The sequence below is a fragment of the Pseudomonas sp. LB3P25 genome, assembly GCF_054897985.1.
Map to the genome: position 1 here is coordinate 749,114 of NZ_CM142711.1, position 57,671 is coordinate 806,784.

Consider the following 57,671-nt stretch of genomic DNA (forward strand, 5'->3'; position numbering starts at 1 on the left):
GGAACGAGGCTGCGATCTTTTGCTTTTAAGAGCTGACTTTCTTGCGCGGCACAATTTTCTTCAGCAGCAGCTTCGCCTTCCCACGCAGCCGCGCCAAACCGGAATCCTTCCCCGGCGGGCTCAAGCCCTGTTGCCGCACCCAATCCTTCCAGCGAATCCGCTCATCCCTAACCAGCCAGCCTTCCTGCTGGGCAAAACTCTCTGCCAGGTACAACCCGCGAGTACTCGCCGGGTACAGCTGATCCTTTTTCAAAGTATAGAGCTCGGCCATCGGCTGGCCGTCCTGCAGCGGCATCAAGTACAAATCGGGACGTTTTCGATCGAGGCGGGCCACCAGTTGATCGCCTTCCAGTCGTTCATCGACATGGAACAGGCTCAGGGATTTGGCCTCCTTGGGCACGTCCAGGCGCAAGTCATAGATCAATTGCAGCGAGGCCGTCGGCAAATGCACGTAAGCCCGCGGGCGTTCGATCAACTGCATCTTGGCGCAACGCACCGGCCGCGCCGAGCCGGACAGCGGCGTCAGGCGAAAGGGCAAAGCCTCGCGATAATGCAGCGCGGACGAGTAGGGTGCCGGCAGCCAAGTGTCGTTGAAGCGCCCGCCGAGCCAGCCTTCCGGGGTTTCCAGCAGGCACTCTTCGGCAATTTCCTGAATCGCGGTGTGCAGCGGCAGGTTCAGCTCATGGGCCGGCACGTAACCGGAGATCAGCTTGAGCACCACGTCGCCGCGGTCTTGCCGACGCTGACGCACCAACACCCAGTAATCGCGGTTCTGCCAATGCAGGGTCAGGCGCACCGAGACCCCGAGGTTGGCCAGCTCCAGCGAAAACCGCTGAGTGTCGGCGACCGTCACCGGGCGGCGACGTTGCAGGGTCTGTGAGAAATTGAGCGGCATCCCGACGCTTTGATAACTCAGGCCTTCGGGAGTCGCTTCGACGAATAATGGCAGGGTCTTGAAGTTGCTCGGGTTCTTTCTTATGAGCGTACGCGGCATGTCGGCTCCTGCTTAAGGCCGCGTGGGCGGCATCAGTTTCTACGTAGGACCTGGGCAACGGTCGCGACGTTGTGGGCGAGGTGCAGCGGATTAATGGTCCCGACAATAGCACTGGCAACACCCGGATGTTCAAACAACAACTCGAAGCTGGCGCGAACAGGGTCCACGCCCGGGCTCAGGCAAACATGACCGCTGGCGAGGGCTTTTTTGACCAGAATGGCTTTGCCGTGAGCAGCAGCATAGTCAATGACCGGCTTCTCGTTCTGCTCGTTCAGATTGTAGGTGACCATCGCGCAATCACCTTGTTCCAGAGCCTTCAAACCGCCTTCGACGGTTTTGCCGGAAAAACCGAAGCCGCGAATCTTGCCTTCGCTCTTCAACGCCGCGAGGGTCGCATAGACCTCGCTGTCATTGAGGATCGCCAGGTCGTTGCCGTCGGAGTGCACCAGCACCAGATCGATGAAGTCCGTTTCCAGCCGTTGCAGACTACGTTCCACCGACAGCCGGGTGTGGGCGGCGCTGAAATCGTGGCTCGACTGGCCGTCGGCAAACTCTTCGCCGACCTTACTGACGATCACCCAGTCCTGACGCTGACCCCGCAGCAGCGGACCGAGGCGCTCTTCGCTGCGGCCATAGGCCGGGGCAGTGTCGATCAGGTTGATGCCCAGGTCGCGCGCGAGTTTGAGCAGCATGCGCGCTTCGTCATCGTCCGGAATCTGAAAGCCGTTGGGGTACTTCACGCCTTGGTCGCGACCGAGTTTTACGGTGCCCAAACCCAGCGGCGAAACCATAAGGCCGGTGCTGCCCAGCGGGCGGTGCAGATTGTGCAAGGTCGGTTGGCTCATGGCAGCAGTTGCTCCCAGGCAGGGACGCAAATCGGTGGTTTTGGCAGTGGCGGCAACGCTGCCGCAGGGCCGGGTTGAATACCGTCGCGCGCAAGACTTGCGATAACCCGGTCGGCGAAGTCCGGCGCCAGCGCCAGTTTGGTTGGCCAGCCGACCAGCAGCCGGCCTTCTTCGGCAAGGAATGCATTGTCAGGACGGGTCAGTCCCGATTGCAGTGGCTCGACGCGATCCACTCGAAGGGTGGCCCATTGCGCGGTGCTCAGGTCGATCCATGGCAGCAACTGGCCGAGTTCTTTCTGCGCCGTGGCGATTTGCTCGGCGGGTTCCCGGGCGACACCTTCGGCTTCAGCGATATCACCGCCCAGATACCAGACCCATTGGCCATCGGCGGCCGGATGGGTAGTCACGGTAATGCGCGGCTTGGTGCCGCCGCCCAGGCAGTGGGCGTACAGCGGTTTGAGCCCCGGACCTTTGGCGATGATCATGTGCAGTGGCCGGCGTTGCATGGCGGGCTGACTCAGCCCCAGCGCTTCGAGCAGCGCTGCCGTACCGGCACCAGCGCTCAAGACAATGCGCTGGGCGCGAATCTCGCGCTCGTCAACCTTCAAGCCGACCAGTACTCCACCCTCCAGCAACGGTTCGATGTTCTGACCAGCGAGCAGGCCATCACCCGCCAGATCGGCCAGGCGCTGGATAAGGCTCGGCACGTCGATCACCAATTCTGCCAGGCGATAGACCTTGCCCTTGAAGCGCTTGTCTTGCAGGGCGGACGGCAGTTGCTCACCCTTGACCTGATCGACACGGCCGCGCACCGCTTTGCTGGCGAAGAAACTGGTGAGGTTGCCGGCGATCGTGCCGGGGGACCAGAGGTAATGGGCTTCGGACAGCAGGCGCACACCGGTCAGATCCAGTTCGCCGTCACCGGCCAAGGCCTCACGCCAGCGCCGAGGCATGTCGGCGATGGCTTCCGAGGCACCGGTCAGGGCGCCATGCAACGCGTACTTGGCGCCGCCATGGATGATGCCTTGGGATTTCACGCTTTGCCCGCCACCGAGGCTGGCGCTTTCCACCAGCACGGTCGAAAAACCTTGGCGGCGCAGGCGCGCATTCAGCCAGAGGCCGGCGACACCAGCGCCGACAATCAGAACGTCGGTGGAAATAACGGATGGCATGCAGCGACCTCAGTGTTCAAGACGAGGGCGCAGTATACAGACTCGAAGAAGAGGGGAATTGTTGGTGATCAACAGGGTGCATGCAAAACCTGTGGGAGCGAGCCTGCTCGCGAAAGCGGTGTGTCAGGCAACCTTTCAGTCGACTGGCACACCGCTTTCGCGAGCAGGCTCGCTCCCACAGGGGGTTGGGGTGTCAGTTAGTGCCCGGCGGTTTTGGAGAAGAGCTGGATCACTACGACGCCCAATACGATGAGCGCCATCCCCAGCATTGCCGGCACATCCAGTTTCTGCCCGTAGATAAACAGCGCCGCAACGCTGACCATCACGATCCCCATGCCAGCCCACACCGCGTAAGCCACGCCCACCGGAACGCTGCGCACCACGAGGGTCAGCATCCAGAAGGCAATGCCATAGCCGACAATCACCAAAATCAGCGGCAGTGGGGTACTGAAGCCTTTGACCGCTTTCATCGAAACGGTGGCGATCACTTCGGCGCAGATGGCAATGGCCAGGTAGTAGTAAGCGGTCATAGGTGCATCCTCGTGTGAAGTGTTGCTTTCTGAGGTCGGCATTTTAGAGATTCTCCAGATGCGGTAAAGTCATTACCTATCTGTTCTGAAGATGGGTTGAGCCATGAATACGCAATGGAATCTGGAGCAGCTGCGGTTGTTTGTCAGCGTAGCGGAGCAGCGTTCGTTTTCTGCGGTGGCGCGGGATCAGCGCAAGGCGCAGTCGGCGGTCAGCAGTTCGATTGCGCTGCTGGAAGAGGACCTGGGCGTCAGCCTGTTCGACCGCAGCAGCGGCCGCCAGCCGAAACTCACCGAGGCCGGTAACGCATTGCTGGACGAGGCGCGGGAAGTGCTGCGCCAATGCGAACGCCTTAACGGTCGGGCGCTGGCAATGATGCGCGGCCAGGAGGCGCGTTTGCGTGTGGCTCAGGATGAGGCGATGCCCTATCAGCCAATCATCGAAAGCTTCGAAGCCCTGGCTCAGCAATTTCCCAGCCTTGAAGTGCAGTTGACCAGCGCCGCCCAGGGCGATGTCGCGCGCAAACTGGTGGAGCGTCGGGCCGATCTGGGGTTGCTGTTTTATCACGACCAGATTCCCGAAGCGCTCGAGCGGCGGGTGTTGGGCAGTGTTGAAATGGTCACGGTGTGCGGCGTCGGCCACCCACTGGCGAAACAGGCCCGGGTCGATTGTCAGCAACTGGCGCAGCATCGTCAGTTGCTGATGTCCACACAGTCCAGCGTCTATCCCGGTAGCGAGCCCGCCAGTCCGCAAGTCTGGCGGGCCGACAGTTTTTACGTGATGGCTGAATGGCTGGTGCGCGGCCTCGGCTGGGCCTGGCTGCCGCGCCACGTGGTGCAGTATCCCGCGTATCAGGATCTGATGGTCGAACTGGTCAGTGAATGGACCCCGCCTGCGCTGGTGGTGGAGCTGGTTTGGCGCCGTGATGAGCCTCTGGGGCCGGCGGCCCGTTGGCTGGCAGAACGTTTTGCCGTGCACTTGCAGGCGATCGGCGAGAAAAGCCGATAAACTCCGCCGCCATGAATAGAACTCTCTACACCGCGCTGTTTTACCTGGGGCTGCCATTGGTAGCGATTCGGCTTTGGCTGCGGGCGCGCAAGGCGCCGGCGTACGCCAAACGCATTGGCGAACGATTCTCCCTTGGACTGCCGGTGATGAAGCCCGGCGGCATCTGGGTGCACGCGGTGTCAGTGGGCGAAAGCATTGCCGCGGCGCCGATGATTCGCGCCTTGCTGCAACGTTATCCACAGTTGCCCATTACCGTGACCTGCATGACCCCGACCGGGTCGGAGCGCATCCAGGCGCTGTTCGCCAATGAGCCGCGCATCCAGCACTGCTATTTGCCTTACGACTTGCCTTGCGCTGCGAAGCGATTCCTTGATCGGGTCCAGCCGAAACTGGCGGTGATCATGGAAACCGAGCTCTGGCCGAACCATATCCATCAGTGCGCCAGGCGCGGGATTCCCGTGGCCCTGGCCAATGCACGACTGTCCGAACGTTCGGCCAAGGGTTATGGTCGCTTCGGCAAACTGACCCAGCCGATGCTCGCCGAGATGAGCCTGTTCGCAGTGCAGACCGAGGCCGAGGCCCAGCGCTTCCGCGATTTGGGTGCGCGTTCGCAAACTGTGGAAGTGACCGGCTCTATCAAGTTTGATCTGACTATCGACCCGGCACTGCTTCAGCGTGCCGCCGAGTTGCGTGCGCAATGGCAGGCGCAGGAGCGTCCGGTGTGGATTGCTGCCAGTACACACGAAGGTGAAGACGAGGTAGTGCTGGCGGCTCATCGTCAGTTGCTGGCCAATCATCCCGATGCGTTGCTGATTTTGGTGCCGCGCCATCCAGAGCGTTTCAACCCGGTGTTCGAGTTGTGTCAGCAGCAGGGTTTCGCCACCGTGCGTCGGTCCACTGGCGACCCGGTCACCGCGCAAACTTCGGTGCTGGTGGGCGACACCATGGGTGAGTTGCTGTTTCTGTATGCCTTGGCCGACAGTGCTTTTGTCGGCGGCAGTCTGGTGCCGAACGGCGGGCACAACCTGCTGGAGCCGGCGGCTCTGGCCAAACCGGTGTTGAGCGGGCCGCACCTGTTTAATTTCCTCGAAATCGCCACGCAGTTGCGCAGTGCCGGAGCGTTGCAGGAAGTAGAGGATGCCGAAGGTCTGGCGCTGGCGGTGCAGCGGCTGTTCGAGTTGCCAAGGGATGCGCAGCGGATGGCGGAGGCGGGGTTGAAAGTCATGCGCACCAATCAGGGCGCGTTGCAGCGGTTACTGGATGGGTTGGGACGGTTGATCAAAAACTCCTGAATTTTCCGCAGATCAATTGTGGCGAGGGAGCTTGCTCCCGCTGGGCTGCGAAGCAGCCCTAAAACCAGCCACCGCCGTGTATCTGTGAGCCGGGTTACGACTGCTTCGCAGCCGAGCGGGAGCAAGCTCCCTCGCCACAGGGATAGGGTTTATCTTCAGGGACGGGCTTTGAGTTGCTCTGCCGCAGCCTTCGCCAGATCCGGCGGCAGGAAGTCCTTGTCGGGGTTGTAGTCAGCCTTGAGATATCGCGCCAAGTCCTGCAAATCCCCCGGGTTCAAGGTGCCGGCGGCCTGCTTCAAACGCAGGTTGTCGAGGATGTAGTCGTAGCGGGAGTTGTTGTAGTTGCGCACCGAGGTGTACAGCTGACGCTGCGCATCCAGCACGTCGACGATGTTTCGCGTACCCACCTGATAACCGATTTCGGTCGCTTCCACGGCGCTCTGGTTGGAGATGATCGACTGCTTGCGCGCTTGCACCTGCTCCACATCGGTGTTCACCGCGCGGTGCAGGTTGCGGGTGTTTTCTACCACTTGCCGACGCAGGGATTCGCGCTGTTGTTCGGTTTGATCCAGGCGCGAGTAAGACTCGCGAACCTGTGAAGTGGTCAGGCCGCCGCTATAGATCGGGATACTCAATTGCAGGGCCAGCGTGCGTTGCTCGACGTTACCGCCGTAAGGCGTACCGAAGGCGTTCGGGTTGCTGAAACCCAGGGCATCGTTGTCGCCCTTCTCGTATTTCGCCACGGCATCCAGGGTCGGTGCGTGACCCGCCTTGCGCTGCTTGAGGGTTTCTTCGGCGGCGCTGACGGCGTAGTTGCTGGCGAGCAAATTCAGGTTCTGTTTGGCGGCGGTGTCGACCCAGGCTTTGGCGTCGTTCGGTGCCGGCGGCAGAATCGGCAAGGTGTGGACGATGCCCTGGATCGAGTTGTACTGACGATTGGTCAGGGTGATCAACGCTTCAAACGCATCATCGACCTGACGCTGCGCGACGATCCGGTTGGCTCGCGCGGTGTCGTAACTGGCTTGCGATTGCAGCACGTCGGTCTTGTCCGAGAGGCCGACGTCGAAGCGCTCGTTGGACTGGTCGAGCTGACGCTTGAACGCTGCCTCTTCGGCCTTGGTCGAGGCCAGATTGTCCTGGCTGCGCAGCACGTTGAAATAGCTTTCGGACGTTTGCAGGATCAGGTTCTGCTCGGTCGCCGAGAGTTGCAGTGCAGCCTGTTCGTTGACGTCCTTGGCGGCCTGATACTGGAACCAGCGATCGGCACGGAAAAGTGGCTGGGCCAGGGTCGCCTGATAGGAATGGGCGCTGCGATTGGCAACGGTCGACGGTTGATCGAGGTCGGTGCGCACGTTGGCCACCTGGGCGCCGCCAGAGATGTTCGGTAACAGACCGGCGCGGGCCTGGGGCACGACTTCTTTCTGCGCGCCGTACTGAGCGCGGGCGGCAGCCAGGTCGGCGTTGTTGTCCACCGCTTCCTGGTAGACGCTGACCAGATCCGTCTTGGTCGATAAGGGCGCTTCTGCTGCCCAGGCCATTCCGTTGGACGCACAAGACACGGCAAGGGCCAGTGAGAGTTTGCGCAGCATGAGGCGATCCCTAAAAAATTACGCTGATAATTTGAGCGCCAAAGGTACGGCGCAGCCCGCACAGCGTCAAGGCTGGGTATGGGTTGCGAGTGTAGTTGGGCATCCGCATGGCAACAATCCTGTAATTACGCCATTCATCATGGTGTTTACCGCGGTGTTGGCGTTCTTTGCCCGTTGTGTCTAGACTGGCCGGGTTCTTGTCGGGGTGCCTTGCTATGAGGCTGAGATCGAATAATTTCGGATCCCGTTGAACCTGATCAGGTTAGCGCCTGCGTAGGGAACAAGATTTCTCGTCACCCGGCGAGTCCTCTTGTGCTTCGTCCGGGATGTTGTTCGACAATCGAACACCCCTCGAGCACTGAGCACAGCACAGCTGGTTTTCCCAGCGCCCGTGCGTCCATTCGATGACAGGTTCGCTCCGACAAAAAATCCACTGCCTGGATGTGTTCGGAGAGCCCGTGATGACTACAAAACCAAAAATCGCAACCAATCTGAGTGACTCGGCCAAGGTCGATCAGCAATCGGTTCAGCCTTTTACTCGCTCGCAAAAAATTTATGTTCAGGGCTCTCGCCCGGACATCCTCGTGCCGATGCGCGAAATCAGCCTTGATGTGACCCCGACCGACTTCGGCGGTGAGATCAACGCGCCTGTCGTTGTGTACGACACCTCGGGCCCGTACACCGACCCCAACGTCATCATCGACGTGCGCAAAGGCCTGGCCGATGTGCGTTCGCCCTGGATCGAATCCCGTGGCGACACCGAGCGTCTGCCGGGTCTGAGTTCCAACTTCGGCCAGGAACGCCTCGCCGATGCGGAACTGACCAAGCTGCGTTTCGCTCACGTGAACAACCCGCGCCGGGCCAAGGCCGGTGCCAACGTCAGTCAGATGCACTACGCCCGCAAAGGCATCATCACCGCCGAGATGGAATACGTTGCCATCCGTGAAAACATGAAGCTTGAAGTGGCGCGCGCCGCTGGCCTGCTGGACCAGCAACACGCCGGTTACAGCTTCGGTGCCAGCGTGCCGAAAATCATCACCCCCGAATTCGTCCGTGAAGAAATCGCCCGCGGTCGCGCGATCATTCCGGCCAACATCAACCACACCGAACTGGAACCGATGATCATCGGCCGTAACTTCCTGGTGAAGATCAACGGCAACATCGGCAACAGCGCTTTGGGTTCGTCCATCGAAGAAGAAGTGGCGAAACTGACCTGGGGCATTCGCTGGGGTTCGGACACGGTCATGGACCTGTCCACCGGCAAGCATATTCACGAAACCCGCGAGTGGATCATCCGCAACTCGCCGGTGCCGATCGGTACAGTGCCGATTTATCAGGCCCTGGAAAAAGTCGGCGGCGCTGCCGAAGACCTGACCTGGGAGCTGTTCCGCGACACGCTGATCGAACAAGCCGAGCAGGGCGTCGACTACTTCACCATTCACGCGGGCGTGTTGCTGCGCTACGTGCCGCTGACCGCCAAACGCGTCACCGGTATCGTTTCCCGTGGCGGTTCGATCATGGCCAAGTGGTGCCTGGCGCACCACAAAGAGAACTTCCTCTACACCCATTTCGAAGACATCTGCGAAATCATGAAGGCCTACGACGTCAGCTTCTCGCTGGGCGACGGCCTGCGTCCGGGCTCGATTGCCGATGCCAACGACGCCGCACAATTCGGTGAGCTGGAAACCCTCGGCGAGCTGACCAAAATCGCGTGGAAGCACGATGTGCAATGCATGATCGAAGGCCCGGGCCACGTGCCGATGCAGTTGATCAAAGAGAACATGGACAAGCAGCTGGAATGCTGCGACGAGGCGCCGTTCTACACCCTCGGCCCGCTGACCACTGACATCGCGCCAGGCTACGACCACATCACCTCGGGTATCGGTGCGGCGATGATCGGCTGGTTCGGTTGCGCCATGCTCTGCTACGTGACGCCGAAGGAGCACTTGGGCCTGCCGAACAAGGATGACGTGAAGACCGGGATCATCACCTACAAGATCGCCGCGCATGCCGCCGATCTGGCAAAAGGGCATCCGGGCGCACAGATCCGCGACAATGCGTTGAGCAAGGCGCGTTTCGAATTCCGTTGGGAAGACCAGTTCAACCTGGGCCTTGATCCGGACACTGCTCGTTCGTATCACGATGAGACCCTGCCGAAGGATTCGGCCAAGGTCGCGCACTTCTGCTCCATGTGCGGGCCGAAATTCTGTTCGATGAAGATCACCCAGGAAGTCCGCGAATACGCGGCCAACCAGCGCATCGAAACCGTCGACGCCGAAGTCGCCCAGGGATTGGCGGAACAGGCTGAGCGGTTCAAGCAGGAAGGCAGTCAGCTGTACAAGAAGGTTTGATCTGACCTGAAAGGGTGGGGCCTGCACAGGCCCCATCGCCAGCCTGCTGGCGATAGCGATCAACACAACAACAAATGTCCCTCTGAGATAACACCTTGAGCATTCAACCCAGCACGTATTCCCCTGATATCGCGGTGCCCAAAGACAAACGTGTCTTCGGCGGCCGCGATCTGTTTTCCCTGTGGTTTTCCCTCGGCATTGGCCTGATGGTCCTGCAGACTGGCGCTCTGCTCGCGCCAGGTCTGGGCCTGTCCGGCTCGCTACTGGCCATCTTCCTCGGCACCCTGGTCGGCGTTTTGCTGCTGGCCGCCGTCGGCGTGATTGGCAGCGACACGGGCCTGTCGTCGATGGCCGCGCTCAAACTCAGCCTCGGTGCAAAAGGCGCGAGCCTGCCGGCCGTGCTGAACCTGCTGCAACTGATCGGTTGGGGCTCGTTCGAAATCATCGTCATGCGCGATGCCGCCAGCCTGTTGGGCGCGCGGGCGTTCAGTGAAGGCAGTCTGCTGTCCAATCCATTGCTCTGGACCGTGTTCTTTGGTGGTTTGGCGACCTTGCTGGCCGTTAGCGGTCCGCTGACATTCGTGCGGCAGATCCTGCGTAAGTGGGGCATCTGGTTGCTGCTGGCCGCGTGCATCTGGCTGACCTGGAACCTGTTCGCCAAAGCCGATCTGGCGGCGTTGTGGGCGCAGGCCGGTGATGGTTCGATGCCGTTCGCCGTGGGCTTTGACATTGCCATCGCCATGCCGCTGTCCTGGCTGCCACTGATTGCCGACTATTCGCGTTTCGGCAAGCGTGCGAAAAACGTGTTCGGCGGCACGGCAGTGGGTTTCTTTATCGGTAACTTCTGGCTGATGAGTCTGGGCGTGGCCTACACCCTGGCGTTTGCGCCGAGCGGTGAAGTGAATGCCTTGCTGTTGGCATTGGCGGGTGCCGGTTTGGGGATTCCGCTGCTGCTGATCCTGCTGGATGAGTCCGAAAAAGCTTTCGCTGACATTCACTCGGCGGCCGTTTCCAGCGGGATTCTGTTGCGTTTGAAAGTCGAGCATCTGGCGCTGGCCATCGGTGTGATCTGCATCCTGATCGCCTGTCTGGCACCATTGGTCCAGTATCAGAACTTCCTGCTGTTGATCGGTTCGGTGTTTGCACCGCTGTTCGGCGTGGTGCTGGTGGATCACTTCATCCTGCGCAAACGCGGTGCTCGCATGGCGTCAGCCGCATTGCGCTGGCCGGCGTTGCTCGCCTGGTTGGGCGGGGTGAGCACCTATCATTTGCTGGCTAATCTGTATCCGGACATCGGCGCAACCCTGCCGTCACTGATTCTGGCAGGGCTGCTGCAGCTCGTGCTGGGTCGGGCCTTCAGTTACGGCCAGGGAACAGCTCGGGCTTGATAATGCCGTTCAGGCGAGGGTAAGGGATCTTCAGTTCGACGTGACCCAGCGCGTAAGGCGCGATGGTGCTCACTTCGTACTTGAGGATCACCCCGCCGTACGTCAGCGCCACGTTCTGGGTCTTCACGAAGGGCCAGCTCTTCACAAACTCCGGCTCCTGATCGAGCTTGGTGCTGATCAGCCAACTGTTGTGCGCCACCTGCGCGGCTTTCCAGAACGCCTCTTCCTGCCCCGGCACCAACATGTCCGACAGCGTCAGCACTTTGTGTTGCTGGCGTGAATAGTTGATGAAGCTGCGGCCCGGCGTGCCATGGGCGCCGCCGGTGTCCAGGTAGCTGGAGAATTCAACGATCACCAAGCCGTCATGCTGCTCACGTACCTTGGCTTGCAGGTAACTGCTGTAGCGCGGGGCGGCACTGCTCAAAAATTGCTCGCGATACGCTGCCAGCGTCGGCGCTACCGGGGCATCGGGCGAGGTGCGGGTCATTTGCAGCAGGCGTTTTTCGACGATGCCGTCCAACTGCGGTTCGTCCGGGAAGCGCAGCGTATCGATGTTCACCAGCGGGCAGTCAGGGGTTGTGCAACCCGGTTTCAGCTGTTCGGAAGCGTCGCGGGTAGTTTCCAGCGGCGCCCGGTAGTTGGGTTGGAACAAACTCTGGCAGGCGCCCAGGGTCAGGGCGATTGCAGCCACGGAGGCGATTTTAAAAAGCGACATGGGCGTCCTTCATAAAACGGGGAAAGGCAAAAAGTTATCCGCTTCGACTATCAACGAAGCAGTCAGTTCGCCACTAAGCTAATTAGAGTTGGTTTCGCCCTCACCGTCTATCCCGCTGACTGGAAAGGGGCTGCATCAAAGGTCGCGGGCGCGTTAGGATGGCGCGAAGTCGAGGTTGCAAGTAACAAAAAGGAGCCTCGTAACGGATTTGCAGTAAAGAGGATTGTCATGACTGATTTTGCCAACGCCATTCCGACCGCCGTTGAGATTGTTCGGCGCGAAAAGTGCTACGAGGGCTTTTACAAACTCGATCGCGTGCACTTGCGCCACGAATTGTTCGCCGGTGGCATGAGTCGCGAGATCAATCGTGAAGTGTTCGTTCGCCACGATGCAGTGTGCGTGCTGCCCTACGATCCGCAGCGTGACGAAGTGGTGTTGATCGAGCAGTTTCGCGTCGGCGCCATGGGCAAGACTGACAATCCATGGCTGATCGAACTGGTCGCCGGTCTGATCGACAAGGAAGAAGTGCCGGAAGAAGTTGCTCACCGTGAAGCGCAGGAGGAAGCTGGGCTTGTGTTCGGGGCGCTCTGGCCGATGACCAAATATTTTCCATCGCCGGGCGGCAGCAATGAGTTCGTGCACCTGTTCCTGGGGCGTTGCAATTCTACCGGGGTTGGCGGCCTGCATGGGCTGGAGGAAGAAGCAGAAGATATCCGCGTCACGGTCTGGGCGTTCGAAGATGCCCTGCAGGCCGTACGCGACGGACGAATTGCCAACGCGGCCAGCATCATTGCCTTGCAATGGCTAGCTTTGAACCGCGCTGAAGTGAGGGGGTTATGGTCGTAAACAAACTGCGCGATCGCTATAGGGTCGACCTCGTGGGGCTGCAAGCCTCCTGCGAGGCCAACTACGCGCGCCTGATGCGACTGCTGCCGGACATGCGCAACGAGCCTGAGGCTCGGCGCATTGCCGTGACACACGGCGACCAGATGCTCGGCGTGCTGGCCCTTGAAGTGCTGCAGGTCTGCCCGTATACCACGACCCTGCAAGTGCGCCAGGAACATAGCCTGCCGTGGCTGCCGGTGCCGCAACTGGAAGTTCAGGTTTATCACGACGCGTGCATGGCCGAAGTCGTCAGCGCCGAACATGCGCGGCGCTTTCGCGGCATCTATCCTTACCCTAACGCCTCAATGCATCAGCCGGACGAAAAGGCCCAGCTGAATATGTTTCTGGGCGAATGGCTGAGCCATTGTCTGGCTTGTGGGCATGAGTACGCGGTTGTGCGGTAGCGGTAGATGTGAACTGCGTCAGGTTCACAGGTTTCCCCTTTTGATCATCCCCCAGCATAATTGCGGCACTCATCCAATCCCGCGATTCAGCCCTGGGAGAACGCCTTGCCGAGCGTATCCACTTTAACCACCGCCGATCCGGCGTTGCTGGTGCAACTCTCCGACAGTCATCTGTTTGCCGAAGCGGACGGGGCCTTGTTGGGCATGAATACCCGGGACAGCCTGCAAAAAGTCATCGAACTGGTGCAGCTTCAACAGCCGCACATCGACCTGATCATTGCCAGTGGCGATCTTTCTCAGGACGGAACGCTGGAGTCCTATCAACTGTTTCGCGACCTGACGCGGCAGCTCGATGCGCCGGCGCGCTGGATTCCCGGTAATCATGATGAGCCGCGGATCATGGCTGAGGCTGCCGTGCAGAGCGCGTTGCTGGAGCCGGTGGTGGATGTCGGTAACTGGCGCGTCACGTTGCTCGATTCGGCCGTGCCGGGTTCGGTGCCGGGGTATTTGCAGGATGAGCAGTTACAGTTGCTGGCCCGTTCGTTGAGTGAGGCGCCGGAGCGGCATCATTTGGTGTGCTTCCATCATCATCCGGTGTCGATTGGTTGTGCGTGGATGGAGCCGATCGGGTTGCGTAATCCTGAGGCGTTGTTCGCGGTGCTGGATCGGTTTCCGCAGGTTCGCGCTGTTTTGTGGGGGCATGTGCATCAGGAGATTGATCAGGTTCGCAATGGTGTGCGTTTGATTGCTTCGCCTTCGACGTGTATTCAGTTCGAACCGGGCAGTGATGATTTCAAGGTCAGTGACCAGGCTCCAGGGTACCGCTGGTTGCGGCTGTTGCCGGATGGGCGGCTGGAAACCGGGGTGGAACGCGTTACCGGTTTCGACTTTACGGTCGACTACGGCTCCAACGGCTATTGATCACCCCGTCCCCCTGTAGGAGCTGTCGAGTGCAACGAGGCTGCGATCTTTTGATCTTGACCTTGGCGGCCAAATAGCTGACCAAGCTCCTGCTGACCCAGTACATATCCATTCCTGCGGTAACGGCGGCTGGCGGTTTCGCCCTTACGGCGAGGCACTTTTTTCAAACGCCAAAAAAGTACCCAAAAAGGCTCGCCCCGAGCGTCCGGCCCCTCGCTTAGGCTCGGCGTTCCTTCGTTCCGGCATTCATCTGGGGGCATCGCCTCCGGTCGGCTTCGCTTCGACCTCCTCTCGATGTGTTCGACTGCGTCGAACGGCGCTGCGCGCCTGCCCCCCAGATGAACGCCTCCACTCAGCCTCCCGAAGGGGCGGGCAGATCAAGATCAAAAGCTGCAGGCGAGCTAACGCTCGGCCTGATGAGTGGTGAGAAGCAAAGCATGTACACCAACCCCCTGTGGGAGCTGGCTTGCCTGCGATGGCGGCCTGACAGCCGACCAGCATCTTGCTGATGTACCCAATTCAACTGTGGGAGCGAGCCTGCTCGCGAAGGCGGCCTCACCGACGACACTGTTTAATGGTCAGCAAAAATTTCAGAACCTTCCCACGAAGTTTTCAGGTTGCCCGTCAGACGTGGCATCTCTAGCCTTTTGTCTGTCGCTGACACATTCAGCGATCGGGCTTCGCGGCCCTATGAACTGAGGCATAATCGCCGCGCTTTACAGCAGCACTTTCGGGTGTCTGTCGTTTTGTGTCATGGCGGCTGTGCGTGGGATACCTTCGGGTATGCCGATTCTCAGTTCTCGGTCCGCGAACCCGCGTACAGCTGCCACCCTTACATTGCATCGCGGCAATTGGGGGTGGCTCCATATCAATGAACTGAGGTGTGACCATGTTCAAACCAACCCCCAATCCCCCCGCCCGCAAACCCAGCACGATGTACATGATCGTCCCCGAAATGGACACGGAAAGCCTTTTGGCCCATTCCTGTGAGTCCCTGGCGTCGGCGAGTGTCATGGCCAGTGATTTTGCCGCGCGCCTGCATGGGCCGGACCGGCATGCGGTGATGGCGATTCAGCAGTTGGTCATGTTGGCCGAACTGGCGGTGAATCGGGCGCTGGATAACGTCGATCCGACATAGCTGTTGGACCGAGTCATCGTTCTTCGCGAGCAGGCTCGCTCCCACAGGGGATTTGTGAGCGACGCAGATCTAATGTGGGAGCGGGCTTGCTCGCGAAGGCGTCCGCCCAGACACCCATGTCCCCGATGCATATCCCGATCCCCCCGACTCCCTGTAAACTGCGCCTCTTTACCTGACGCACAGGGAGCTCAAATGTCTGGTTCGATCCTTTATATCCACGGTTTCAACAGCGCGCCGGCGTCTAAAAAGGCCACGCAGTTGGTGCAGGTGATGGAGCGGCTGGGCTTGAGCGATCAGTTGCGCGTCCCGGCCTTGCATCACCATCCGCGTGAGGCCATCGGTCAGCTAAACAAGGCGATTGAGGAGCTTGGGCGGCCACTGCTGGTCGGCAGCTCACTCGGCGGCTACTATGCGACTCACTTGGCCGAACGCCATGGCCTCAAGGCCCTGTTGATCAACCCTGCCGTCAGTCCGCACCGGATGTTCGACGGGTATCTGGGGACGCAGAAAAACCTGTATACCGATGAGGCCTGGGAGTTGACCCACGACCACGTGACGGCCCTGGCCGGGCTGGAAGTGCCGGCGCCCCAGGACCCGCAGCGGTATCAGGTGTGGTTGCAGACCGGCGACGAAACGCTGGACTATCGCCTCGCCCAGCAGTACTACCGGGCCTGTGCCTTGCGCATCCAGGCCGGCGGCGACCATAGTTTCCAGGGTTTTGCCACGCAACTTCCGGCAATGCTGAGTTTTGCCGGTATTGGCGCAGATTTGTATCAGGCGATTGATTTCACTGCACTGTGAGTCCTCGCCCCTATTTTCAATGAATACTCTTTTTACAGGCGGACGACGAGACCCCATGGCCACTCCCAGCGCTAGCTCTTATAACGCAGACGCCATCGAAGTCCTCTCGGGCCTCGACCCGGTGCGCAAACGCCCCGGCATGTACACCGACACCAGTCGGCCGAACCACCTCGCCCAGGAAGTCATCGACAACAGCGTCGATGAAGCCTTGGCCGGGCATGCGACCACGGTGCAGGTCATCCTGCACGCCGATCACTCGCTTGAAGTCAGCGATGACGGCCGTGGCATGCCGGTGGATATTCACCCGGAAGAGGGTGTGTCGGGCGTCGAGCTGATCCTCACCAAGCTCCATGCGGGCGGCAAGTTTTCCAACAAGAACTACCAGTTCTCCGGCGGTCTGCACGGGGTGGGTATTTCCGTGGTCAACGCCTTGTCGAACGAAGTCCGGGTGCGCGTCAAGCGTGACGGCAACGAATACCAGATGACCTTTGCCGACGGTTACAAGAAAACCGAGCTGGAAGTCATTGGTACCGTTGGCAAGCGCAACACCGGCACCAGCGTGTTCTTCGCGCCGGACCCGAAGTACTTCGATTCGCCGAAATTCTCCATCAGCCGCCTCAAGCACGTGCTCAAGGCCAAGGCCGTTCTGTGCCCGGGGCTGCTGGTCAGTTTTGAAGACAAGGCCACCGGCGAGAAAGTCGAGTGGCATTACGAAGACGGCCTGCGCTCCTACCTGGTCGACGCGGTCAGCGAATTCGAACGCCTGCCGGACGAACCGTTCTGCGGCAGCCTGGCCGGTAACAAAGAAGCGGTCGATTGGGCGCTGCTGTGGTTGCCGGAAGGCGGCGACAGCGTTCAGGAAAGCTACGTCAACCTGATCCCGACGGCGCAGGGCGGTACCCACGTCAACGGTTTGCGTCAGGGCTTGCTCGATGCGATGCGCGAGTTCTGTGAATTCCGCAGCCTGCTGCCACGCGGCGTGAAGCTGGCGCCGGAAGACGTCTGGGAACGCATCGCTTTCGTTCTGTCGATGAAGATGCAAGAGCCGCAATTCTCCGGCCAGACCAAAGAGCGCCTGTCGTCCCGTGAAGCGGCTGCATTCGTTTCCGGTGTGGTCAAGGATGCGTTCAGCCTGTGGCTCAACGCGCACCCTGAAATGGGCATGCAGCTGGCGGAACTGGCGATCAACAACGCCGGCCGTCGTCTGAAGGCCAGTAAAAAGGTCGAGCGCAAACGCATCACTGCGGGGCCGGCACTGCCGGGCAAACTCGCCGACTGCGCCGGGCAGGACCCGATGCGTTCCGAGCTGTTTCTGGTGGAAGGTGATTCCGCCGGCGGTTCGGCCAAGCAGGCGCGGGATAAAGAATTTCAAGCGATCCTGCCGTTGCGCGGCAAGATTCTGAACACCTGGGAAGTCGATGGCAGCGAAGTGCTGGCCAGCCAGGAAGTGCATAACATCGCCGTGGCCATCGGTGTCGATCCAGGCTCGGCGGACATCGCTCAGCTGCGTTACGGCAAGATCTGCATCCTCGCCGACGCCGACTCTGACGGTCTGCACATCGCCACCTTGCTGTGCGCGTTGTTCGTCCAGCATTTCCGCCCGTTGGTGGATGCCGGTCACGTCTACGTCGCGATGCCGCCGCTGTACCGTATCGACCTGGGCAAAGAGATTTACTACGCCCTGGACGAAGCCGAACGCGATGGCATCCTCGATCGTCTGGTGGCCGAGAAGAAACGCGGCAAGCCGCAGGTCACACGATTCAAAGGTCTGGGTGAAATGAACCCGCCGCAGCTGCGCGAAACCACCATGGACCCGAACACTCGGCGTCTGGTGCAGCTGACGCTGGACGATTTCGAAGCGACCTCGGAAATGATGGACATGCTGCTGGCGAAGAAACGCGCCGGTGACCGCAAATCCTGGCTGGAATCCAAAGGCAACCTGGCCGAGGTTCTTGGCTGATGCGGGTTGGCTTTGCCCTGGCGTGTGCGTTACTTCTGACCTCGGTTTCGGTGTTTGCCGAGCCGGTGCCGGAACTGCGCCTGTTGTCCGAGCATCCCGTTGACGGTATGCGCGGGGGCAACCTGTCCGGGCTGGCCCAGTGTGGCAAGGATATGTGGACGGTGTCGGATCGCGACGACGATCAGATTTACCGGCTCGATACCCGCGACAAGGTATGGCACGCCGAAACCGTGGGCATCGGCGTACCACCGGTGCCAGACAGCGGTTTGCCCTGGGGCTTGCGTTCGCGGACCTGGGTGGCGTCGTTTGTCCGTGGCGGGGATCTGGATTTTGAAGGCATCACCTGCGACAGCGCCGGTAATCGCTACATCGTCAGCGAATCCCATGCAGCGATTCTGAAAGTTCCGCCAGTCGGGCCGACGTCCTGGCTGAAGATCTCGCCGATGCTGGTTCGTGAAGCGCGGGCCAGCGGCATGCTGCTGCACTTCAATGCGTTGTTCGAAGGCCTGGCGATCAATCCTGCGGGCGACCAGTTATGGTTGGCCGCCGAGCGTGAAAGCCGTGGCTTGCTGCTGATCAAGCGCAAACAGACGGTGTGGGATTGCGACGGTGGCTGCGTGTTGCTGAGTGAGGCGGGGAAAGAAATGCAACCGGCGCAGTTTCCAGGAGCCAAAGCCGTGTCCCGGGACTTTGCCGATCTGGCGCTGTTCAATGGCAAGCTGTTTACCCTTGAGCGCAACGCTTACCAGATTTGCCGCCGGGACCCGGTGACAGCGAAGGTCGAGCGCTGCTGGTCGTTTGCCGATGAAGCCTTGCAGAAGCACCGCCGTTATTCAAATCATTATGGTCTGACCGAAGCGTTGGTCGTCGACGCCGAGGGTGCCTGGATCGGCACCGACAACAACAACGATGCCCGCGCCGATGGCGAGGTCCGCCCGATCATCTGGCGGTTTGCCGCACCTGAAGGCGGCTGGAGCGCCAAGTCGTGAGCCAGCAACCGCCGGGAAAACGCGCCGGTCGGGTATTTATGGTGTTGGCCTGGTGCGCAGCGCTGTTTCTGGCCACGCGGTTTTTCGGCCAGTGGGAAGCGCGTCAGCACAATCCCAACGTCGTGGTCAGCTCGGAGCAGGGTGAAGGTTTTATCGAAGTGAAACTGGCGAGTAACAATCAGGGGCACTTCGTCGCCAGCGGCCAGATCAACGGCCAGCCGGTGGATTTCATGCTCGATACCGGGGCGACCGACGTGTCGATCCCGGCGGAAATGGCCGAACGGCTGAAGCTGGAAAAAGGCTTTGGGGTGACCCTGAGCACGGCCAACGGTCGCACCCAGGGTTACCGAACCCGAATCGACCGGCTGCAACTGGGCGACATTGTGCTGCGTGATGTGCGCGCCCTCGTCGTGCCAGGCCTGGATGGCAAGCAAGTGCTGCTCGGTATGAGCGCACTGAACAAACTTGAATTTACCCAGCGCGGTGGCACCATGCTGCTGCGCCAGACAACGAACCGATGAGGCCCGCATGAGCGACTCCCTTGATCTCAGCCTGGACGGTGTAGAACGCCGGTCACTGGCTGACTTCACCGAAAATGCCTACCTCAACTACTCCATGTACGTGATCATGGACCGTGCCTTGCCGCATATCGGCGACGGCCTGAAACCGGTACAGCGGCGCATCATCTACGCGATGAGCGAGTTGGGGCTGGACGCCGATTCCAAGCACAAGAAGTCGGCGCGTACCGTCGGTGACGTGCTCGGCAAGTTCCACCCGCACGGCGACTCGGCCTGCTACGAAGCCATGGTCCTGATGGCTCAGCCGTTCAGTTACCGCTACACTCTGGTGGACGGCCAGGGCAACTGGGGTGCGCCGGATGATCCCAAGTCCTTCGCCGCCATGCGTTATACCGAAGCGCGGCTGTCGCGTTATTCCGAAGTGCTGCTCAGCGAGTTGGGCCAGGGCACCGCGGACTGGGGCCCGAACTTCGACGGCACCCTCGACGAGCCGCTGGTGTTGCCGGCACGTTTGCCGAACATCCTGCTCAACGGCACCACCGGCATCGCCGTGGGCATGGCCACCGACGTACCGCCGCACAACCTGCGCGAAGTCGCCACGGCTTGCGTACGTTTGCTGGATGAACCGAAAGCCACGGTCGAACAGCTCTGTGAGCACATCCAGGGCCCGGATTACCCGACCGAAGCGGAAATCATCACGCCGCGTGCCGACCTGCTGAAAATCTACGAAACCGGCAAGGGATCGGTGCGCATGCGCGCCGTGTACCACATCGAAGACGGCGACATCATCGTCACCGCGCTGCCGCATCAGGTCTCGGGCGCCAAGGTGCTGGAACAGATCGCGGCCATGATGCAGGCCAAGCCGTCCAAGGCCCCGCAGATCGCTGACCTGCGAGACGAATCCGACCACGAAAACCCGTGCCGGATCGTGATAATTCCGGGCGCGCGCAAGAACTTTGACCACGACGCGCTGATGCAACACCTGTTCGCCAGCACCGAGCTGGAGTCGAGCTACCGGGTCAACATCAACATCATCGGTCTGGACGGCAAGCCGCAGTTGAAAAACCTGCGGGCCTTGCTGGTCGAGTGGCTCGAGTTCCGCGTCAACACCGTGCGTCGTCGTCTGCAATTCCGCCTGGACAAGGTCGAGCGTCGTCTGCACCTGTTGGACGGTTTGTTGATCGCCTACCTCAACCTGGATGAAGTGATTCACATCATCCGTACCGAGGAGCACCCGAAAGCTGCGCTGATCGAGCGTTTCGCCCTGAGCGAAATCCAGGCCGATTACATTCTCGACACCCGTTTGCGTCAGTTGGCGCGACTGGAAGAAATGAAGCTGCGTGCCGAGCAGGATGAACTGCTCAAGGAACAAGCCAAGCTGCAAGCCCTGCTGGGCAGCGAAGCCAAGCTGAAAAAGCTGGTACGCACCGAGCTGATCAAAGACGCCGAAACTTACGGCGACGACCGTCGTTCGCCTATCGTCGAGCGCACAGAAGCCAAGGCCTTGACCGAGCACGATCTGCTGCCGAACGAGAAAGTGACCGTCGTCCTGTCGGAAAAAGGCTGGGTTCGTTCCGCCAAGGGTCACGAAATCGACGCCACCGGGCTTTCCTACAAGGCCGGGGATGGTTTCAAGGCCTTGGCGTCCGGTCGCTCCAACCAGTTTGCAGTGTTTATCGACTCCACCGGTCGCAGCTATTCGGTGGCCACGCACACGCTGCCATCGGCCCGTGGCCAGGGCGAACCGCTGACCGGTCGTCTGACGCCGCCACCAGGTGCGACGTTTGAATGCGTGCTGATGCCGGAAGACGATTCGCTGTACGTGATCGCCTCTGACGCCGGTTACGGTTTTGTGGTCAAGGGAGAAGACCTGCAAGCCAAGAACAAGGCGGGCAAGGCGCTGTTGAGCCTGCCGAACAACGCCAAGGTGATTCTGCCGCGTCCGGTGGCTGATCGTGAGCAAAACTGGCTGGCCTCGGTGACCACCGAAGGTCGCCTGCTGATCTTCAAAATCAGCGATCTGCCACAATTAGGTAAAGGCAAAGGCAACAAGATCATCGGGATCTCCGGTGAGCGTGTGGCCAGTCGCGAAGAATATGTTACGGACATCGCCGTATTGCCGGATGGCGCCACGTTGGTGCTGCAGGCCGGAAAACGTACCTTGTCACTGAAAGCAGACGACCTCGAACACTACAAAGGTGAGCGTGGACGTCGTGGTAACAAACTGCCACGTGGCTTTCAGAGGGTAGATGCGCTGCTCGTCGAAAACCTCAATTAAGCGTCCTAGAGCGCTCGATCTACGATTTAACGCGTAGATCGACGCTTTGGCGCTGGAGTCGGAACGCATATTCACGGATGATATGGCCTTTCAAGCGCCGGCGTGGCCGAGCGTTCTTCATATTTATTGAGTATTTTCACTGTGGTGAGCCTTGTGGCAACCACCTGGATGGGACGATGACTGCTCTGCGCCTTCCTTTTATTTTGATGCTCGCTGGCGTTCTTGGCCTGGCGGGTTGCAGCGTTCACCAACCGGTGTCGCTGTATCAACTGGACAGTGGAAGTCCGGCTCAGCCTGCGCAAAGCGCGGGTATGGCTGTACTGCTGGGTCCGGTAACTGTAGCTGATTACCTGCAGCGCGAAACGTTGTTGCAGCGACAGCCGGATGGCAGCCTGGTGGCTTCGGCTGATGGTCGTTGGGCGGGTAGCCTGTCGTCCGATATCGATCAGCTGTTGCTGCGTCAGGTAGCGGGTCATCTGGACAGTCAGCGCGTGGTGCTGGCGCCAGCGACAGTGGGCTTCACGCCGGATGTTCAGGTTCTTCTGACAATTACTCGCCTGGACTCGGGTGAGGCGCAACCGGCGATCCTTGATGCGCAATGGCGTCTGATCGATCGTCGTGGCCAGGTTCGTGATAACCGCATCATTCACCTGCAGGAACAACATGCAGGCGGCACGGCGGCTCAGGTTCAGGCTCAGGGTGTGTTGCTGCAGCGTCTGGCCGAGCAACTGTCGACGGCGCTCAAGCCGTTGGCTAACCAGCCACCGATCGCCGAAGCCCCAAAAAAGCCGGCTGCCAAGCCTGTGGCGCCGGCAGCCGAGCAAGAGAAACAGCCGAAGATCCCGATGGCTTCGCCGATTCGTACGGATATGGAAGTGTTCAGGTTCTAAGCCTGGATTGATCCAAAGCAAAGCCCGCAGTGATGCGGGCTTTGTTGTTTCTGCAGGTTGGAGATCTCTGTTGTCTGTCCTGGCCTCTTCGCGAGCAGGCTCGCTCCCACATGGGGGTTGTGGGTAGCGGAGATCTCCTGTGGGAGCGAGCCTGCTCGCGAAGGCGTCGGGACAGGCAACAAAAAGCCCGCAGACGAGTGATCATCTGCGGGCTGCGTTATTGCGGGACTAGCGTTTAGGCCCGGCGCTCATGCATCCGCGCCAGTTGCCGCTCGAGCATCGACGGATAGGGCTCCATCAGTCGCTCTACGCAACAAGCGCCTTCCGGGCTTGCGATCGGTCGGATCCGTGCGCGCTGGCGGATCAGCGCGTCGTCACCGATCTTGCGCTCCACCAGCAGCAGGTTGCGGCTGTGTTGCGACAGGGCCAGTGCATCTTGAGCCGTTTCGGTCAGTAGCAGATCAATCTGGCTCAGGCCGAACAGCTCGTCACCCAGTGTCAGGCCCAACTGCAATTGCAGGGTGATGCCGCTGTCAGCGACTTCGATCTGTAACTGATGGCCCAAGGCTCGCAACAATTCACCGCAGCAGATGGCGTTGGTCAGGTAGTCGTCGCCGCTGTCTTCAGTGTGGAACAGCATCAGCGTGCTGCCATCGTTCAGGGTGTGCAGTTCGCTCTGGTAGAGCGAGGCGGCCTGATCGAGGCAGTCGCGATAGCGTTTGAGCAATTCTTCCAGGCGTGTGCGGGGCAGACGACGCAGCTGATCCTGAGCGCCCAGTTGCACGGCCAGCACCGCGCTGTGCTGCGGCACGTTCGATACTTGCGGTTTTGCTACAGGTTTCGGCGCGGTCGACGCTGATTCATCGCGCAGGTCGGCAAACGGATCTTCATCGTCGTCATCGTCTTCAACGGTGCTGACAATGTGCCGCGGTGCAGGTTTGAGGCCGGCCACAGGCTTGGTTTCATCGAAACTCGGGTCACGCAAATTGCGCACTTCGAAGGTTGGCTCGTTATCGTCCGCGTCTTCGTAGTCGCTTTCGTCGTACTCAGGCTCGGGAGCAGGTTCCGGCTCGGCGGGCTCTGGCGCGAAGTTGGCGTGCAGCTGGCGAGCCAGGTCACCGATCTCATCCTGACGCTCGGTGGCCGGGGTGTATTCGTCGATATGGCGCAGCCATACCCGCAATTGCAGCAACGGCGTGGAGATGTGCCGACCCAGGCGCAGGCTCAAGGCCAGGGACAGCGCCAGCAGAATCGCACTCAAAATGCCCATGCTTTGCAGGCTGATGGTCATCGGCTGCTGGAACTGATCCATGTCCAGGCTGATGCGCAGTTGCCCGGCGGTCACGTCCTGGAAAGTGATTTTGCTCTGGTACATGCCCTCGGCTTCGCCCAGCAGGCTGTGCTTGGGGCGCTGACCGGCTTCGGCGAGGATGCGGTTATCCACGCTGTAGATGGCAGCATGAGCCACCAGCTTGTTTTTGGTCAGGTTGTTGAGCAGCACGTTGAGGCTGAGGATGTCGTTGGACACCAACAGCTCCGTGGCGGACGTGGCAGTCTGGGTGGTCAGGCTTTCGCCCAGGGCATCCGCCTGCTCGTGCATGGCCTGCTTGAACTGCAAACCCATCACGCAGGCATAGATCACCAGGGCCAGAGCGACCAGGATCACGTTATGGCTGGCGATGCGCAATGCAATCGGTACACGGCGGTGGCGCAGTGCACGGAAGATCAGCAGAAAGAAGTTATCGGTTTTTACTGGCGTGGGCCGGTTCACTTGAGCTCGGCTCTTTTGTCCGTGAAGTTGACGCGCAGTATAGCGACAGGCCCTAGACCGTCAAAGCGCTCACGGTGCCCGATGGTCACTGAAAGTGGGTAGAATGCGGTTTTTTTCCACCTGCGGGGGTGCGCCTTGCGCGAAATCGTCCTGATAAACATCACGGGAGTCGACCGTCCGGGTCTGACTGCGGCCATTACCGGCGTTCTGGCCCAGGGTGGTGTGAACATTCTCGACATTGGTCAGGCGGTGATCCACGACACCTTGTCGTTCGGCATCCTGGTTGAAATTCCTGACACCGAGCAAGGCAAGTCGGTGCTCAAGGACATCCTGTTCACGGCGTACAAGCTCGACCAGCAGGTGCGTTTCACGCCGGTGTCCGAAGAGGATTACCAACAGTGGGTTGGTAATCAGGGCAAGAAACGCCACATCGTGACCCTGCTGACCCGCAAAGTGACCGCCGGGCAATTGCAGGCCGTGAGTTCGATCACCGCCAAATATGGCCTGAACATCGACCATATCGATCGTCTGTCCGGGCGCATGCCGCTGGACACCCCAGCCGATCAGGGCAAGGGCTGCATCGAGTTTTCCGTTCGTGGTGAAGCGGCTGATCCGCAAGCGCTGCGGGCCGAATTCCTCAGCGTCGCGCAAGAGCTGAACGTCGACATCGCCTTCCAGGAAGATTCGCTGTTCCGTCGTAACCGTCGCCTGGCGGTGTTCGACATGGACTCGACGCTGATCGAAGCCGAAGTCATCGACGAACTGGCCAAGGCTGCCGGCGTGGGCGATCAGGTGTCTGCGATTACCGAGCGGGCGATGGCCGGCGAGTTGGACTTCCGCGCCAGCTTCAAGGAGCGCCTGGCCTTGTTGAAAGGGTTGGATGTCAGCGTGCTGGATTCCATCGGCGCCTCCCTGCGTCTGACCGAAGGTGCCGAAACCCTGTTCGCCGAACTCAAGCGTCTGGGCTACAAAACCGCCATCCTGTCGGGCGGCTTTACCTACTTCGCCAAGCAATTGCAGGCCAAGTTGGGCATCGACTACGTGTTCGCCAACGAACTGGAAGTAGTAGACGGCAAAGTGACTGGCGTGGCGGTCGAGCCGATTGTCGATGCGCAGCGCAAGGCGGATCTGCTGAAGGAACTGGCGCACAAGGAAGGTTTGCGTCTGGAGCAGACTATTGCGGTTGGCGACGGTGCCAACGATTTGCCGATGCTGGCGATTGCCGGGTTGGGCGTGGCGTTCCGCGCCAAGCCGCTGGTGAAACAGTCGGCGAAGCAGGCGATTTCTACCTTGGGGCTGGATGGCGTGCTGTATCTGCTGGGCTTCCGGGATCGCGACGGGCAACTCTGAATCTTGTATTGAGTGACAGGGCCCCTTCGCGAGCAGGCTCGCTCCCACATTTGATCTGTGTCTGTAACACGATCAATGTGGGAGCGAGCCTGCTCGCGAAGGGCTATGCCGCGGTCTTACAGATTCACCCTCAAAGCGACTTCCACAACGAATCAAAATCTTCCTCAGCGCCGCCCACCGCGGCGTTGTCGTTTTTGGTTACCTCCAGTGGACGGTAGGCGAACTGATTGAAACTGTTGGTACTCGCCACCCGCCGCTCCAGCCCGACCGGGCGTTCCTCTCCGTGGGAATTGATCATGACCTTGTTGCCCTCCTGAAAGGGCAGGCGCGGCGCGAGCAAAGTGGCCGGCTGGTCGATGGCACTGATTTGCGGCAGCAACAGACCGCGCAGGTATTGGCTGTGGTCATCACGGGTGCGCACCAGTTGCAGGCCGCAAGGCTCGGCGAAGGGTGCAACCTGCTCGATGCCCATCTGCGTGCCACCGCCGCGCACCTGGCGGATCCAGCGCACCACCGCGATGCTCCAACCCTGACCGGCAGCGTCCTCGATGCCAACCATCTCTCCTGCCTGTAATTCGGCAGGCACTGCGCCGGGCCAGGCCAGGCAGTAACCGCCGGGGCTGTGATTGATCACTGACAGGACATGGGTCGGGAAATGTTGATTGCGGTCGGATGCTTCGTGGCTGTCGTCATTCTGAAGCTGCGGATATTCGATCTCTTCGTAGGGCAGCAGAGTATCCGCATTGCCATAGGGGGCGGCATCGAGGGCCTGGTGCCATTGGTCCTTCTCCCGGCCGGTCACAGGCGTTACCGAAAACTGTGCAGGCCGGGCGCCGTGGGTTTTCAGGATGTCGCTAAATGAGCGTTGCCCACCCAGATAAAAATGCAGTGCGCTCATGCCCACGCACAGGGTCAACGTGCCTTGGCCAACGGTGCGCTGGAAGCTGCGCTCGGCAGTCTGGCCCCAGGCGGCATGAAGATGTTGCAACGTGTCCAGGCTTAACCCTGCCGGCACGGGCAGTGGCGATGAGCTGTCGGTTTTTTGCAAATACCCTTCGATGGCCGCAACCAGAAGCTGCGGATCGATCCCCAGCAAACTCTCCTGCTGCTCGACCCGGAACTTGGTGCGGTAACGCGGCCCGGTGTCGAGGTCTTGCGCGACAGCAAACAGCCCGGTGGCCAGTTTGCCGGGTTGCAGCTTGATCCATTGGCTCCAGGGCTCCAGCACCTCGGCCACCCGGGCAATCTGGTGCTGGCGCAGTTGGTTGCAGCGTGAGGCGCCTAGCAGCAAGGCGACCACGTACGTCTGTTCGATGCTCAGGGTTTGCGTCTGGCTGGCCAGCTCATCGCGCAGGCTCAATTGCTGGAGTCGGTGCGCACAGGCGATCCGGTAGAGCTGATGCAGCTCCAGCCACAGGCCTTCCGGCACCGGGCAATAGAGTTTGGTCGAGCGAATCAGCGGCCCGTTCAGGCAATGGATCGCCCGTTGCAGCGCCTGGGTCAGCAGCGGCGCACGGTCCTTACTGAACGTTGGTGTGATGCGCACGACGATCTGTTTATAACCAATGGCCAAGTGACTTTGCAGCGCCTGACAGAGGTTGGCGATCTTGCGCGAGCGCTCGTCGAGGGCAATCGACTGATGCAGGAAATGCTGCTCAAGGTGTTTGCAGACGTAATACACCTCGGGCCGCAGCAGTTCGAGCAATTGCAGGCGATTGTCGCTGGGCGTGAGCAGCTGGTTGAGTTCGCTCAGGCCTTGATACAGCTGGCGAGCGGTTTCGCCAATATTGGCTTTGGGCAGGTTGGCGATCCAGCGCTTGAGATCACGCGGGGTGGCTTCACAAAACGACAGGTGCAACTGCGTCGGGATCGGGGCGCGTAGCAACAGGTGGAGACTGGTCTCATCCATGCCGTGGAAAAACTCCAACCGGTAAATGGGCAGTGAATAACCTGACTGTAGCAGCTATGGATTTTTACCGTTTGTCTGTCTGTCGAGTGCCATCCGGGCGTACTACTAATCTGACACTCGTGCGACTGGATACGCACAGTCGTACGGCCTGCTGCCTACGCAGGGCAGGTCTCTTTGTAACTTCAAGGAGATGAAGTTTATGTCTAGATACGTAGTAGCAAATCAATGGGGCGGTAGTTCGGCACCCTGGCATCCGGGCGGAGACTGGACGTTAGGCGCGCGGGACAACCAGAACGTTGTCGCGATCGAGATCAAATCGGGCGATGGCGGGAAGAGTTTCACCGGCACGATGACTTATGCGGGTGAAGGTCCCATTGGCTTCAAGGCTCAGCGCACGGGCCAGAACCAGTACAACGTTGAAAATCAGTGGGGCGGCAATGATGCCCCGTGGCATCCGGGTGGCAAATGGGTCATCGGAGGCCGGGACAATCAGAACGTTGTGGCGTTGAGCGTGACCTCCAGTGACGGAGGGAAAAACCTCAGTGGCACCAATACCTACGCCAACGAAGGGCCTATCGGCTTCCGTGGACAGATAGAGTAACGGCACCACCGAAATGTCCGACCCCGCGAAGACGTTCGCGGGGTTCGGATCAGGGATCAGGCTTTTGGCAGGCCCATGCCCTGGCCCATCTGCACCGGCGAACCGGCCGCCAGCTCTTCAGCCCACTTCACTTGATCAGGCCCGAACAGCACGACAGCGGTCGAACCCAGTTTGAACCGACCTAGTTCTGCACCTTTCTCCAAATGGATCGGCGCACGGGCAGCTTCGTCGTAGCGGAAGGTTTTCAGCTCGCGTTTTGGCGGCGTGACCAACCCGGCCCAAACGGTTTCGATCGACGCAACGATCATCGCGCCCACCAACACCACGGCCATCGGCCCGCGCTCGGTGTCGAAAATGCACGCCACACGTTCGTTGCGGGCGAACAGTTCCGGAACGTTTTCGGCGGTGGTCTGGTTGACCGAGAAGATCCGGCCCGGGATGTAGACCATCTCGCGCAGGGTGCCGGCCAGCGGCATGTGCACGCGGTGGTAGTCCTTCGGCGACAGATAAATAGTCGCGAAATCACCGCCCATGAACGGCGCTGCGTTGGCCGCATCGCCGCCCAGCAATTCCAGCACGCTGAAGCTGTGGCCCTTGGCCTGGAACACACGACCGTGTTCGATCGGGCCGAGTTGGCTGACCGCACCGTCGGCCGGGCTGAGGATCGCGCCTGGCATCTCGTCCAGCGGGCGAGCGCCGTCCTTCAAGACGCGAGTGAAGAACGCATTGAAGTGCTCGTAGGCCGTCAGGTCTTCGACCAGCGCCTGCGACATGTCCACCTGATAACGCTTGGCGAACCAGGCGGTGAGGGCATTTTTGAACCAGCGCACGCGGCATTCGGCAATGCAGCCGGCCAGTCGCGACAGCAGGTGATGAGGCAGCAAGTATTGGCTGAGGATAAACAAACGCTTATTCATTAACTGTCCTTAAAAACCTTAAATCTCTACGGGCGTATCGGGATGGTTACCCCATTCGCCCCAGGAACCGGCGTAGCCTTTGACCCGCGGATAACCGAGGGATTTAGCCACCAGATAGGTGAAACCAGAACGGTGGTGAGTCTGGCAGTGGGTAATCACTTCTTTGTCTTTGCTGATCCCGAGTTTTTCCAGGATCTGCGGCATGTCGGTGCGGATACGCAGGTTGCGCGCCTGATCCATGCCCGCGGTCCATTCGAAATTGACCGCGCCGGGAATGTGCCCGGCCTTGGCCGCCAGGACTTTCTCGCCGGAATACTCCAGCGGCCCGCGCGCGTCCCAGATCGCCAGGTCGGCGGCACCGAGTCGGCTTTGCAGGTACTCGCGGGTGGCGGTGGGTTCGTCGTGCAGGGTCAGGGCGACCGGGCCGCCGACCGCTGCCGGGATCTGGATCGACATGGGCAAGCCTTCTGCCAGCCAGGCCTTCAGGCCGCCGTCGACATAGTGGTAGTTGCTGTGGCCGATGACATCCAGAAGCCAGATAAAGCGCCCGGCCCAACCGCCGCCTTCGTCGTCATAGACCACGTAGACCGCGTCCTTGTTATGACCCAGTTCGCCGAACAACGCTTCGAGTGCCGCTTGCGGCGGCATCAGTCCCGGCGCAGGAGCGTGACCGAGTTGCGTGCGTTTCGGATCGACAAAACGCGCACCGGGGAGATGCCCTTCGGCATAACGGGCGCTGCTGGTCAGGTCCACCAGAATCAGTTCGCGGGCGTCGAGACGCGGGAGCAAGTCGCTCGGCTCGATGACCAGCGGCAAGCCAGAGAAGTCAGACATGTGAGGTCTCCAGAGCACAAAGGGGGAGGATTGTAGCGCAGCGTCATGAGGGCCTGTTATCAGTTATTTCGGCACGGGAAATAACGGATGACGGGCCCTGGCGGTTAATGCCGGGCCGTAGCAGCTGTCGAGCTTGCGAGGCTGCGTTCGGTTCGGGCCGCGTTCGGACGCAGCAGTCGTAAAACCATAACTTGCGGTACGTCAGGCAAACCGCATCAGCCGGATTCACGACTGCTGCGTCCGAACGCGGCCCGAACCGAACGCAGCCTCGCAGGCTCGACAGCTGCTACACCGGCATCAGGTCCTAGCGGTGGCTAAAGCTGTGCAGCGCTTTCTCGATGCACTGCGCGGTTTTGCCAAAGGCTTGCACGGTGATTTCCGAGAACGGTCCGCCGCCCTGATCCGCCACCACAATCATGATCACCCGACCATTATTGACCAGTGAACGCAGCAGCAAGTGTTCGCCGCCGAACTGTGAGCGCAGGCTGGCCGGCAACAGGGCCGAGAATTGCGCAGTGTTGTCTGGTGTCAGTCGCACCTGGGCCTGCTGCGAGAGCAGGCGTTGCAGCACGGTGCTCTGGCTGACGGCGAAGTTCAGGCCGGCCACTTCTTTTGGCAATCCGGCCGTCTGGTGCACCCGCAGATTGTCGTGAGTGCGGTCGGCCATCAGGATCATCACCCGACGCATGCCGCACGCGACCAACGCGTCCCGGGCAGAGGTGGTCAAGTGCATGGCATTGGTGAAGCGACTGGGCTCGACCAGCAACTCGGCACACTGCCTGCGCCACTTCGCCAGGTCTTCGGCAGTCGGTGCCGGGGCTGGCAGCAAACCGGCATGGACACGGTTCATGCCCCACGGCCAGATCAGCGACACGGCCGGGTGCCAAAGGTCCGGCATGGCGTGATGGCGGGCGCTGTTGGCGGCCTGTTGGTGCAACTGCTGCTGCACTTCGTCCATCGGCATTTGCAGGTAAAGACTGGTCAGGTACTGCCAGCGTTCACTGTGCGGACTGTCCCAGGCCTGTTGTGCCGACAGCGCCAGACCATTGGCCAGCAGCACCGTATTGGCCGGTTGATTGAGCCAGCGGCGCAGGGTCGGATCGTCATCGAGGCGGTTCTGCTGGCGTAATGGATGATCGCTGTCGCGGGCAATGCGCAGCACTTTCACCAGCTCACGCTGCTCGTTGAGCAGCAGCCGATAACCCTGCTGCACCCAGATCGGCAGGCGCCAGATGTCCACGAGCGCCAGGCAGATATCCAGCAGGCGTGCGCCGAACAATTGCTTTTCAACTTTGTGCGCCGACTCGCCTTTGTGGATGACCCGCAGCTCCCACTCTTCGAGCAACTGCGGATGGGTCAACGCCATGGGCCAGAGCGGCGAGAGAAACAGCAGGCTGCCCCAGTGGATGTCTTGCCACAGCCGGGCCAGGCGACTGGCGAAAAAACCGTTGGCCTGTTGGGTCGCGTGCTGGCTGATCAGTTGCAGCTGACGCAGGGCAACCGGGATGTCGGACTGAGGTTCGGCGGGCAGGCGGGCGAGCAGTTCTTCGGTGCGCTTCAAACCGAGGCGATTGATCGCTACCTCAAGGTTTTCCGCAGGCTCGGTCATGCTGCCATGGGTGTGGCGATTGGCTTCGCGAATCACGCTCAAGGCCAACGCGGGGCTGTCCTGTATCAGTTCGGCGATATCGCGCAGGGAGCTGCGGCTGTTGGCGATGGCTTTGCATACACGGTCATGACTGGCTTGCGGAACCGGCAGGCGCACGCCATCGAGAAGCTTGACCCAGCCTTCGAGAGTGGTTGGTTTTGGAGTTGGAACGTTCGTTTCGTTAGCCATGGTTGGACGCGATCATCGTCTGCATTACCTATGCCCGGAGCGGGCCAAATTGGCTTTTCGCCTGAACTGGCTATAGTCTGGCGCAGTTTTGCCGATAAGTAGAAGAAGAGATTTTTTAACTTCCGAATATGACCTTGAACCCGACTCAGTAAGTGCTCTCCTACCTATGGCTAAATTAATCGGCATCATCGTCGTATTCGCGAGCGTGCTCGGCGGATACGTGCTCTCCCACGGCAAAATTGCCGCCCTGATTCAGCCCTTCGAGGTGATGATTATTGGTGGTGCGGCCCTTGGTGCATTCCTGCAGGCCAACCCTGGTCACATGACCATGCACGTGCTCAAGAAGTCCTTGGGCATGTTCAGTTCGCGTTTCAACCACACGTTCTATCTGGAAGTGCTGGGCCTGATCTACGAGATCCTCAACAAGAGCCGCCGCGAAGGCATGATGGCCATCGAAGGTGACATCGAAGACGCCGCTGCGAGCCCGATCTTCGCCAAGTACCCGGCCGTGCTCAAAGACGAACGCATGACCGCGTTCATTTGTGATTACCTGCGCATCATGTCCTCCGGCAACATGGCTCCCCATGAACTTGAAGGCCTGTTCGACATGGAGCTTTACAGCCTCAAGGAAGACCTCGAGCATCCATCCCACGCGGTGAACGGTATTGCCGACGCCATGCCTGGTTTCGGTATCGTCGCGGCGGTACTCGGTATCGTGGTAACCATGGCTTCCTTGGGTGAAGGCGATCAGAAATCCATCGGCCTGCACGTGGGTGCGGCCCTCGTCGGTACCTTCTTCGGTATTCTCGCCGCGTACGGTTTCTTCGGTCCGCTGGCCCATTCCCTGGCCCACGATGCCAAGGAAGAACTCAACGTCTACGAAGCCATCAAGGCCTCGCTGGTCGCTTCCGCTTCCGGCATGCCGCCATCGCTGGCGGTAGAGTTCGGTCGCAAGGTTCTGTATCCGGCGCACCGTCCTAGCTTTGCTGAGCTGGAACAAGCGGTTCGCGGTCGTTAAGCATGGAAAATAACCAGCCGATAATCATCAAGCGCGTCAAGCGCATCGCCGGCGGGCATCACGGGGGCGCCTGGAAAATCGCCTTCGCGGACTTCGCGACGGCGATGATGGCGTTCTTCCTGGTGCTGTGGCTGCTGTCCACCGCAACACCTGAACAGAAGATCGCCATCGCCGGTTACTTCAAAGACCCGGTCGGCTTTTCCGAAAGCGGCACGCCATACATCATCGACCTGGGCGGCTCACCGACCCTGGCGCCGGAGAACACCCTCAACCCCGAGGTGAAATCCCAGCCGCAGCCCGACAAGGTGACCGTCGACGCCGAGCAGGTTGAAGGCATGGCCGAGCAGGTCGAGAAGGAACGTCTCGAGCTGTTGCTGCAAGAACTGCAGAACAAGGTCGAAGAGAACCCGCAACTCAAGAAATTCAAAGACCAGATCCTGTTCGAGATCACGCCGGACGGTTTGCGCATCCAGATCGTGGACGCCGAAAACCGGCCGATGTTCGACTCCGGCAGTGCCCGTCTGAAGCCGTACTTCGAAGACATCCTGCTGGCCATGGCCGACACCATCAAAGCGGTGCCGAACAAGATCAGCATCAGCGGCCACACCGATGCCAAGCCGTATTCGGGCACGGGTGATTTCGGCAACTGGGAACTCTCGGCCAACCGTGCCAACGCGGCACGTCGTGCGCTGGTCGCCGGCAGCTATCCGGATACGCAGGTGGCGCGGGTCGTCGGTTATGCCTCGTCGGCGTTGTTCGATCGCGAGAAGCCGTTCAATCCGGTCAACCGTCGAATCGACATCGTGGTGCTGACCAAGAAAGCCCAGCGTGCCATCGAAGGTTCGCAAGGTGCGGAGCCGGCTCCAGAGCCAGCGCAAGGGCAGGGCGGCCCGGGCGAAGTGCCTGCCACGCCAGCGGACCCCAACGCGTTGCCGGCGGATAAAGAACCGTTGCCGGCGCATGAGCTTCGGGAACGCTTGAACCTGTTCGATAACCCGGCACCGAAACCGGGTGAGCCACCAAAGCAGTGACCCACAAAAAAGCCGCGATCATCGCGGCTTTTTTGCGCCTGTCAGAAACCGCGTCGGATGCGGTTCTTGAGCTGGTCGTGGAACAGCTCGGCATTGCGTCTGTAGGTGCCGTAAAGGGATTCGTTGATTGAATCCAGCGTCATTGAACGCTTGGTCGCCACTTCTTCACGATAGGCATCAATGAAAAACTCCAGATCCTTGTCGGTGCTGAGCTTTGGCCATTTATCGAGGTAGAGCGGCAGTTCCACCGGTTCTGTCTTGAATGAGCATATCCGTCGGTTACTGATGGTCGCTTCACCGATTTCGAACGGCACCCACCACGATAGCGCGGTCTTGTCCGAGACCACCGCTATCAGATGCGTGCTCGCGGTGATGTTGCGGGTGATGACCCCGGTGATGTCGTCAGTGGTCTGTGATTCCGGATCCAGCACGTCGAAGTAGGTCTTGATGTTGGCCTGAATCAGACGGGTGCTGATGGCGATGGCGTGGGGCCGATCGCTATGGCGGTAGCTGATGAATACGGGCATCAGAAATGTCCTTTGAGGGCGAGTTCGCGGTAATAGGCGCCGAGCGCTGTGAGGCGGCAACCGGTGGAGTTGATGGCGGCGTAGTACATGTGTTCGGCGTCCACCGGTTCGATCAGGCTGTGGCGGTTGCACTTTTGCAGTTGGGAGAAGACTTCGCCGTGCTCTGGGTCGAACGTGGCTTCGGTAGGTTCGTAGCTGGGGTCGAGCGCGAACATTGATTCGGCTTCGGCGAACCAATCGGGCAGTTTGCGCAGAATCTCTTTGGGGATCAGCGGCGAGACTTCTCGCAAAGAAATGAACTGCGACACATTGGTCTTGAACACCGGGCGCTGTTCCCACGCGTCGAGAGCGTTGTCGACAAATGAATAGAGGCTGCCGGGGGTAATCTTTCCCAATATGTTCGCGGCGCCGCCGTGCAATGCTTGCAGCAACAGCCCAGTGAAGACGCCGTGGTTGGCGCCTTCCATCGCCGGCTCTTCCTTTTTGCACGCGGTGAGGATGGTCATGCCCTCGCACACCATGCTGCTTTCGCTGCGTAGCGCCCGCACTTCGCCCGCCGAGCCCGCCTGGCAGCAGTCGAGAATAATCACTTTATTTTTGATTTTTACGGCTTTGGTCGCCCAATTCAGGATGTCGCTGATGCGAATTCCATCCTTGGCGGATTTGTAGTCCTGAGGGATCAGCATGCCTTCGTCCGTATCGACGTCGAAGTTGCCGTGACCAGCGAAGTACAGCAGAGCAACGCTGCAATCGCCTGAAAACAAATCCTGGATATGCCCTTCGAGCTTTTCACGGCTCAGATAATCTTCGGCGGAGGTCAGGACCAGGTTCTTGAAATTCGGATCGCCATTGGCGTCGGTTTTCAGCACCGAAGCCATGGCCATCGCGTCGTTGTTACAACCACTCAATTGCGAAACATGGCTGTAGTTATTAATGCCGATGAACAGTCCCTTGCGCATGGTTCAACCCGCCGCGTGAGTGCGAATGGCACTGATGATGCTGTTGGTGTTCCACGCACACTCCGCGTGCGCCGCCCGGCGTACCACCGTGGAAATCCGCTCCGCACCAAACGGCTTGACCGCAATAATCACCTTGTTCATGCGCTTGGCGATCTCGATTTCCTTGTTGATCCACTTGCTGTAGGTCGAATACATCCCCGCCATGATCAGCACTGCCGAGCAGAGCCGAATCTTGTTTTCGATGGCTTCTTCAAGTTGTTTGTCCGTTTTCGCGCCGATGATCGGGTTGTCCGGTGGCACCGAAAAATTCTTGAACGTGAAGTCGGGCTTCGCGTTGAGCAGGCGGACCAGATTGTCGTGGGCGTCTGAGTAGTTCCACGAGTGGCTGATGAACAAATGATAGGTTTGCATGAGTGTCCCTCGGTATCGCCAATGTGCGGAGAGGGCTTGAATGTATGCAGTTGAAGGGCTGAAACAAGGGCTTCACGGTTAAAGAGAAATGCCCTTCAAACAGGCGTGCGGGTGCCTTACAGAAATGTCTGACGTTTAAATTGGTGGGTTGTTTTGTAGGTTGTTACAAGCGGCCAGCCGTCCCATCAATGTCGGGGCGGCTGGCACGTCTGTTTAGTAGCTGGTTTCCGGCAAACTGGCGATGATCGAGCGGTAGCTGTTCATCCGTTGTTGCTGCACGCGACCCTCTTCCAGGGCCTTGAGCAGGGCGCAACCCGGCTCGCGGTCGTGCTTGCAGTCGCGGAAGCGGCAAGTGCCGATCAAGTCGTTGAACTCGATGAAGCCGGCTTCGACGTCGGCGCGGCTGACGTGGCCCAGGCCGAATTCGCGGATACCCGGGGAGTCGATCAACTCACCGCCACCGGGGAAGTGGAACAACCGCGCGGTGGTGGTGGTGTGAGTGCCCTGGCCGGACAACTCGGACAGCGGGCCGACACGGGCTTCGACTTCAGGCAGCAGGCTGTTGACCAGCGAAGATTTGCCGACACCGGACTGGCCGACGAACACACTGATGCGTCCGTCCAGCTGTTCCTGCAGTTGCTCCATGCCGTTGCCGTGGTGCGCCGAAACTTCCAGCACCGGGTAACCCAGCGTGCGGTAAACCGCCAGCAAGGCATTCAACGCCGGGGCGTTCTGCTCGTCGATCAGGTCGAATTTGTTGAGCAACAGCAGCGGCCGGATGCCGGCGTGCTCTGCAGCAACCAGATAACGGTCGATCAGGTTGGCATGGGGCTCGGGCAGTGGCGCGAAGACAATCACGATCATGTCGACGTTGGCCGCCACAGGCTTGAGCTGGCCACGGCTGTCCGGGCGGCAGAGTTCGGTTTTACGCGGCAGTTGCGCCACGATCACGCCGATGCCCTGGTTGCCGGCACGCCAGACGACCTGATCACCGGTCACCAGCGCAGGCAGGTTGGCGCGCAAGTGGCAGCGGAACACCTGGCCGGCCAATTCGCCATCGAGGGCTTCGACTTCGACCTGCACACCGAAGTGCGCGATCACCAGGCCCGTCTGTTCCGGACCCAGATCGCCACCCTCAAGTGCCTCGACAGCCGAGGACTCGCGTTTGGCGGCGCGGGCAGCGCGTTCGCCCTGAATCTTTTCGATGCGCCAGTTTTGACGACGATTGAGTTGGCGTTTGGCCATGGGTGTTCCGTATCAAGAATGCAGCGATTAGGTAAAACGGCCGCGAGTTTAGCACGCCCGGCCACCGCCCTAGGCTAAACTGCGCAGCATTGCCTAGGAGCTGACACATGCAAAACCCGCAGAATCTGATCTGGATCGACCTGGAAATGACCGGTCTGAACCCTGATACCGACGTCATCATCGAGATGGCCACCATTGTCACCGACAGTGACCTGAACACCTTGGCCGAAGGTCCGGTGATCGCTATCCACCACAGCGACGAAATCCTCGCCGGCATGGACGAGTGGAACACCCGTCAACACGGCGGCTCGGGCCTGACGCAACGGGTGCGCGACAGCCGTATCAGCATGGCTGAAGCCGAAGCCGAAACCATCGCCTTCCTGGAAAAATGGGTGCCGAAGGGCAAGTCGCCGATCTGTGGCAACAGCATCTGCCAGGACCGTCGCTTCCTTTATACCCACATGAAGTCCCTGGAAAGCTTCTTCCACTACCGCAACCTCGACGTCTCGACGCTGAAAGAATTGGCCGCACGCTGGGCGCCGGACGTGCGCGACAGCTTCAAAAAGGGCAGCACCCACCTGGCGCTGGACGACATCCGCGAATCGATCGCCGAGCTGCAGCACTACCGCAAGCATTTCATCAAGTTCTGATCTTGCCGGGCCTTTGTGGCGAGGGCTTTTGTGGTGAGGGGATTTATCCCCGTTGGATCGCGTAGCGGTCCCAAAACCGGCAGCCGCTGTTTATCAGACATACCGCAGGCAATGGTTTTACGACTGCTTCGCAGCCGAACGGGGATAAATCCCCTCGCCACAGGTCAGCACTCATGCCATGAACGGCATGGCACTCTTTTGGGGCTTCGATGAAGTGAGTAGACTGCGCGCCTTCCTGCAAGGACCGCCCCCATGTTGCTGATGCTTTACCTGATCGCCATTACCGCCGAAGCCATGACCGGTGCCCTGTCTGCCGGCCGTCGCGGGATGGACTGGTTCGGCGTGGTGCTGATTGCATGCGTCACGGCTTTGGGTGGGGGCTCGGTGCGTGACGTGCTGCTCGGTCACTACCCGCTGACGTGGGTCAAACACCCGGAGTACCTGGTGCTGACCTCGGTGGCGGCGATGTTCACGGTGTTCGCTGCGCGCTGGATGCGGCATCTGCGCTCGCTGTTTCTGGTGCTCGACGCCGTGGGCCTGGTGGCGTTCACCCTCATCGGCTGCATGACCGCGCTAGAAATGGGCCACGGCATGCTCGTGGCTTCGGTCAGCGGCGTAATCACCGGGGTGTTCGGCGGCATCCTGAGGGACATCTTCTGCAACGACATCCCGCTGATCTTCCGCCGCGAACTCTACGCCAGCGTCTCATTCGCTGCGGCGTGGTGTTACATGCTCTGCATCTACCTGCAATTACCCAGTGAGCAGGCGATTTTGATCACCCTGTTTGGCGGCTTCCTGTTGCGTTTGCTGGCGATCCGCTTTCACTGGGAAATGCCGAAGTTCGTTTATAACGACGAAGCCTGACTTCTACACCGTCCTGTAGCAGCTGCCGAAGGCTGCGTCCGGCTGCGGAGCAGTCGTCATCCTGCAAAGCGAGTCCTGCAGCCTCGAACGCAGCCTTCGGCAGCTGCTACAGGAGCCCGTGTTGTTTCAGGGCCCACTCGACATGCTCACGCACCAGCTCTGACGGATGCTCGCGCCGCGCCTTCAACGCTTCCAGCACCGGAATGCTCGACGGCGCATTACCCAGGCCAACCGCCAGGTTTCGCAGCCAGCGCTCGTAACCCGCTCGGCGTAACGGCGAACCTTCGGTACTGCTCAGGAACTTGTCCTCGTCCCACATGAACAGCTCGGCCAACTCTGCGTTGTCCAGATTGTGCCGTGGCTTGAAGTCGCTTTCCCCGGACGGACGGGCAAAGCGGTTCCACGGGCAGACGATCTGGCAATCATCGCAACCGAACACCCGATTACCGATCAATGGCCGCAAATCTTCGGGGATCGCGCTTTTCAGTTCGATGGTCAGGTAGGAAATGCAGCGTCGGGCATCCAGCACATACGGGCCGACAAACGCGTTGGTTGGGCAAATGTCCAAACAAGCCGTGCAGCGGCCGCAATGTTCGCTGGCGTGAGGCGGATCGACGGGCAGCGGCAGGTCGACGAACAGTTCGCTGAGGAAGAAGTAACTGCCGGCCTTGCGATTCAGGACCAGGGTATTTTTGCCGATCCAGCCCAGGCCGGCCTTTTCAGCGATAGCCTTTTCCAGCACCGGAGCGCTGTCGACGAACGCGCGATAGCCGAACGGGCCGATGACCGCCTGAATTTTTTCCGCCAGTTGTTGCACGCGTTTGCGGATCAATTTGTGGTAATCGCGGCCCAAGGCATAGCGCGAGACGTAGGCTTTTTCCGGTTGTGCCAGTCGTTTGGCCATTTCGGTGTCGCCCGGCAGGTAGTCCATGCGTAGGGAAACTACCCGCAGCGTGCCGGGCACCAGCTCTTCCGGGTGTGAGCGTTTGCTGCCGTGGGCGCCCATGTAGTCCATTTCGCCGTGGTAACCGGCCGCGAGCCAGCGTTCCAGGTGCTGCTCATGCTCGGCCAGGTCGAGGCCGCTGATGCCGACTTGCTGAAAGCCCAGCTCGCGGCCCCACTCCTTGATGGATTGGGCGAGGGCGGGCAGGTCTGTAGTAATAGCGGGCATGAGGCGAGAGAAACCGGAGCTGAGGTGCGTATAATTCTGCCAGACATCGGAGCCCGAAGACGCATGCCGCAGACTAAAGATGATTTACCCGACGTGCTGTACAGCGCCGCGCAAGTCCGAGCCCTCGATGCAAGCCTGATCGCGGCCGGCACACCGGGCTTCGAATTGATGCAGCGTGCGGCGCGGGCGACCTGGCGTGCGCTGGTCCGTCATTGGCCATCGGCGAATGAATTGAGTGTCGTGGCCGGTCATGGCAATAACGCCGGCGACGGTTATCTGGTGGCCGTGCTGGCCCGACGTGCGGGCTGGCATGTGCGGGTTTTGGCGGCCGGTGATCCCCAGCGTTTGCAAGGTGACGCGGCATTGGCCCATGCCGAGGCCGTGTCCGAAGGTGTCGCGGTTCAAGCCTGGAGCGCACAGTCCGAGTTGCGCGGTATCGTGCTGGATGCCTTGCTCGGCACTGGTCTGACGGGCGAGGTGCGAGAGCCCTACGCGGGCGTCATCGCGGCAATCAATGCCAGTGGGCTGCCGGTTGCGGCGGTGGATATCCCTTCGGGGTTGTGCGCTGATACCGGCCGAATACTCGGCGCTGCGGTGCGGGCTGACCTGACGGTAACTTTCATCGGATTGAAGCTGGGTCTGTTTACTGGCGACGCAGCAGATTGCGTCGGCGAGTGGGTCTTCAATGATCTGCAAACCTCTCCCGAGTCGTATAACGGGGTGGCCATCAGTGCGCGTCGCCTGACGGCTGGCAACTTGCCGAGTCTGGCGGGGCGCGCTCCAACCTCCCATAAAGGCAAATTCGGCCACGTCCTGCTGATCGGCGGTGATCGTGGTTTTGGTGGCGCCATCCTGCTGAGCGCGCAAAGTGCGCTGCGTAGCGGTGCGGGCATGGTGTCCGTGGCCACGCGCAGTGAGCATGTTCCGGCGGCGCTGGCGAGAATCCCCGAAGCCATGGTGTTGGGCACTTCGTCGGCCAATCAATTGATGGGACTGCTTCAAAAGGTTTCCGTGCTGGTGGTCGGCCCAGGCTTAGGTCAGGCTTCCTGGGGGCGCAGCCTTTTGTCGGCGGCCGCCAACGCGCCGCTGCCGCAAGTCTGGGACGCCGATGCATTGAATCTGCTGGCCACAGAGCACGTGAGTTTGCCCAAGGATTGTGTGATCACTCCACATCCGGGCGAAGCGGCGCGCTTGTTGGGGATAAGCACTGCCGAAGTGCAGGCTGACCGCCCCGCTGCTGCTCACGCATTGAGCAAAAAATACACAGCTGTAGTCATTTTGAAAGGCGCCGGCAGCCTGATCGCCAGCCCCGATGGGCGCCTGGCGTTGTGTCATCAGGGCCATCCGGCCATGGCCACCGCCGGTTTGGGTGATGTGCTGGCCGGTCTGGTCGGCGCGTTGCTGGCGCAAGGCATGGAGGCGTTTGACGCCGCCTGCCTGGCCGTCTGGCTGCATGCCAATGCTGGCGCGCAAGAAGGTAAATCGGGCCGTGGGCTGGCGGCCAGTGATCTGATTCCAGCCATTCGTCAGTTGTTGGAGGAGCAAGCACCGTGTCTGAAGTAACCCTGTACCTGGCTGATGAAGAGGCGATGACTGCATTTGGCGCACGCATCGCACAAACCACCGAAGGGCACGGTCTGATTTTTCTCGAGGGGGATCTGGGCGCCGGGAAAACCACGTTGTCCAGGGGCATCATCCGTGGCTTGGGGCATGTGGGAGCGGTAAAAAGTCCGACCTTCACCTTGGTCGAACCCTATGAGATTGGTGACGTCCGGGCCTTCCATTTCGACCTCTATCGCTTGGTCGACCCTGAAGAGCTGGAGTACCTCGGCATCCGCGACTACTTCGAAGACGACGCGTTGTGCCTGATCGAGTGGCCCAAAAAGGGTGCAGGCTTTTTGCCAAAGCCCGACCTGACCATTACCATTAGCCCGCAAGACAGCGGGCGTTCGCTGAAAATTTTGCCCCAAGGCTCGCGTGGCGAGTTGTGGTGTGCCGCTTTGGCATTGGAAACCAATTAAATGATGGGGTTAGGTATGCGCTTTCGCGCGATGGTAGCTGCCGTAGGATTGTTGTTTTTGGCGGTGACCGTCGATGCTGTGGCCGAGACAAAGGTCAACAGCGTTCGCCTGTGGCGGGCTCCGGACAACACACGACTGGTGTTCGACCTGAGCGGTCCTGTCCAGCACAGTGTCTTTACCCTGACCGCCCCGGATCGGCTGGTCATCGACATCAATGGCGCGTCTCTGGGGGCGCCGCTGAACGTCAACACCTCGAACACTCCAATCACCGCCATGCGCTCGGCTCAACGTACGCCGACCGACCTGCGGGTGGTCATCGACCTGAAAAAAGCCGTGACGCCGAAAAGTTTTACCCTGGCGCCAAACGCCCAGTACGGCAATCGCCTGGTGGTCGACTTGTTCGATAACGCTGCCGACGCCGCGCCAATTCCAGCACCGACCAACGTCGCGACGGTGGCCCCAGTGCCGGTCACGCCGGTGGAACCCGCGGTGAAGCTGCCGCCAGCCCCGGCCGGCAAGCGCGACATCGTTGTGGTCATCGATGCCGGCCACGGCGGCGAAGACCCGGGTGCCTCCGGTTCTCGCGGTCAGCGTGAAAAAGACGTGGTACTGGCCATCGCCCGCGAACTGCAGCGTCAGGTCAGCGGCATGAAAGGCTTCCGCGCCGAACTGACCCGCACCGGCGACTACTTCATCCCATTGCGTGGCCGTACCGAAATCGCCCGCAAGAAGGGCGCCGACCTGTTCGTCTCGATCCATGCCGACGCCGCGCCGTCTGCGGCAGCCTTCGGTGCGTCGGTGTTCGCTTTGTCCGATCGCGGCGCCACCTCGGAAACCGCCCGTTGGCTGGCCGACAGCGAAAACCGCTCCGACTTGATCGGTGGTGCTGGCAGCGTCAGCCTCGACGACAAGGACCGCATGCTGGCCGGTGTACTGCTCGACCTGTCGATGACCGCTTCCCTGACTTCGAGCCTGGACGTTGGCCAAAAGGTCTTGAGCAACATCAGCCGGGTCACGCCGTTGCACAAACAACGGGTGGAGCAGGCCGGGTTCATGGTGCTGAAATCGCCGGACATTCCGTCGATCCTGGTGGAAACCGGCTTCATCTCCAACTCCAACGAAGCCTCGAAACTGTCGGCGGCGAGCCACCAGCAGGCGCTGGCACGCTCGATCAGCGCCGGTGTTCGCCAGTTCTTCCAGCAGAATCCGCCACCGGGCACCTACATCGCCTGGCTACGTGATTCCGGCAAAATCGCTCAAGGTCCACGTGACCATCGAGTGAGCCCGGGCGAGACGCTGGCGATGATCGCTGTGCGTTATCAGGTGTCCCCGGCCACCCTGCGCAGCGCCAACAACCTGCAGAGTGACGAGCTGAAAATCGGTCAGACCCTGACCATTCCCGGCACTGAACTGGCGGCCAAAGAATGAACCAGGTGCTGACCAACACGGCTCGCATCGAGCTGCTCAGCCCGCGACTGGCGAACCAGATTGCCGCCGGTGAGGTGGTTGAGCGCCCGGCCTCGGTGATCAAGGAGTTGCTGGAGAACAGCCTCGACTCCGGCGCCAAGCGTATCGATGTCGATGTGGAGCAGGGCGGCGTCAAGCTGCTGCGGGTGCGCGACGATGGCAGCGGCATTTCTGCCGATGACTTGCCGCTGGCTTTGGCGCGTCACGCCACCAGCAAGATCCGCAATCTGGAAGACCTCGAGCAGGTCATGAGCCTCGGGTTTCGGGGTGAAGCACTTGCCTCGATCAGCTCCGTGGCGCGTCTGACCCTCACCTCTCGCACTAAAGAGGCCGATCAAGCCTGGCAGGTCGAAACCGAAGGCCGGGACATGGCGCCTCGCGTGCAACCAGCGGCCCATCCGGTGGGCACGTCGGTGGAAGTGCGTGACCTGTTCTTCAACACCCCGGCGCGGCGCAAGTTTCTCAAAACCGAAAAAACCGAATTCGATCACCTGCAAGAAGTGATCAAGCGTCTGGCGTTGGCGCGCTTCGACGTGGCGTTCCATTTGCGCCACAACGGCAAGACCATCCTCAGCCTGCATGAAGCCCATGACGACGCGGCCCGTGCCCGGCGTGTGGCGGCGATTTGCGGTTCGGGTTTCCTCGAGCAGGCGCTGCCGATCGAGATCGAGCGCAATGGCCTGCATTTGTGGGGTTGGGTCGGCTTGCCGACGTTCAATCGCAGCCAGGCAGACTTGCAGTATTTCTTTGTGAACGGCCGTGCGGTACGCGACAAACTGGTGGCCCACGCGGTGCGCCAGGCTTATCGGGATGTGCTGTTCAACGGTCGACATCCGACGTTCGTGCTGTTTTTCGAAGTCGATCCGGCAGGCGTTGACGTCAACGTGCACCCGACCAAGCACGAAGTGCGCTTTCGTGACGGGCGCATGGTTCACGATTTCCTCTATGGCACCCTGCACCGCGCCTTGGGCGATGTGCGGCCGGAAGACCATCTGGCCGCGCCCGTCGCGACGGCCCTCGTCCGACCGACCGGCATTGATGCTGGCGAGTTCGGTCCGCAAGGCGAAATGCGTCTGGCGGCCAATGCCTTGCTGGAACAACCTCAGGCCCAGCCGTCGTTCAATACCCCGGCGGGCTCGGGCGCTGGTGCAGGCTATCAATATCAGTACTCGCCGCGGCCTCAATCGGGTGTGCCTGTGGCTGAAGCTCAGGCCGCCTACCGTGAGTTCTTTGCGCCGTTGCCAGAAGCGAATGCTGTCGCGCTTCCGGCCGGGCAGGACGATATTCCGCCGCTGGGTTATGCACTGGCGCAGCTCAAAGGCATCTACATTCTTTCGGAAAACGCCCAAGGGCTGGTGCTGGTGGACATGCATGCCGCTCACGAGCGGATCATGTACGAGCGCCTGAAAATCGCCATGGCCAGCGAAGGCCTGAGCGGTCAGCCGCTGCTGGTGCCAGAGTCCCTGGCGGTCAGTCAGCGTGAAGCCGATTGCGCCGAAGAACACGTCGCGTGGTTCCAGCGCCTGGGCTTTGAGTTGCAACGTCTGGGCCCGGAATCCCTGGCCATCCGGCAGATCCCGGCACTGCTCAAGCAAGCGGAAGCCAATCGACTGGTCAGCGACGTACTGGCAGATCTGATGGAATACGGCACCAGCGACCGGATTCAGGCCCACCTGAACGAACTGCTCGGCACCATGGCCTGCCACGGCGCGATTCGTGCGAATCGGCGTCTGGCCCTGCCGGAAATGAACGGTCTGCTGCGCGACATGGAAAACACCGAACGCAGCGGTCAATGCAACCATGGCCGGCCGACCTGGACCCAATTGGGCCTGGACGATCTGGACAAACTGTTCCTGCGCGGTCGTTGATGAACAAGCTCCCTCCTGCGATTTTCCTGATGGGGCCGACCGCCGCCGGCAAGACCGACCTGGCCATCGAACTCACCAAAGTCTTGCCTTGCGAGCTGATCAGCGTCGATTCGGCGCTGGTCTACCGTGGCATGGACATCGGCACCGCCAAGCCTTCCAAAGCGCTTTTGGCTGAGTTTCCGCACCGGTTGATCGATATTCTCGACCCGGCAGAGAGCTATTCGGCCGCCGATTTCCGTCGTGATGCCCTCGAAGCCATGGCCGAGATCACCGCGCGAGGCAAAATTCCGCTGTTGGTGGGCGGCACAATGCTCTATTACAAGGCTTTGGTTGAAGGTCTGGCAGACATGCCAGCGGCCGATCCAGACGTTCGCGCGCAGATTGAAGAAGAAGCTGCACGCCTTGGCTGGCAAGCCCTGCACGATCAACTGGCAGTCATCGATCCGGAATCCGCTGCGCGTATTCACCCGAACGATCCGCAGCGACTCAGTCGAGCGCTGGAAGTTTATCGCGTCAGTGGTCAGAGCATGACTGCACTAAGGTTGCGACAATCTGCGCAAAGTACTGAAGCAGCCGCTTCGGGACTGCAACAATTGCCCTATACTGTCGCGAACTTGGCGATTGCTCCGGCAAATCGTCAGGTATTGCATGAGCGAATTAAACAAAGATTCACGAATATGTTGGAACAGGGATTCATTGACGAGGTCGTAGCCCTGCGTAAGCGAAGTGACCTGCATGCCGGGTTGCCGTCTATACGCGCAGTAGGCTACCGACAAGTCTGGGACTACCTGGATGGCAAGCTGACGCAAGCCGAGATGCAGGAGCGTGGAATCATTGCCACGCGCCAATTGGCAAAGCGCCAGTTCACCTGGCTGCGCAGTTGGGCTGATTTACACTGGTTGGACAGCCTCGATTGCGACAATCTGCCGCGCGCCTTGAAATACCTCGGGACCATCTCCATATTGAGCTGAGTCCTTGCAATTGCCGTCTATCCTTGGGGGTGTGACGGCCCCAAGCCATTTGTTTACCTATTTTTTATATTGAATCCTTAAAGGAGTGCGGCACATGTCAAAAGGGCATTCGCTACAAGACCCTTACTTGAATACTTTACGTAAAGAGAAAGTGGGGGTTTCCATCTACCTGGTCAACGGGATCAAACTGCAAGGCACGATCGAGTCTTTCGACCAGTTCGTTATCCTGCTGAAAAACACCGTCAGCCAGATGGTTTACAAACACGCTATCTCTACAGTGGTGCCGGTTCGTCCAATTCGTCTGCCTAGCGCAACCGAATCCGAAACAGGTGACGCTGAGCCAGGTAACGCCTGATAGGAGTCTCCTTTGTTCTTTGAGCGCCACGGTGGTGGTGAGCGGGCAATTCTCGTTCACTTGGATGGTCAGGACCCTGAGGCGCGCGAAGATCCGCAGGAGTTTCAGGAGTTGGCAATTTCGGCTGGCGCCGAGACCGTTGCGTTTTTCAACGTGCCGCGTCATCGGCCAACCGCCAAATACCTGATTGGCAGTGGCAAGGTCGAAGAATTACGCGACCTGGTCAAAGCCGAGCAGGTAGATCTGGTGATTTTCAATCACATCCTCACGCCCAGTCAGGAACGTAACCTCGAACGTGTTTTCGAGTGTCGCGTGATCGACCGCACGGGTCTGATTCTCGATATCTTCGCTCAACGCGCCCGCACCCATGAAGGCAAGCTCCAGGTCGAACTGGCCCAGCTTGAGCACATGAGTACGCGGCTGGTACGTGGCTGGACTCACCTTGAGCGGCAGAAGGGTGGTATCGGTCTGCGCGGTCCGGGTGAAACCCAGCTCGAAACCGACCGGCGCCTGTTGCGGGTTCGCCTGCGGCAGATCAAGGGGCGTCTGGAAAAAGTCCGCAGCCAGCGCGAGCAGTCTCGTCGCGGGCGCAAACGGGCTGACATTCCGACGGTTTCACTGGTGGGTTATACCAACGCCGGCAAATCGACGCTGTTCAACTCGGTGACCGACTCCGACGTCTTCGCCGCTGACCAACTCTTCGCCACCCTCGACCCGACCCTGCGCAGACTCGAACTCGACGACCTCGGGCCGATCGTGCTGGCCGACACCGTGGGCTTCATTCGCCACCTGCCGCACAAACTGGTCGAGGCATTTCGGGCTACGCTCGAAGAGTCGAGCAATTCCGACCTGCTGCTGCACGTGATCGACGCCCATGAACCCGAGCGTATGGCCCAGATTGAACAGGTCATGGTGGTGCTTGGGGAGATCGGGGCTCAAGACTTGCCGATCCTTGAGGTATACAACAAACTCGATTTGCTCGAAGGCGTAGAGCCGCAGATCCAGCGCGATGCCGATGGCAAGCCGCAGCGGGTCTGGTTGTCGGCCAAGGACGGTACAGGCCTGGACCTGCTCAAGCAGGCGGTGGCCGAGCTGCTCGGGGATGATTTGTTTGTTGGCACCTTGCGCTTGCCGCAACGTTTTGCTCGACTGCGTGCGCAGTTTTTCGAACTCGGTGCGGTACAGAAAGAAGAACACGACGAAGAAGGCATCAGCCTGCTGGCCGTTCGCTTGCCGCGGGTCGAGTTGAATCGACTGGTGAGCCGCGAAGGTCTGCAACCGATGGAATTCATCGAGCAACACACTTTGCAATAAAAGCCTGAGAAAGCGGTTGTGCCGCAGTGACAGGCATTCTGTAGCATTGGTCGGCGCGCCGTGGGTGCGTCTTTGCTTTATCAGATGGAGAGCGCTATGGCTTGGAATGAGCCGGGTGGCAACTCGAATAATCAGGATCCTTGGGGTGGCAAGCGCCGCAATAACGGCGACCGCAAGGGACCACCGGATCTCGACGAGGCCTTCCGAAAGCTGCAGGAAAGCCTGAATGGGTTGTTCGGTGGTGGTAAGAAACGGGGTGATGACGGCGGTGGTTCGGGCAGGAGTGGCGGCTTCGGCGGTCTGCTCGGCATCGGTCTGGTCGTGTTGGCGGCCGTGTGGCTGTACAGCGCAGTCTATGTAGTCGACGAGCAGGAGCAAGCCGTGGTGCTGCGCTTCGGCAAGTACTACGAAACCGTCGGCCCGGGCCTGAACATCTATTTCCCGCCGATCGATCGCAAGTACCTGGAAAACGTCACGCGTGAGCGTGCCTACACCAAGCAGGGTCAAATGCTGACTGAAGACGAGAACATCGTCGAAGTGCCGCTGACAGTGCAGTACAAGATCAGCAACCTGCAGGACTTCGTGCTGAGCGTCGATCAGCCGGAAATCAGCCTGCAGCACGCGACCGAAAGTGCCTTGCGCCATGTGGTGGGTTCCACCGCGATGGACCAGGTGCTGACCGAAGGTCGTGAATTGATGGCCAGCGAAATCAAGGAGCGTCTGCAACGCTTCATGGATACCTATCGCACCGGCATCACCGTCACTCAGGTCAACGTACAGAGCGCAGCCGCACCGCGTGAAGTGCAGGAAGCCTTCGATGACGTGATCCGTGCCCGTGAAGACGAGCAGCGTTCGCGTAACCAGGCTGAAACCTACGCCAACGGCGTCGTGCCTGAAGCCCGTGGTCAGGCCCAGCGCATCATCGAAGATGCCAACGGTTACCGTGACGAAACCGTCTCGCGCGCCAAGGGTGAGGCTGATCGCTTCACCAAGCTGGTGAGCGAGTATCGCAAGGCACCTGAAGTGACCCGTCAGCGTCTGTACCTGGACACCATGCAGGAAGTCTTCAGCAATACCAGCAAGGTTCTCGTGACCGGCAACAAGAATGGCCAGAGCAATCTGCTGTACTTGCCGCTGGACAAGATGGTCGAAAGTGGTCGCAACACCAGCACTCCGGTGACCGGCGCGGCAGCCACCAGCAATGAAGCGAATGTGCGTGCAGCCGATCTGCAGCAACAGCAAGCACGTACCAGGGAGAGTCGCTGATGAGCAATAAATCGCTGATCGCCCTTATTGTCGGCGTCGTCGTGGCGATCGCTGCCTGGAACTGCTTCTACATCGTGGCTCAGACCGAGCGTGCGGTGCTGCTGCAGTTCGGTCGTGTGGTCCAGACTGATGTTCAGCCGGGCCTGCATGTGAAAGTGCCTTACGTTAACCAGGTGCGCAAATTCGATGCACGCCTGATGACGCTGGACGCACCGACGCAACGCTTCCTGACGCTGGAAAAGAAAGCCGTCATGGTTGATGCCTACGCCAAGTGGCGCGTGAAAGATGCCGAGCGCTTCTACACCGCGACTTCCGGCCTCAAGCAGATTGCTGACGAGCGTCTTTCCCGTCGTCTGGAATCGGGCCTGCGTGACCAGTTCGGTAAGCGCACGCTGCATGAAGTGGTTTCCGGTGAGCGCGATGCGCTGATGACCGATATCACGGCTTCGCTGAACAAGATGGCGGAAAAAGAGCTGGGCATCGAAGTTGTCGATGTTCGGGTCAAGGCCATTGATCTGCCGAAAGAAGTGAACCGCAGCGTGTTCGAGCGCATGAGTTCCGAGCGTGAGCGTGAAGCTCGCGAGCACCGCGCCAAGGGTAACGAACTGTCAGAAGGCATTCGTGCCGACGCCGATCGTCAACGCCGCGTGTTGCTGGCTGAAGCCTATCGTGAATCTGAAGAGGTTCGCGGTGACGGTGATGCCCAGGCGGCTGCGATCTACTCCAAGGCCTACGGCCAGGATCAGGAGTTCTACGGTTTCTACCGTAGCCTGCGTGCCTACCGTGAAAGCTTCGCGAACAAATCCGACGTCATGGTCCTGGACCCAAGCAGCGACTTCTTCCGTTACCTGGAAAAAGCCAAGCCTTGATACGACGTTGACCTGAATCATCCCCCGCCTGGCGGCTAACGCCTCGGGCGGGGTGATCCTTTGGGAAAACGTGTGTATGATGCGGCAGCCGGGAAATTCCCGGCTTTTTTGCGTCTGCACGTTTGATTGCTGTTTTTATGCAGCCGTGCGAGTTGAATGACTCGACAGGTTTTTCGAGGAAAGTGGTTGGCGAAGCCGATTTCAGGCTTTTCGCCCCGTTGTTCATGCGCGTGGTTTGTACGCATGAGCCGATCATTTTCTGCTTCACTCAAGGCTCGCCCAAAGGCTGGCCGCCCGGATCATAGGGGAATGGCGTAATGGCAACGGTAGACCGCTGGCTGCTGCCAGATGGGATCGAAGAAGTACTGCCACCAGAGGCGGCGCGCATTGAAGTTGCGCGTCGTCAGGTGTTGGATCTGTTCCAGAGCTGGGGTTACGAGTTTGTCGTGACTCCCCATATCGAGTACCTGGAATCCCTGCTGACCGGCGCGGGCCAGGACCTCGATCTGCGTACCTTCAAGGTCATCGACCCGCAATCGGGCCGGCAGATGGGTTTCCGTGCCGACATCACGCCGCAAGTGGCGCGCATCGATGCGCACACCTTGCGGCGCGAAGGCCCGAGCCGTCTGTGCTATGCCGGTAGCGTGCTGCATGCTCAGCCGCGCGCCTTGTCATCTTCGCGCAGCCCGATCCAGCTGGGTGCCGAGTTGTACGGCGATGCCAGTCCGAGCAGCGACGTGGAAGTCATCAGCCTGATGTTGGCTATGCTGCAACTGGCCGATGTGCCGGATGTGCACATGGACCTCGGTCATGTTGGTATCTACCGCGGCCTGGCTCGCGCCGCCGGTTTGTCCGGTGAAGTTGAACAGCAGTTGTTCGATGCGTTGCAACGTAAAGCCATCGACGAGGTCATTACCTTGACCGAAGGCTTGCCTGCCGATCTGTCGGGCATGTTGCGGGCGCTGGTCGACCTGTGTGGCGGCCGTGAAGTATTGAGCGCTGCCCGCGAGCGTCTGGCGAATGCGCCGGCACCGGTACTGGCCGCTCTGGACGACTTGCTGGCGATTGCCGAACGTCTGTCCACGCGTTTCCCTGAGTTACCGTTGTATTTCGACCTGGGCGAGTTGCGCGGCTACCACTACCACACCGGTGTGGTGTTCGCGGTGTTCGTACCGGGTGTTGGCCAGTCCATTGCTCAGGGCGGTCGTTACGACGACATCGGTGCCGACTTCGGTCGCGCCCGTCCGGCAACCGGCTTCTCTACCGATTTGAAAACCCTGGTGACCCTGGGGCGTGCTGAGATCGAGTTACCGTCTGGCGGTATCTGGATGCCTGACAGTACGGATGCGGCACTCTGGCAGCAGGTTTGCCAGTTGCGCAGTGAGGGTCAGCGTGTCGTTCAGGCTTTGCCTGGGCAACCTTTGGCCGCCGCCCGTGAAGCGGACTGCGACCGGCAATTGATTCAGCAGAACGGGCTTTGGCAAGTATCGCCACTGGCTTCTTGAGTTTTCCTGCCGGCCGCGGCCGGCACCAAGTTTGCGCGAATGAGGACAAGTGTTATGGGTAAGAATGTCGTAGTCCTGGGCACCCAATGGGGTGATGAGGGCAAAGGCAAGATCGTTGATCTGCTGACCGAACATGCTGCCGCCGTAGTGCGCTACCAGGGTGGCCACAACGCTGGTCACACCCTGGTGATCGATGGCGAAAAAACCGTCTTGCACCTGATCCCGTCGGGCGTGCTGCGCGAAGGCGTGCAGTGCCTGATCGGCAACGGCGTGGTGGTTGCCCCCGACGCTCTGCTGCGGGAAATCATCAAGCTGGAAGAGAAAGGCGTACCGGTGCGCGAGCGCCTGCGTATCAGCCCGTCCTGCCCGCTGATCCTGTCTTATCACGTAGCGCTGGACCAGGCCCGTGAAAAGGCCCGTGGCGAGCTGAAGATCGGTACTACCGGTCGTGGCATCGGCCCGGCGTACGAAGACAAGGTTGCACGTCGTGGCCTGCGCATCGGTGACCTGTTCCACCGTGAGCGTTTCGCCGCCAAGCTGGGCGAGTTGCTGGATTACCACAACTTCGTTCTGGTCAATTACTACAAAGAACCAGCCATCGACTTCCAGAAGACTCTTGATGAGTGCATGGAATACGCCGAGCTGCTGAAGCCGATGATGCTCGACGTCACCGCTGAGCTGCACGAGCTGCGTCGTGCTGGCAAAGACATCATGTTCGAAGGCGCCCAGGGCTCCCTGCTGGACATCGACCACGGTACCTACCCGTACGTCACCAGCTCCAATACCACTGCGGGCGGCATTGCCACCGGTTCGGGTTTTGGTCCAATGTACCTGGATTACATCCTCGGCATCACCAAGGCTTACACCACTCGTGTTGGTTCGGGTCCGTTCCCGACTGAGCTGTTCGACGACGTGGGTGCTTTCCTGGCCAAGCGCGGCCACGAGTTCGGCGCTACCACTGGTCGCGCCCGTCGTTGCGGCTGGTTCGATGCCGTCATCCTGCGTCGCGCTATCGACGTCAACAGCATCTCGGGCCTGTGCCTGACCAAGCTGGACGTGCTGGACGGTCTGGAAACCATCAACATCTGCGTTGGCTACAAGAACCAGGATGGTGCAGTGATCGACGCACCGACTGACGCCGACAGCTACATCGGCCTGGAGCCGGTGTACGAAGAGATGCCAGGCTGGACCGAATCCACCGTCGGTGCCAAGACCCTGGAAGAGCTGCCACAGGCTGCACGCAACTACATCAAACGCGTTGAAGAGTTGGTCGGTGCGCCGATTGACATTATTTCGACGGGCCCGGACCGCAACGAAACCATCGTTCTGCGTCACCCGTTCGCTTAATAAGTCGTTGATGTAAAACACAAAGGGCCCTTAATTGGGCCCTTTGTCATTTATGCCTGTTGGACGGCATGACCTTTGCTGCGATCTTCACTAAGTGCATCTTTTCTGGTGTGCCATCAATTTAATGGCGTCAAAGCAGAGGGATATCAAGTGTCGGCCGTTCTCTCACTGTTACAAAGCCGTCTATTACGGCCCGTGTTCGTTACCCTTGGTATCGCACTGTTGGTGCAGGTGCTGGTGGCTGTTGCCCTGACTCGGAGCACAGTGACCGCACTGGAAGCCGATCTGGGTGTGCGCCTGGGTGCCGACAGTCAAAAGCTCTCCGGGGAGCTTGAGCAGGCGGGGCGTGAAGTCACGTCGAGCCTCGACAGTCTCTCCACTAGCACGCGTCAGCGCCTTACGGCGGGCTTGTCCTCGCGATTGAAGGACGAACAGGCACAGCTGCGTGCGACGTTGGAGAAGGATCTGAAGGACTCCGCCAATGATATGGCGCAGCTTCTGGCTTCGGTCGCACCCCGCGCGATGTGGGACAGCGACGTTCCAACCTTGTCCGAATTCGCCCGCCGAGCCCAGCGTAATCCCAACGTGTTGTTCGTGGTCTACGACGACGCCACGGGGCAGCACCTGACGCGCTACCTCAACCGCGAGAACCCGATCAACAAGGCGCTGCTAGAGAAGGGGCAGGGCGAGCGTGCCCTGGACAAGGTGCTGGATGCGGCGAAGAACGATCCGTCGGTCTATTACCTCGAAGCCTCGATCAATCCTAACGGCGTGGAAATCGGCAAGGTCTTGATGGGTGTCTCGACCGCTTCGGTGGAAACCGATCTGGCGGCGCTGGACAAGCGCTTCTCGGCGCTGATCGCCAGCAGTGATCAATTGGTGGGCGACAGCCTCAAGGGCGCGGCGGCTGACAGCGCCACGGCGATGCGTGCGCGTTTGACGTCCGCCCAGTCCACGGCGTCAGAAATGAAAGCCAATACCACCAGCACTGTGCAGGAAGCCGCGGCGACCTTGCGCTGGCGCATCGGCATGGGCCTGGCGCTGGTAGGGTGCGGTGTGCTGCTGTTGCTCGCGGTGGTGCTGGGTCGTCGAGTGGTCAACCGCTTGAAGATGCTGATCAGCGCCATGGATGATTTGGCGGCGGGCGAGGGCGACCTGACCAAGCGCGTGCAGATCAACAGTAAGGACGAAATCGGCGACATGGCCTCGGCGGTCAATCGCTTTGTGGATAAGTTGCAGCCGATCGTGCGCGAAGCGGGCGATGTGGCTCAGCGTACCGGCGTGGAAATCGGCGCGATGACCTTGCGCAATGCCGGGGCCGATAAAGCGGCGGGCATGCAGCGCGATGAAGTGGCCGAGAGCCTGCGTGCGTTGTCGCAAATGGCTGACGAAGCCCAGTCTGAAAGTCATGCCATGCAGGCAGCTTTGCAGCAAGTGGTGGATATTCGTTCGGCCACGGAGGAAAACACGCGGACGTCGGCAAAAGTTGGCAGCTTGATCGAGGCGTTGGCCGGGCAGGTCGATACCGGCGCGAAAGTCATCGAGCGGCTGGCGCAGCAGAGTGAGCAGATTGAAGTGGTGTTGACGGTGATTCACGGGATTGCCGAGCAGACCAACTTGCTGGCGCTGAACGCGGCCATCGAAGCGGCGCGTGCCGGCGAGACCGGTCGCGGGTTTGCCGTGGTGGCCGATGAAGTGCGGGCGCTGGCGAGCAAGACGCAAAGCTCTACCGGCGACATTCAGGCGCACATCGTTGCCTTGCAGCAAGGTGCGCGTGAGGCGGTGGCTGCGATCGGTCAGGCCGGGCGTCAGGCCAGCGAAGGTTTGCTGGTGTTGCGCGACAGTGCGCGGTTGCAGCAATCGGTGCAGGCGTCGGTCGAGCAAGTGCATGCGGCGATAGGTCTGGCAACGCAGGCGGCGGCGCATCAGGCCCAAGGCGCGCAAGCGGTGCGCGGTCGGGTTGAAACCATTCATGCACAGGCAGAGAAAGCGGCCCAGGCGGTGGTGGAAACCACGGCCAGCGGCAAGGTGCTGGATGGATTGGCGGCGCAGTTGAAGGCGAGCCTGGGGCAGTTCAGGGCTTAGGATTTACTTTGCCTGAACTGGCCTCTTCGCGAGCAGGCTCGCTCCCACAGGAGAATGCATTCCAATGTGGGAGCGAGCCTGCTCGCGAAGGCAATGTCAGCGACTCAAATACATCCGCGTCGTCAGCAGGTAGACCGGCAACCCCGACACCAAAATCAACAACGCCGCATAAGGTGCCGCCGCCGCAAACTCCACATTCGCGGTATGCGCCCAGACTTCCGTCGCCAGCGTATTGAGCCCGGTTGGACTCAGCAGCAACGTCGCCGTCAGCTCCTTCATCGCATCCAGAAACACCAGCGCAAACGCTGCGCCTAGCGCCGGGAAAATGATCGGCAACGTCACCCGGCAAAATGCACTAAAGGACGACGCCCCCAACGTTCGTGCAGCCTCTTCCAGTTGCGGCGCAGCCTTGTTCAGTGCCGTACGAATCGGTGCCTGAGCCAGCGGCAAAAACAGCAACGCATAAGCGATCAGCAACAATCCCGAAGTCTGGTACAGCGCCGGCACATAGTGCAGGGCGAAGTACACCAGCGTTAGCGCGATTACCAGTCCTGGCAGTGCATGCAGTAGATACGGCAGGCGCTCGGCCCAGATTGCCAACTGGCCTTTATAGCGCACCACCAACAAGCCCACCGGCACGGCCAGTAACAGACACAGCGCGGCGCCACCCAGTGACAACGCCAGGGAGGAGAGCAGCGCCTCGCTGATCGCAGCTACCGGGAATGCTGCTGAGGAACCCACTGCCAGCCAGTACGCCAGCATCCCGAGCGGAATACCGCTACCGACGATTGCCAGCGCCAGGCAATAAAGTTGTCCGGCAGCAGCCCAAGGCCCCAGCCGAACCTGTTCCGCATGCCGGGCTGCGCCCTGACCGGTACGCACGTGTCGGCCCTTGCCGCGCACCCGCAGCTCAAGCCAAAGCAGTATCAGACACAGCGCCAGTAACACGGCGGAAAGCATCGCAGCATTCGCGTTACTGAATTCCAGTTCGAACTGTTGATAGATCGCGGTGGTGAATGTCTGCAGACCGATGATCGACAGCGCGCCGAACTCCACTAGCATGTGCAGGGCGATCAGCAGCGAACCGGCCAGCAACGAAGGCCAGAGCAGCGGCAGGGTAATCCTGAAGAACACGCCCCAGCGATTCTGCCCAAGGGTCCGTGCGGACTCCTCGAGAGAGGGGTCAAGATTGCGCAGGGTCGCCGCGATCGGCAGAAAGATCAGCGGGTACTTGGAGAGGGTCATCACCAGAATCGCCCCGCCCAAGCCTTCGAAATGAGCGCTCAGCGAAACCCAGGTAAAGCTGCTGACAAATGCAGGCACCGCGAACGGCAAACACAGGATCACCCCCCACAAGCGCCGTCCCGGCAGATTGCTGCGCTCCAGCAACCAGGCCAGCGACAAACCGATCACGCCGCAAGCGAGCGTCACGCCAACCATCAGCGCCAAGGTGTTGCGCAGCAGGCCAAACACATAAGGTCGCCACAACAAATGCAGCGCCTCGGCCCAGCCGGCCTGCCAGGTCTTGAGCCCGACATACGCCAGTGGCAACAGGCTGAGCACCACCAGCAGCAAAACCGGTAGCAACAGCCAGATCGATGGCTGCTTGCGCCGTGGCACGTAACCCCTACGTGCGACGGGGGCGGATAACGATGCGCTCATCAGTTCAAGCCAACGTCACGTTCCAGGTCCAGGGCTTCCTCGGCATTGCCAAGATCGGCTGGCGTGACCTTCGGTGCCTCAAGTTCGCTGAACGGCTTGAGTCCGCGATCCGATTCCATGCCTTTGTGCAGTGGGTATTCGGCGGTGGTCTGGGTGATCACGCGCTGACCTTCTTCGCTGGCCATATAGGCGAGAAATTGCTGGGCTTCTTTTGGATGCTTGCTGGATTTCAGTACGGCCGCACTGGAAACAGTGATCAGCCCGCCGACATCGCCGCCGGTGAAATAATGCAGTTTCGAATCGAGCTGGCCTTTTTCACGCTGCAAGGCGAACCAGTAATAGTTGTTCACCAGCACGGTGGCGACTTCGCCGTTTTCCACCGCCTTCAGTGCAACCATGTTGTTGCTGTAGGTTTTGCCGAAAGCACGCAAACCGGTCAGCCATTCTTCGGCCGCGTCCATGCCGTGCACTTTGATGATTGCCACGGCCTGTTCCTGAAACGCACCGCTGGTTGGAACGAAGCCAACCTTGCCTTGCCATTTGGGGTCGGAGAACTCCATTACCGACTTGGGCAGGTCTTTTTCATTGATCAGTTTTGGATTGAAGGCGACCACTCGGACTCGCGCAGTGATGCCAATCCAGGTGCCGTTGCCGGCAACGTAGTCTTTCGGCAGAACGGCAAGGGTGGCGGCATCGGTCTGTGCCAGCAGGCCTTGTTCGCCGAGTTTGTTCAATGGTGGCGATTCTTCGGTGTAGATCACGTCGGCGGGGGAGCGATCACCTTCTTCGACGACCTGGCTGGCGAGCTGGTTGCTGCTGCCTTTACGCACGTTGACGTGAATCCCGGTCTTGGTTTCGAAGGCTTTGGCGATGGCGTCGCCGACTTCTTTGTGTTGACCGTTATAGAGTGTCAGGGAAACCGGGTCGGCGGCTTGGGTGAGGGGAGTGGCGAGTGCCAGGCCGAGGAGGGTGAAGGTCAGGCCGCGGCGCAGGGTATTTCGAAACATCATTCGCAGGGTTCCTCACTGTCGCATTGCAAAAACTTGCAACAATGATAAACGATATTGTTTCTCAAGTGCGCCTTGCGGCGTAACGCTCAACCTGTAGGAGCCAAGCTTGCTCGCGATGGCGGTTTCAAGGACGCCATCGCCGGCAAGCCGTGCTCCTACAGAAGGCACGC

The 57,671-nt window shown here is 60.2% G+C and carries 49 protein-coding genes, 1 pseudogene and 1 riboswitch; of the genes and pseudogenes, 32 read left to right on the forward strand and 18 right to left on the reverse strand.

The window, feature by feature from the left end:
* Positions 1–25: 25 nt before the first annotated feature.
* From ACYZTW_RS03315 to ACYZTW_RS03330, 4 genes are all read right to left on the reverse strand, one after another.
* Positions 26–994: a metal ABC transporter ATPase gene (locus ACYZTW_RS03315; RefSeq protein WP_462003721.1), complete on the reverse strand. Its 969-nt coding sequence runs from the start codon at positions 992–994 to the stop codon at positions 26–28.
* A 32-nt stretch (positions 995–1,026) separates the two neighbouring features.
* A complete protein-coding gene (locus tag ACYZTW_RS03320) occupies positions 1,027–1,839 on the reverse strand; it encodes an aldo/keto reductase (RefSeq protein WP_462003722.1) in 813 nt (270 codons plus the stop codon).
* Positions 1,836–3,011 (reverse strand): NAD(P)/FAD-dependent oxidoreductase, encoded by a 1,176-nt coding sequence (locus ACYZTW_RS03325; protein WP_462003723.1) that lies wholly within the window; start codon positions 3,009–3,011, stop codon positions 1,836–1,838. The genes ACYZTW_RS03320 and ACYZTW_RS03325 overlap by 4 nt, the downstream gene beginning before the upstream one ends.
* Before the next feature lie 197 nt (positions 3,012–3,208).
* Positions 3,209–3,541, reverse strand: a complete 333-nt coding sequence (locus tag ACYZTW_RS03330; RefSeq protein ID WP_008027887.1) for a DMT family transporter — start codon at positions 3,539–3,541, stop codon at positions 3,209–3,211.
* Between the two features lie 103 nt (positions 3,542–3,644).
* On the opposite strand from ACYZTW_RS03330, the gene ACYZTW_RS03335 reads away from it, so the two are divergent.
* Together ACYZTW_RS03335 and waaA are read left to right on the forward strand one after the other, a co-directional pair.
* Positions 3,645–4,547, forward strand: coding sequence for a LysR family transcriptional regulator (locus tag ACYZTW_RS03335; RefSeq protein WP_348123753.1), 903 nt, complete (start codon positions 3,645–3,647; stop codon positions 4,545–4,547).
* A gap of 11 nt (positions 4,548–4,558) precedes the next feature.
* Entirely contained in the window at positions 4,559–5,839 is a 1,281-nt protein-coding gene (waaA, locus tag ACYZTW_RS03340) for a lipid IV(A) 3-deoxy-D-manno-octulosonic acid transferase (RefSeq protein ID WP_462003724.1), read from the forward strand.
* Between the two features lie 155 nt (positions 5,840–5,994).
* Here waaA and ACYZTW_RS03345 read toward each other — a convergent pair whose 3' ends face one another.
* Complete coding sequence (locus ACYZTW_RS03345; RefSeq protein WP_462003725.1) at positions 5,995–7,428, reverse strand: TolC family outer membrane protein; 1,434 nt, start codon at positions 7,426–7,428, stop codon at positions 5,995–5,997.
* Between the two features lie 191 nt (positions 7,429–7,619).
* A riboswitch (TPP riboswitch) is annotated at positions 7,620–7,725 on the forward strand.
* Between the two features lie 164 nt (positions 7,726–7,889).
* Between ACYZTW_RS03345 and thiC the strand changes: the two genes are divergently transcribed.
* Complete coding sequence (gene thiC, locus ACYZTW_RS03350) at positions 7,890–9,779, forward strand: phosphomethylpyrimidine synthase ThiC (protein WP_462003726.1); 1,890 nt, start codon at positions 7,890–7,892, stop codon at positions 9,777–9,779.
* 95 nt (positions 9,780–9,874) lie between these two features.
* Positions 9,875–11,167, forward strand: coding sequence for a putative hydroxymethylpyrimidine transporter CytX (gene cytX, locus ACYZTW_RS03355; RefSeq protein ID WP_462003727.1), 1,293 nt, complete (start codon positions 9,875–9,877; stop codon positions 11,165–11,167).
* On the opposite strand, the gene ACYZTW_RS03360 is transcribed toward cytX, so the two are convergent.
* Entirely contained in the window at positions 11,136–11,882 is a 747-nt protein-coding gene (locus tag ACYZTW_RS03360) for an RsiV family protein (RefSeq protein WP_462003728.1), read from the reverse strand. The two genes, cytX and ACYZTW_RS03360, sit on opposite strands and share 32 nt — an antisense overlap.
* Positions 11,883–12,110: 228 nt before the next feature.
* Here ACYZTW_RS03360 and ACYZTW_RS03365 point away from each other — a divergent pair, with 228 nt between their 5' ends.
* The 10 genes and pseudogenes from ACYZTW_RS03365 (at position 12,111) to ACYZTW_RS03410 (ending at position 22,666) form a co-directional block, all read left to right on the forward strand.
* On the forward strand, positions 12,111–12,728 hold the full coding sequence (locus tag ACYZTW_RS03365; protein WP_462003729.1) for an NUDIX domain-containing protein: 618 nt from the start codon (positions 12,111–12,113) through the stop codon (positions 12,726–12,728).
* Complete coding sequence (locus ACYZTW_RS03370) at positions 12,719–13,171, forward strand: DUF1249 domain-containing protein (protein ID WP_008153350.1); 453 nt, start codon at positions 12,719–12,721, stop codon at positions 13,169–13,171. Before ACYZTW_RS03365 ends, ACYZTW_RS03370 begins: the two co-directional genes overlap by 10 nt.
* Positions 13,172–13,276: 105 nt before the next feature.
* Positions 13,277–14,092, forward strand: a complete 816-nt coding sequence (gene cpdA, locus ACYZTW_RS03375) for a 3',5'-cyclic-AMP phosphodiesterase (RefSeq protein ID WP_462003730.1) — start codon at positions 13,277–13,279, stop codon at positions 14,090–14,092.
* Between the two features lie 919 nt (positions 14,093–15,011).
* Positions 15,012–15,230 (forward strand): annotated as a pseudogene (locus ACYZTW_RS03380) (DUF6124 family protein); the annotation flags it as partial.
* Positions 15,231–15,422: 192 nt separating this feature from the next.
* Positions 15,423–16,031 (forward strand): YqiA/YcfP family alpha/beta fold hydrolase, encoded by a 609-nt coding sequence (locus tag ACYZTW_RS03385; protein WP_462003731.1) that lies wholly within the window; start codon positions 15,423–15,425, stop codon positions 16,029–16,031.
* A 55-nt stretch (positions 16,032–16,086) separates the two neighbouring features.
* Positions 16,087–17,991 (forward strand): DNA topoisomerase IV subunit B, encoded by a 1,905-nt coding sequence (parE, locus tag ACYZTW_RS03390; RefSeq protein WP_462003732.1) that lies wholly within the window; start codon positions 16,087–16,089, stop codon positions 17,989–17,991.
* A complete protein-coding gene (locus ACYZTW_RS03395) occupies positions 17,991–18,980 on the forward strand; it encodes an esterase-like activity of phytase family protein (RefSeq protein WP_462003733.1) in 990 nt (329 codons plus the stop codon). Before parE ends, ACYZTW_RS03395 begins: the two co-directional genes overlap by 1 nt.
* A complete protein-coding gene (locus ACYZTW_RS03400) occupies positions 18,977–19,501 on the forward strand; it encodes a retropepsin-like aspartic protease family protein (protein ID WP_462003734.1) in 525 nt (174 codons plus the stop codon). Before ACYZTW_RS03395 ends, ACYZTW_RS03400 begins: the two co-directional genes overlap by 4 nt.
* A 7-nt stretch (positions 19,502–19,508) precedes the next feature.
* Positions 19,509–21,776 carry a DNA topoisomerase IV subunit A gene (gene parC, locus ACYZTW_RS03405; RefSeq protein WP_462003735.1) on the forward strand — a complete coding sequence of 756 codons (2,268 nt, stop codon included), beginning with the start codon at positions 19,509–19,511 and terminating at the stop codon, positions 21,774–21,776.
* Between the two features lie 176 nt (positions 21,777–21,952).
* A complete protein-coding gene (locus ACYZTW_RS03410; RefSeq protein ID WP_462003736.1) occupies positions 21,953–22,666 on the forward strand; it encodes a PqiC family protein in 714 nt (237 codons plus the stop codon).
* 235 nt (positions 22,667–22,901) lie between these two features.
* On the opposite strand, the gene ACYZTW_RS03415 is transcribed toward ACYZTW_RS03410, so the two are convergent.
* Complete coding sequence (locus ACYZTW_RS03415; protein ID WP_462003737.1) at positions 22,902–24,437, reverse strand: AhpA/YtjB family protein; 1,536 nt, start codon at positions 24,435–24,437, stop codon at positions 22,902–22,904.
* Between the two features lie 135 nt (positions 24,438–24,572).
* Here ACYZTW_RS03415 and serB point away from each other — a divergent pair, with 135 nt between their 5' ends.
* Positions 24,573–25,787 carry a phosphoserine phosphatase SerB gene (gene serB, locus ACYZTW_RS03420; protein ID WP_008153333.1) on the forward strand — a complete coding sequence of 405 codons (1,215 nt, stop codon included), beginning with the start codon at positions 24,573–24,575 and terminating at the stop codon, positions 25,785–25,787.
* A 130-nt stretch (positions 25,788–25,917) separates the two neighbouring features.
* Here the strand turns inward: serB and ACYZTW_RS03425 are convergent, their stop codons facing one another.
* Complete coding sequence (locus ACYZTW_RS03425; protein ID WP_462003738.1) at positions 25,918–27,696, reverse strand: molecular chaperone; 1,779 nt, start codon at positions 27,694–27,696, stop codon at positions 25,918–25,920.
* 199 nt (positions 27,697–27,895) lie between these two features.
* Here ACYZTW_RS03425 and ACYZTW_RS03430 point away from each other — a divergent pair, with 199 nt between their 5' ends.
* Positions 27,896–28,297 (forward strand): lectin OAA family protein, encoded by a 402-nt coding sequence (locus tag ACYZTW_RS03430; RefSeq protein WP_042932429.1) that lies wholly within the window; start codon positions 27,896–27,898, stop codon positions 28,295–28,297.
* A 56-nt stretch (positions 28,298–28,353) separates the two neighbouring features.
* Here the strand turns inward: ACYZTW_RS03430 and asd are convergent, their stop codons facing one another.
* From asd to ACYZTW_RS03445, 3 genes are all read right to left on the reverse strand, one after another.
* On the reverse strand, positions 28,354–29,214 hold the full coding sequence (gene asd, locus ACYZTW_RS03435) for an archaetidylserine decarboxylase (RefSeq protein ID WP_462003739.1): 861 nt from the start codon (positions 29,212–29,214) through the stop codon (positions 28,354–28,356).
* 18 nt (positions 29,215–29,232) lie between these two features.
* Positions 29,233–30,048 carry a rhodanese-like domain-containing protein gene (locus ACYZTW_RS03440; protein ID WP_462003740.1) on the reverse strand — a complete coding sequence of 272 codons (816 nt, stop codon included), beginning with the start codon at positions 30,046–30,048 and terminating at the stop codon, positions 29,233–29,235.
* 304 nt (positions 30,049–30,352) lie between these two features.
* Positions 30,353–31,885 (reverse strand): HDOD domain-containing protein, encoded by a 1,533-nt coding sequence (locus tag ACYZTW_RS03445; protein ID WP_462003741.1) that lies wholly within the window; start codon positions 31,883–31,885, stop codon positions 30,353–30,355.
* Positions 31,886–32,051: 166 nt separating this feature from the next.
* Here ACYZTW_RS03445 and motA point away from each other — a divergent pair, with 166 nt between their 5' ends.
* Together motA and motB are read left to right on the forward strand one after the other, a co-directional pair.
* Positions 32,052–32,903, forward strand: a complete 852-nt coding sequence (gene motA, locus ACYZTW_RS03450; RefSeq protein ID WP_462003742.1) for a flagellar motor stator protein MotA — start codon at positions 32,052–32,054, stop codon at positions 32,901–32,903.
* A gap of 2 nt (positions 32,904–32,905) precedes the next feature.
* A complete protein-coding gene (motB, locus tag ACYZTW_RS03455; RefSeq protein ID WP_462003743.1) occupies positions 32,906–33,934 on the forward strand; it encodes a flagellar motor protein MotB in 1,029 nt (342 codons plus the stop codon).
* A gap of 41 nt (positions 33,935–33,975) precedes the next feature.
* On the opposite strand, the gene ACYZTW_RS03460 is transcribed toward motB, so the two are convergent.
* The 4 genes from ACYZTW_RS03460 to rsgA all read right to left on the reverse strand — a co-directional run bounded on the left by ACYZTW_RS03460 (position 33,976) and on the right by rsgA (position 37,076).
* Complete coding sequence (locus ACYZTW_RS03460; RefSeq protein WP_462003744.1) at positions 33,976–34,461, reverse strand: toll/interleukin-1 receptor domain-containing protein; 486 nt, start codon at positions 34,459–34,461, stop codon at positions 33,976–33,978.
* Positions 34,461–35,420 carry a caspase family protein gene (locus ACYZTW_RS03465; RefSeq protein ID WP_462003745.1) on the reverse strand — a complete coding sequence of 320 codons (960 nt, stop codon included), beginning with the start codon at positions 35,418–35,420 and terminating at the stop codon, positions 34,461–34,463. Before ACYZTW_RS03465 ends, ACYZTW_RS03460 begins: the two co-directional genes overlap by 1 nt.
* Before the next feature lie 3 nt (positions 35,421–35,423).
* Positions 35,424–35,831, reverse strand: coding sequence for a TIR domain-containing protein (locus tag ACYZTW_RS03470; RefSeq protein ID WP_123721499.1), 408 nt, complete (start codon positions 35,829–35,831; stop codon positions 35,424–35,426).
* A gap of 213 nt (positions 35,832–36,044) precedes the next feature.
* Complete coding sequence (rsgA, locus tag ACYZTW_RS03475; RefSeq protein ID WP_046028394.1) at positions 36,045–37,076, reverse strand: small ribosomal subunit biogenesis GTPase RsgA; 1,032 nt, start codon at positions 37,074–37,076, stop codon at positions 36,045–36,047.
* 107 nt (positions 37,077–37,183) lie between these two features.
* Between rsgA and orn the strand changes: the two genes are divergently transcribed.
* Both orn and ACYZTW_RS03485 read left to right on the forward strand, forming a co-directional pair.
* On the forward strand, positions 37,184–37,726 hold the full coding sequence (gene orn / locus ACYZTW_RS03480; RefSeq protein WP_008035288.1) for an oligoribonuclease: 543 nt from the start codon (positions 37,184–37,186) through the stop codon (positions 37,724–37,726).
* Between the two features lie 252 nt (positions 37,727–37,978).
* Entirely contained in the window at positions 37,979–38,590 is a 612-nt protein-coding gene (locus ACYZTW_RS03485; protein ID WP_462003746.1) for a trimeric intracellular cation channel family protein, read from the forward strand.
* A 106-nt stretch (positions 38,591–38,696) separates the two neighbouring features.
* On the opposite strand, the gene queG is transcribed toward ACYZTW_RS03485, so the two are convergent.
* Positions 38,697–39,761 (reverse strand): tRNA epoxyqueuosine(34) reductase QueG, encoded by a 1,065-nt coding sequence (gene queG / locus ACYZTW_RS03490; protein ID WP_462003747.1) that lies wholly within the window; start codon positions 39,759–39,761, stop codon positions 38,697–38,699.
* 63 nt (positions 39,762–39,824) lie between these two features.
* Here queG and ACYZTW_RS03495 point away from each other — a divergent pair, with 63 nt between their 5' ends.
* From ACYZTW_RS03495 to ACYZTW_RS03550, 12 genes are all read left to right on the forward strand, one after another.
* A complete protein-coding gene (locus tag ACYZTW_RS03495) occupies positions 39,825–41,324 on the forward strand; it encodes an NAD(P)H-hydrate dehydratase (protein WP_462003748.1) in 1,500 nt (499 codons plus the stop codon).
* Positions 41,312–41,782, forward strand: coding sequence for a tRNA (adenosine(37)-N6)-threonylcarbamoyltransferase complex ATPase subunit type 1 TsaE (tsaE, locus tag ACYZTW_RS03500; RefSeq protein ID WP_462003749.1), 471 nt, complete (start codon positions 41,312–41,314; stop codon positions 41,780–41,782). The genes ACYZTW_RS03495 and tsaE overlap by 13 nt, the downstream gene beginning before the upstream one ends.
* Positions 41,783–43,210 (forward strand): N-acetylmuramoyl-L-alanine amidase, encoded by a 1,428-nt coding sequence (locus tag ACYZTW_RS03505; RefSeq protein WP_462003750.1) that lies wholly within the window; start codon positions 41,783–41,785, stop codon positions 43,208–43,210.
* Positions 43,207–45,117: a DNA mismatch repair endonuclease MutL gene (gene mutL, locus ACYZTW_RS03510; RefSeq protein WP_462003751.1), complete on the forward strand. Its 1,911-nt coding sequence runs from the start codon at positions 43,207–43,209 to the stop codon at positions 45,115–45,117. The genes ACYZTW_RS03505 and mutL overlap by 4 nt, the downstream gene beginning before the upstream one ends.
* Positions 45,117–46,088, forward strand: a complete 972-nt coding sequence (gene miaA / locus ACYZTW_RS03515; RefSeq protein ID WP_462003752.1) for a tRNA (adenosine(37)-N6)-dimethylallyltransferase MiaA — start codon at positions 45,117–45,119, stop codon at positions 46,086–46,088. The genes mutL and miaA overlap by 1 nt, the downstream gene beginning before the upstream one ends.
* A 94-nt stretch (positions 46,089–46,182) precedes the next feature.
* A complete protein-coding gene (gene hfq / locus ACYZTW_RS03520; protein WP_030128332.1) occupies positions 46,183–46,443 on the forward strand; it encodes an RNA chaperone Hfq in 261 nt (86 codons plus the stop codon).
* 12 nt (positions 46,444–46,455) lie between these two features.
* On the forward strand, positions 46,456–47,757 hold the full coding sequence (gene hflX / locus ACYZTW_RS03525; protein ID WP_462003753.1) for a ribosome rescue GTPase HflX: 1,302 nt from the start codon (positions 46,456–46,458) through the stop codon (positions 47,755–47,757).
* 96 nt (positions 47,758–47,853) lie between these two features.
* Positions 47,854–49,023, forward strand: coding sequence for an FtsH protease activity modulator HflK (gene hflK, locus ACYZTW_RS03530; RefSeq protein WP_134419835.1), 1,170 nt, complete (start codon positions 47,854–47,856; stop codon positions 49,021–49,023).
* Entirely contained in the window at positions 49,023–49,892 is an 870-nt protein-coding gene (gene hflC / locus ACYZTW_RS03535) for a protease modulator HflC (protein WP_008156983.1), read from the forward strand. The genes hflK and hflC overlap by 1 nt, the downstream gene beginning before the upstream one ends.
* A gap of 317 nt (positions 49,893–50,209) precedes the next feature.
* Positions 50,210–51,397: an ATP phosphoribosyltransferase regulatory subunit gene (locus tag ACYZTW_RS03540; protein ID WP_007939588.1), complete on the forward strand. Its 1,188-nt coding sequence runs from the start codon at positions 50,210–50,212 to the stop codon at positions 51,395–51,397.
* Between the two features lie 54 nt (positions 51,398–51,451).
* Entirely contained in the window at positions 51,452–52,744 is a 1,293-nt protein-coding gene (locus tag ACYZTW_RS03545) for an adenylosuccinate synthase (protein WP_010464193.1), read from the forward strand.
* Positions 52,745–52,894: 150 nt separating this feature from the next.
* On the forward strand, positions 52,895–54,829 hold the full coding sequence (locus ACYZTW_RS03550; protein WP_462003754.1) for a methyl-accepting chemotaxis protein: 1,935 nt from the start codon (positions 52,895–52,897) through the stop codon (positions 54,827–54,829).
* 96 nt (positions 54,830–54,925) lie between these two features.
* Here ACYZTW_RS03550 and ACYZTW_RS03555 read toward each other — a convergent pair whose 3' ends face one another.
* Positions 54,926–56,491, reverse strand: coding sequence for an ABC transporter permease (locus tag ACYZTW_RS03555; RefSeq protein ID WP_462003755.1), 1,566 nt, complete (start codon positions 56,489–56,491; stop codon positions 54,926–54,928).
* Entirely contained in the window at positions 56,491–57,501 is a 1,011-nt protein-coding gene (locus tag ACYZTW_RS03560; RefSeq protein WP_462003756.1) for an extracellular solute-binding protein, read from the reverse strand. Before ACYZTW_RS03560 ends, ACYZTW_RS03555 begins: the two co-directional genes overlap by 1 nt.
* Positions 57,502–57,671: the final 170 nt, after the last annotated feature.

Coding starts and splice junctions, on each gene's coding strand:
- ACYZTW_RS03315 (WP_462003721.1), bottom strand. CDS start 994: ATGCCGCGTACGCTCATAAGAAAGAACCCGAGCAACTTCAAGACCCTG.
- ACYZTW_RS03320 (WP_462003722.1), bottom strand. CDS start 1,839: ATGAGCCAACCGACCTTGCACAATCTGCACCGCCCGCTGGGCAGCACC.
- ACYZTW_RS03325 (WP_462003723.1), bottom strand. CDS start 3,011: ATGCCATCCGTTATTTCCACCGACGTTCTGATTGTCGGCGCTGGTGTC.
- ACYZTW_RS03330 (WP_008027887.1), bottom strand. CDS start 3,541: ATGACCGCTTACTACTACCTGGCCATTGCCATCTGCGCCGAAGTGATC.
- ACYZTW_RS03335 (WP_348123753.1), top strand. CDS start 3,645: ATGAATACGCAATGGAATCTGGAGCAGCTGCGGTTGTTTGTCAGCGTA.
- waaA (WP_462003724.1), top strand. CDS start 4,559: ATGAATAGAACTCTCTACACCGCGCTGTTTTACCTGGGGCTGCCATTG.
- ACYZTW_RS03345 (WP_462003725.1), bottom strand. CDS start 7,428: ATGCTGCGCAAACTCTCACTGGCCCTTGCCGTGTCTTGTGCGTCCAAC.
- thiC (WP_462003726.1), top strand. CDS start 7,890: ATGACTACAAAACCAAAAATCGCAACCAATCTGAGTGACTCGGCCAAG.
- ACYZTW_RS03360 (WP_462003728.1), bottom strand. CDS start 11,882: ATGTCGCTTTTTAAAATCGCCTCCGTGGCTGCAATCGCCCTGACCCTG.
- ACYZTW_RS03365 (WP_462003729.1), top strand. CDS start 12,111: ATGACTGATTTTGCCAACGCCATTCCGACCGCCGTTGAGATTGTTCGG.
- ACYZTW_RS03370 (WP_008153350.1), top strand. CDS start 12,719: ATGGTCGTAAACAAACTGCGCGATCGCTATAGGGTCGACCTCGTGGGG.
- ACYZTW_RS03385 (WP_462003731.1), top strand. CDS start 15,423: ATGTCTGGTTCGATCCTTTATATCCACGGTTTCAACAGCGCGCCGGCG.
- parE (WP_462003732.1), top strand. CDS start 16,087: ATGGCCACTCCCAGCGCTAGCTCTTATAACGCAGACGCCATCGAAGTC.
- ACYZTW_RS03395 (WP_462003733.1), top strand. CDS start 17,991: ATGCGGGTTGGCTTTGCCCTGGCGTGTGCGTTACTTCTGACCTCGGTT.
- parC (WP_462003735.1), top strand. CDS start 19,509: ATGAGCGACTCCCTTGATCTCAGCCTGGACGGTGTAGAACGCCGGTCA.
- ACYZTW_RS03410 (WP_462003736.1), top strand. CDS start 21,953: ATGACTGCTCTGCGCCTTCCTTTTATTTTGATGCTCGCTGGCGTTCTT.
- ACYZTW_RS03425 (WP_462003738.1), bottom strand. CDS start 27,696: ATGGATGAGACCAGTCTCCACCTGTTGCTACGCGCCCCGATCCCGACG.
- ACYZTW_RS03430 (WP_042932429.1), top strand. CDS start 27,896: ATGTCTAGATACGTAGTAGCAAATCAATGGGGCGGTAGTTCGGCACCC.
- asd (WP_462003739.1), bottom strand. CDS start 29,214: ATGAATAAGCGTTTGTTTATCCTCAGCCAATACTTGCTGCCTCATCAC.
- ACYZTW_RS03440 (WP_462003740.1), bottom strand. CDS start 30,048: ATGTCTGACTTCTCTGGCTTGCCGCTGGTCATCGAGCCGAGCGACTTG.
- ACYZTW_RS03445 (WP_462003741.1), bottom strand. CDS start 31,885: ATGGCTAACGAAACGAACGTTCCAACTCCAAAACCAACCACTCTCGAA.
- motA (WP_462003742.1), top strand. CDS start 32,052: ATGGCTAAATTAATCGGCATCATCGTCGTATTCGCGAGCGTGCTCGGC.
- motB (WP_462003743.1), top strand. CDS start 32,906: ATGGAAAATAACCAGCCGATAATCATCAAGCGCGTCAAGCGCATCGCC.
- ACYZTW_RS03460 (WP_462003744.1), bottom strand. CDS start 34,461: ATGCCCGTATTCATCAGCTACCGCCATAGCGATCGGCCCCACGCCATC.
- ACYZTW_RS03465 (WP_462003745.1), bottom strand. CDS start 35,420: ATGCGCAAGGGACTGTTCATCGGCATTAATAACTACAGCCATGTTTCG.
- ACYZTW_RS03470 (WP_123721499.1), bottom strand. CDS start 35,831: ATGCAAACCTATCATTTGTTCATCAGCCACTCGTGGAACTACTCAGAC.
- rsgA (WP_046028394.1), bottom strand. CDS start 37,076: ATGGCCAAACGCCAACTCAATCGTCGTCAAAACTGGCGCATCGAAAAG.
- orn (WP_008035288.1), top strand. CDS start 37,184: ATGCAAAACCCGCAGAATCTGATCTGGATCGACCTGGAAATGACCGGT.
- ACYZTW_RS03485 (WP_462003746.1), top strand. CDS start 37,979: ATGTTGCTGATGCTTTACCTGATCGCCATTACCGCCGAAGCCATGACC.
- queG (WP_462003747.1), bottom strand. CDS start 39,761: ATGCCCGCTATTACTACAGACCTGCCCGCCCTCGCCCAATCCATCAAG.
- ACYZTW_RS03495 (WP_462003748.1), top strand. CDS start 39,825: ATGCCGCAGACTAAAGATGATTTACCCGACGTGCTGTACAGCGCCGCG.
- ACYZTW_RS03505 (WP_462003750.1), top strand. CDS start 41,783: ATGATGGGGTTAGGTATGCGCTTTCGCGCGATGGTAGCTGCCGTAGGA.
- mutL (WP_462003751.1), top strand. CDS start 43,207: ATGAACCAGGTGCTGACCAACACGGCTCGCATCGAGCTGCTCAGCCCG.
- miaA (WP_462003752.1), top strand. CDS start 45,117: ATGAACAAGCTCCCTCCTGCGATTTTCCTGATGGGGCCGACCGCCGCC.
- hfq (WP_030128332.1), top strand. CDS start 46,183: ATGTCAAAAGGGCATTCGCTACAAGACCCTTACTTGAATACTTTACGT.
- hflK (WP_134419835.1), top strand. CDS start 47,854: ATGGCTTGGAATGAGCCGGGTGGCAACTCGAATAATCAGGATCCTTGG.
- hflC (WP_008156983.1), top strand. CDS start 49,023: ATGAGCAATAAATCGCTGATCGCCCTTATTGTCGGCGTCGTCGTGGCG.
- ACYZTW_RS03540 (WP_007939588.1), top strand. CDS start 50,210: ATGGCAACGGTAGACCGCTGGCTGCTGCCAGATGGGATCGAAGAAGTA.
- ACYZTW_RS03545 (WP_010464193.1), top strand. CDS start 51,452: ATGGGTAAGAATGTCGTAGTCCTGGGCACCCAATGGGGTGATGAGGGC.
- ACYZTW_RS03555 (WP_462003755.1), bottom strand. CDS start 56,491: ATGAGCGCATCGTTATCCGCCCCCGTCGCACGTAGGGGTTACGTGCCA.
- ACYZTW_RS03560 (WP_462003756.1), bottom strand. CDS start 57,501: ATGATGTTTCGAAATACCCTGCGCCGCGGCCTGACCTTCACCCTCCTC.